Consider the following 56,364-nt stretch of genomic DNA (forward strand, 5'->3'; position numbering starts at 1 on the left):
AGAACAGCGCCGTGCCCACGGCCACCAGAACGCCGCCGAAGAAGCGGTTCTGCCAGCGCACCGCGCGGGCGTTGCGGAACAGGCCCTGCATGCGCGACGCCAGCAGCGCGTAGCCATGCATGACGACCAGATCCACGCCGCACATCGTCGCGGCCAGGATGGCGAGTTGCGGCCCGAGCGGATGGGTCGGGTCGATGAACTGCGGCAGCACGGCCACCATGAAGATGATGCCCTTGGGGTTCGTCACGTTGGTCAGCAGGCCGGTGGCGAACCGGCGGCGGCGGCTCATCACAGCCACGCGCACGCGGCCCGCCGCGCCTTCGGCATTGCCCTCCCCATCCCCCTGCGACTCGACCTTCGCCCGCCATTGCTGAATGCCGAGATAGATCAGGTAGGCCGCGCCGATGGTCTTGACCACCACAAAGGCCTCTTCGGAGGCCAGCAGCAGCGCGCCCAGCCCGCCGCCAGCGATCAGCAGGATGATCACCAGGCCCAGTTGCAGGCCCATGATCGTCGTCGTGGTCTTCTTCAGCCCGTACGAGAGCCCGTGGCTCATCGACAGCACGGCGCCCGACCCCGGCGAAATCGCGATCACCCAGCACGCGGCGAAATACGCCAGCCACACTTCCCAACGCATCTTGTTCTCCCTGGAACGTCAGTTACATCACAAAAATCTGTCAGAACGGATGGAATCCGGTCAGGAACTGCTCCACCTGCTCGGCCTGCCGTGCGTCGCGGGCGGCGTCGCCCGCCTCCAGCACCACGGCCTGGTACGCGCGCGTGCCGGACGCCACCAGCCGCGCGGTGAGCCGGCGCGGCGATTTGTCCTGCGGCGAGACGCCGGTCACCGTCAATTCCACGCCCTCCAGGGCCACGGGCGGCTTGGCCGCCGATGTCACCGTGATCGCGCGGGTGCGCGCCGGGGCCTCGGGATGGGCGCCGAGGTTGGCCACGAGGCCGGCCTGCATCGACGCCAGCGCCTCGCGGCGCAGCGCCGCGTCGTCGGCGGGCAACGTGACCACGCCCACGGCGAACAGCGTGTCGTCGATGCGGGACGCCTCCATGGTCATCGGCAGCTTGCGCCCGGCAATCGCCACGTCGCGCGCGGCGCTGGTCGGCTTGCCGGGGTAGAGCGCGGCGTACTGGCCTTCGTCGGACAGGATGGTGCGCCAGTCATAGCGCGGCGAGCAGCCGGCCAGCGCCGCCAGCAGCACGAGGACCAGCGACGGCAGGATGGCGTGGGGAAGCGAACGGAGCGGTCGGCGGGGCTGGCGGAGCATGGAGAGCATTCTTATTAGGCAAGCGCGGTAGCGGGTGCGTCTTCGGCCACTCGCACGCCCGCTGGCGCAAGCCGGTATTATCCGGGAAGTCGCGCGCGACCGCTCGTCGCCGCATCGATTTTCTGCGAGTTTCGCCCCCGAGTTTCGCCCCCCTATGCGTCCACGCCTGTCCATCTTTCGTGCCCTGCCCTGGCTAGCGGCCCTGCTGCTGGCCAGCGGCGCCGCCCACGCGGCGGGGGGCCACCTGCCCGCCGTGACCGACGTGGCCGCCCAGACCGCCGCCGCCACCAAGGCCGGCGAGCCGCTGGTGGTGCTGGTCAGCCTGCCCGGTTGCAGCTACTGCGAGACCGTGCGCCGCAACTACCTCGCGCCGCAAGTGGCCGCCGGCGAGATCGCCGCACGGGAAGTGGACATGACCGCCGACACGCCGATCCGCGACATCGACGGCACCATGACCACCGCCAAGAAGTGGGCGCGCGCCCACAATGTTTCCGTGGCGCCGACCGTGCTGTTCCTCGACGCCAACGGCCAGCCCGTGGCCAACGCGCTGCTGGGCTTGCAGGGCGATTTCTACGGCGCCTACCTGGAGCAGGCGCTGGACACCGCGCGCGCCAAGATCGCCCGGAAGTAGAATAGCGACGCCTTGCGCTGATTTCTCGCCGATTTCTCGCCGATCCATCTCACGGGACTGCCTCCCATGTCTGATTCCACCGCCTCCACCGCCCCGAAGCGCCGCCCGATCGTGCCGATCCTCGTCGCCGTGGTCGTCCTTGCCGTGCTGGGTGTCTTCGGCTACCGCGCGCTGGCGCCGTCCAGCACCGTGCCCGCCGCCACCTTCACGCTGCTCTCGGGCGAGAAGGTCAGCACGGCCGACCTCAAGGGCAAGGTCTACCTGATCAACTTCTGGGCCACCAGCTGCACCACGTGCGTCAAGGAAATGCCCGACATGATCAAGACCTACCAGCAGTTCAAGGGCAAGGGCCTCGATTTCGTCGCCGTGGCCATGCACTACGACCCGCCGATGTATGTGGCCAACTTCGCCAAGACGCGCGAACTGCCGTTCAAGGTGGCGATGGACTCCGACGGCACGGCAGCCAGGGCCTTCGGTGACGTGCAGCTCACCCCGACGACCTTCGTGGTCGACAAGAACGGGAAAATTCTCAAGCGCTACGTGGGCGAGCCCGAATGGGAGTCGCTGCACAAGCTGCTCGACGGCGCGCTGGCCAGCGCGGCCTGATTCCGCCGACCTGACGCTCCAAGCCGCCATCGCCAGGCATCGTCTCAGAACGTCTTCCAAAGGTGCCCATTGCGGCACCTTTTTTGTTGCGCGATGGCCCCGTCCTTCCGCCCGGCTTGCCTTGGCCTGCTGTATGGATATACAGTGAGCGCCAGAATTTTCTCAGCCTCCCTCCTGTCCCTGCCCTGCCCGTGCCCCCGGATCCTGTTCTCGACGCTGACGCCCCCGACGTTCCCGCTGACGTCCCCGCCTATCTGTCCCGCCTGAACCCGGAGCAGCGCGCGGCGGCGTCGCACGCCGGGGATGCGCCGCTGCTGATCATTGCCGGCGCCGGTTCGGGCAAGACCAACACGCTGGCGCACCGCGTGGCGCACCTTGTGCTGGGCGGCGCCGATCCGCGCCGCATCCTGCTGCTCACATTCTCGCGCCGCGCCGCCGCCGAGATGGGCCGCCGCGTGGAGCGCATCGTCGATCAGGCGCTGGGCACCAGCACCGGCGCGGGCCGGGCGGCGCTGCAATGGTCGGGCACCTTCCACGCCATTGGCGCGCGGCTGCTGCGCGAGTACGCCGAGACCCTGGGGCTGGCGCCCACCTTTACCATCAGCGACCGGGGCGATTCAGCGGACCTGATGCACGTGGTGCGGCACGACCTCGGCCTCTCCGAGCAGACCTCGCGCTTTCCGCGCAAGGAAACCTGCCTCGCGATCTATTCGCGCGTGGTCAACACCCAGCTGCCGCTGGAAGTGATCCTCAAAACACAATTCCCGCGCTATGCGATGTGGGCGGACGCGCTCAAGGCCCTGTTCGCCGGCTACGTGGCCGCCAAGCAGAAGCAGCAGGTGCTCGACTACGACGACCTGCTGCTCTACTGGGCGCAGGCGCTGACCGAGCCGTCGCTGGCGCAGGACATGGCCGCGCGCTTCGACCACGTGCTGGTGGACGAATACCAGGACACCAATGCCTTGCAGGCGTCGGTCCTGCTCGCGCTGAAGCCGGACGGGCGCGGCCTGACCGTGGTGGGCGACGACGCCCAGTCGATCTACGCGTTCCGGGGCGCCACGGTCCGCAACATCCTCGATTTTCCGCAGCATTTCTCGCCGCCCGCGCATCAGGTGACGCTGGCGCAGAACTATCGCTCCACCCAGCCGATCCTGGCCGCCGCCAACGCGGTGATCGGGCTGGCTGCCGAGCGATTCACCAAGGATTTGTGGTCCCTGCGCGAGTCAGCCGAGAAGCCGGGCGTGGTGGTGGTCAACGATGAGGCCGATCAGGCGCGCTTCGTGGTGGAGCAGGTGCTGGCGCGGCGCGAGGCCGGGCTGACGCTGATGGCGCAGGCCGTGCTGTTCCGCGCCGCCGACCACAGCGCCCAGGTCGAGATCGAACTGGCCCGCCGCAACATCCCGTTCGTGAAGTTCGGCGGCCTGAAATTCCTGGAGTCGACCCACGTCAAGGACGTGATGGCCGTGGTGCGATGGCTGGAGAATCCGCGCGACCGCATGGCCGGCTTCCGCACCCTGCAACTGCTGCCCGGCGTGGGCCCGAAGACCGCCGCGCGCGTGCTGGAGGGGCTGGAAGCGGCCACCGAACCGCTGCTGGCGCTGGAAGCCTTCGAGCCCCCGCCCGCCGCCGCACCAGCCTGGGCCGAGCTGATCGCCCTGGCACGCGGGCTGATGGCGCCTGCCTCGCCGTGGCCATCGGAGTACGAGCAGGTGGTGGCGTGGTACCTGCCGCATCTGGAGCGCATTCACGACGATGCCGCCGCGCGGCAGGCCGATCTCCAGCAGATCGAGCGGATCGCGGCCACCTATGCCTCGCGCGAGCGCTTCCTGACCGAACTGACGCTCGATCCGCCAAGCGCGTCCAGCGACGAGTCCGGCGTGCCCTCGCGCGACGAGGACTACCTGATCCTGTCCACGATCCATTCGGCCAAGGGCCAGGAATGGAAGGCGGTCTACGTACTCAATGCGGTGGATGGCTGCATGCCGTCTGACCTTGCCACGGGCACCACGGAAGAGATCGAGGAAGAACGCCGGCTGCTCTATGTGGCGATGACGCGCGCCAAGGACCACCTCGACATCGTGGTACCGCAGCGCTTCTACGTCCATCAGCAGGTAGGATTTGGCGACCGCCACGTGTACGCGTCGCGCACGCGCTTCCTGCCGAACCGGGTGATGCCGAACTTCTACAGCCGGTCCTGGCCGCCCCCGCCGATGCCCGGCGACGCGCCGGCCAAGGCTCCCCTGCCCCAGGTGGACCTGGCCAGCCGCATGCGCGATATGTGGAAATAGGCCGGGCAGCCGGCTGAAAATCCAATCAGACGAGTTCGACGCCGGCCTGCCGCACTACATCCAGCAAGGCGCCGTCGCGCAGCAGCGCGGCCACGGCCTCGATGTCATCGGTCATGTAGCGATCCATCGCCAGGAACGGCACGCGTGCGCGCACGAAGTGGAACACGGCGCGGCCCGTCGGCGCCAGTTGCTCCACCGCGCCGGCCAGTTCGGCGGCCTGGCAGGCGGCCAGCAGTTCGATGGCCAGGATGTACTGGTTGTTGTCGAGGATGCGGCGCGCGTTGCGGGCCGCAATCAGCCCCATGCTCACCACGTCCTGGTTGTCGCCATTGGACGGCACGCTCTGGATGCTGGCCGGGCTGCAGATCGTCCGGTTCTCGGCGATCAGCGCCGTGGCCGGATACTGCGCGCCGGCAAACCCGCACGACAGCCCCTCGTTGGCGGCCGCCAGGAAGGCCGGCAGGCGGTTGTTCAGGTGCGGGCTCAGCAGCCGGTTCAGGCGGCGCTCGGACACCACGCCCAGCTGCGTCGCGGCGATGGCGAGGAAGTCCATCGCAAACGCCACCTGCTGGCCATGGAAGTTGCCGCCGTGGAACAGCGCGCCATCATCGAAGAACAGCGGGTTGTCGTTCGACGAATTGAGTTCGCGCTCGACCACCGTGGCGCAATGCTCCAGCGTGTCACGCACAGCGCCCAGCACCTGCGGGATGCAGCGCAGCGTGTAGGCCTTCTGGATAAAGACGCCGGTGCCGGTGTTCTTCTCGTCGCCGGCGCGCGTCTTCATCTCGGCGGACAGCTCGCCATGACCGGCCAGGCGGTCGGAATCGGCCAGCAGCGCGCGCAGGTTGGCGGCGGAGCGGATCTGGCCCGGGTGCGGCTTGGCGATGTCGTGGCCGTGGGCCATGAAGGCGTCGGCGGAGGCGGACAGCCCCTCCAGCGCCAGCGCGGCGATGATCTCGGCCTGCGTGATCTGGGCGCGCAATGTCTCCAGCAGCAGGCAGGACACCCCCGTCATGGCCGAGGTGCCGTTGATCAGCGCCAGCCCTTCCTTGTAGGCCAGCGCGATGGGGGCGATGCCGTGCTCGCGCAGCACCTCGGCGGTGGGCGCGGTGCCGCCATCGGCGGTCAGGACCATGCCTTCGCCGATCAGCGTGATGGCCACGTGGGAGAGCGGCGCGAGGTCGCCGCTGGCGCCCAGCGAGCCCACCTGCGGCACGGCCGGCGTGATTCCGGCGTCCAGATACTTCAACAACTGTTCGATGACCAGCGGGCGCACGGCCGAGTAGCCGCGCGAGAGCGCGTTGGCGCGCGCCACCATCATCGCCCGCACTTCGTCGCGCGCGAACAGCGGGCCGACGCCGGCGCAGTGGCTGCGCAGCAGGTTTTCCTGGAGCGCGCGGCCGTGTTCGATATCCACCCAGTTATGAACCAGCTCGCCGAAGCCGGTGGAGACGCCGTAGATCGGCACATTGGCCGAGGCCACCTGCTCGAAGCGCGCGCGGGCTTCGCCCACCTTGTCGAGCACGGCGCCCGGCACCCGCGCGGCGCGGCGGCCACGCGCCACATCGACAACAGCAGGCGCGGTAAGTTGATGGCCGTCGATGTCGGCGGCAGGCAAGGCGGAGCGGGTGACTTCGGACATGGGGCGGATCAGCAATCACAGGGGGCGCACGAGGCGAAGGGCCCCGAGTGTACCAAGCCCGTTACAGTCCGTAGCGCTTGATCTTGTCGTACAACGTGGCCTTGCCGACCTGCAGCAGATCCGCCGCCTGGCTCACCGCGCCACCGGTGCGCGCCAGCGTATCGGCGATGACGGCGCGCTCGTAGTGCTCCATGCGCTCGCGCAGCGGGGTGGAGTCGTCCACGGTGTCCGGCTTGCCGCTCACGCCCTCGGGCACGCCCAGCACCAGCCGGTCCGCCGCGTTGCGCAGCTCGCGCACATTGCCGGGCCACGGGCGCTGCATCAGTGACTGACGCTGCATCTCCGAGAGGATCGGCGCGGGGCGCTGGTAGCGCACGGCCGCCACCAGCATGAAGTGCTCGAACAGCGGCACGATGTCCTCGCGGCGGTCGCGCAGCGGCGGCAGCGGAATCGTCACCACGTTGAGCCGGTAGAGCAGATCCTGGCGGAAGGCGCCCTGCGCCACCAGCCCCTCCATGTCGCCCTTGGCCGCCGCCACGATGCGCACGTCGATCGGCACCGAGGTATTCGACCCCAGCCGCTCCAGCGTGCCCTCCTGCAACACCCGCAGCAGCTTCACCTGGAGCGCCAGCGGCATGCTCTCGATCTCGTCGAGGAACAGCGTGCCGCCTGATGCATGCTCCAGCTTGCCCACGCGGCGCTTGCCCGCGCCGGTGAAGGCGCCGGCCTCGTGGCCGAACATCTCGCTCTCGAAGATCGCCTCGGGCACCGCGCCGCAGTTCAGGGCGATGAAGGGCGCGTCGCGCCGGGTGGACAGCGCGTGGAGGCTGCGCGCCACCAGTTCCTTGCCGGTGCCGGTTTCGCCGTTGATCATCACCGGCACATCGGTGGGCGCCACGTTGGCGATCAGGTCGCGCACGCGCGCCATCGCCGCCGAGCGGCCGATGATGCGCGTGCCCGCCGCCGGGCCCGCCAGCTCGCGCCGCAGGGCCACGTTCTCCAGCTCCAGCGCGCGGCGCTCCAGGGCGCGGCGCACCGTGTCGGTCAGGCGGTCCGCCCCGAACGGCTTCTCGATGAAGTCGTAGGCGCCTTCGCGCATGGCCTGCACGGCCATCGTGATGTCGCCGTGGCCGGTGACCAGGATCACCGGCACGCCGGGCGCGGCGTTGCGGCAGTGGTGGAGCAGATCGAGCCCGCTCGCGCCGCCCAGCCGCACATCGGTGACCAGCACGCCGGGGAAGTCGGCGGACAGATGCGGCATGGCCGCCTCCGCCGAGGGCAGCGCCAGCACCGCGAACCCGGCCAGTTCCAGGCTCTGCGCCGTGGCCTGCCGCACCAGCGGCTCATCCTCCACAAACAGCACGCGCAATCCGTCTTGTATCGCCATCCCTTATTCCTGCTTGCCTTGTCAGGCCGTAGTGGCGGGCTGGTGCGCCCGCCGCAAAGTCACCACGAATTCGGCGCCACCGCCTTCCGCGTTCTGCGCCGTCAGCTGGCCGCCGAACTCGCGCACGATCGACGTGGAAATCGCCAGCCCCAGCCCGAGCCCCTGGCCGATCTCCTTGGTGGTGAAGAACGGCTCGAACAGGCGCGGCAGCACATCGGGCGGAATCCCGGGGCCATTGTCGCGCACGGACACGCTCACCGCCTCGGGCGCGACGTGCACGGTGATGTCGATGTGGCCGGCCTGGCGTGCCTCAGGCCCCTCCCCGGCAATCGCGTCCAGCGCGTTGCCGACCAGGTTCAGGAGCACCTGCTCCAGCTTCAGTTCGTCCGCCCAGACCGCGATTTCGCTGCCTTCCGCCTCGTTGCCTTCCAGCCCGCGCACCGTCAGCGCCACGCCCGCCAGGCGCGGCGTCATCAGTTGCAGCACATGGTCGATGGCGGCGCGCACGCGCACCGCGTGGCGCCGGGGCCGCGCCTTGCCGGCGAACAGCTTGAGCTGGCCGGTGATCTTGCCCATGCGGGCGGTGAGGTCGGCGATCGCGCTGAGGTTGCCCGTGGCGGCGTCCAGCTGGCCGCGTTCCAGCAGCACGCGCGTGTTGTCCGAGAACGTGCGCAGCGCGGCCAGCGGCTGGTTCAGCTCGTGCGTGATGCCGGCGGCCATCTGCCCCAGTGCGGCGAGCTTGCTGGCCTGCACGAGTTCGTCCTGCGTGGCGCGCAGCTCGCCCTCGGTGCGGGTGCGCTCGGCCACCTCGGCCTCGAGTTGTTCATTGATCGCCATCAGGTCGGCCGTGCGGGCCTCCACGCGGCGTTCCAGTTCATCGTAGGCCGCTTCCAGCATGCGGCGGCTGTATTGCATGTCGCGCGCGCGCTGGCGGCGCTGGCGCAGGTTCACCAGCAGCAGGCCGATGCAGGCATAGGCCAGCGCCGCCCCCACGGTGGCGCCGCGCGCGCTGGCCAGCACGGGGTCCAGCGGCGCCATGACCTGCATGGTCCAGCCGGCCGGACCGACCGGGCGGCTGATCTCCAGGTAGCGGTCGCCCCGGTCAGCCGTGAGCCCGATGCCGCCGCCCGGGCTGCCGGGCTCGCCATCGGCGCCCAGGCGCACCAGCCGGGTGTCCTCGCCCAGCACGGTGTCGCCGAGCCAGCGCGTGACCGGCGAGTCCAGCGCCAGCAGCGGCAGCGGCGTGACCGCCTGGTCGTGGTACTGGCGGGTGTTGTGCAACTCCGCCTGGAGTTCGGGCGGCAGCGGGCGCAGCGTGCGGTACTGCCAGGCTGGCACGGACGAGAGGAAGATCACGCCGTGGTCGTCGGCCACCATCAGCGGCTCCGCCCGGCCTGCGCCGGCGCGCTGGAACCACTCCAGGTTCAGCTTGACCACGGTCACGCCGATGACCTTGCCGCCCGACTCGATCGGCTGGGCGATGTAGTAGCCCGGTTCGTCGCTGGTGATGCCGATGGCGTAGAAACGGCCCACCTCGCCCCGCGCCGCGCGCTGGAAGTACGGCCGGAAACGGTAGTCGGTGCCGACGAAGCTGCCCGGCTCGCCATGGTTGCTGGCGGCCAGCGCCATGCCGTTGGCGGCAATGACATAGGTGGCGGAGGCGCGCGCGCGCCGGTTCACATCGACAAGATAGTCATTGACCGCGGCAATCCGTGCCGGGTCCTGGGGGGCGGCCAGCAGCCCGCGCACCGAGGGGTGCAGGGAAACCAGCGCGGGGAGGAATTCGTAGCGGTCGAGCGTGGACTCGAGCGTGGCGGCGTAGCGCTCGGCGCGCATGGCCGTGGATTGCTGCAGCGCGGCGAGCCCGCGCTGCACCGACAGCAGCCAGGTCAACCCGCAGAGCAGCAGCAGGCCGGCCAGCAGGGCGCCGGCAAAGCCATACCATCGCGGGCCAGGCCCGGGCGCATGCACGGAACCCGGCGCCGCAGGGTCATGTACGGCTAGAAAATCGTCGGAATGAGGCATCGGCGCGCACGAAGGGTCTCGCGCCGATGATACCCGTTGCCGGGAAATGTCAGCGGGCCGCGTCGGCCAGTCCGACGGAGTCATCGTCGCCACGCAGCACACGGTTCAGGCGGGCACGGTCCAGCTCCTTTTCCCAGGCCGAAACCACCACGGTGGCCACGCCGTTGCCGATGATGTTGGTCAGCGCGCGGCACTCGCTCATGAAGCGGTCGATGCCAAGGATCAGCACCATGCCGGCCACCGGGATGGTCGGCACCACGGCCAGCGTGGCCGCCAGCGTGATGAAGCCCGAGCCGGTCACGCCGCTGGCACCCTTGGACGTCACCATGGCCACGGCCAGGATCGTCAGCTGCTGGAGCAGCGTCAGCTCGATGCCGGTGGCCTGGGCGATGAAGATCACCGCCATCGTCATATAGATATTGGTGCCGTCCAGATTGAACGAGTAGCCCGTGGGCACCACCAGCCCCACCACCGACTTCGAGCAGCCCAGGCGCTCCATCTTCTCCATCAGATGCGGCAGCGCGGCCTCGGAGGAGCTGGTGCCCAGCACGATCAGCAGTTCTTCCTTGATATAGGCGACGAAGCGGATGATCGAGAAGCCCGTGAACTTGGCCACGGTGCCCAGCACCACCAGCACGAACACGATAGCCGTGAAGTAGAACGTGCCGATCAGCTTCAGCAGCGGCACCAGCGAGCCCAGGCCGTATTTGCCGATGGTGAACGCCATGGCGCCGAACGCGCCGATCGGGGCCACCTTGGTGATCACGTGGACGATGTGGAAGAACACCTTCGAGACCTGGTCCACCATCTCATGCACGATCTTGGCGCGGTCACCCAGCACGGCCAGCGCCGAGCCGAAGAACAGCGAGACCAGCAGGATCTGCAGGATGTCGCCATTGGCGAACGCGCTGAAGACCGTGTCCGGGATGATGTGCATGAAGAACTCGGTCGTGCTCTGGCCGTGGGCCTTGGACACGTACTGCGAGATCGACTTGGTATCCAGCGTGGCCGGATCGATGTTGAAGCCCACGCCCGGCTTGAGCACGTGCGAGGCCACCAGGCCGATCAGCAGCGCGAAGGTCGAGACGATCTCGAAGTACAGCAGCGCCTTGCCGCCCACGCGGCCCACCTTCTTCATGTCGCGCATGCCGGCAATGCCGGACACCACGGTACAGAAGATGATCGGGCCGATGATCATCTTGATCAGCTTGATGAAGGCGTCGCCCAGCGGCTTCATCTCCACGCCTGTGTCGGGCCAGAAATGGCCCAGCAGGATGCCCACGGCAATCGCGAACAGCACCTGCACGTACAGGATCTTGTAGAAGGGTTTCCTCATGATGTCGTCCTCGGTGTTTTGACCGGTGCCGGGCGCTCGGGGCGCCCGCTTTGCACGCCTGGCGGATTGCGGCGCGTCTGAAGGTAACTATTTGCAACAGGCATGCCACCGAGGCAGAAACCTACAAGCCGTTGATTTGGCAGGATTTTTGATTTTTCGGACGAGAGCTCCGTCTGGCTTTCCGGAAATCCGGACGGGGCCGCTCCGGGTTTCCGGAAGCCGATGCGGCGAGGGGATCGCCTTGCAAGGGCATCACGAATCACATTTGACCGGATAGGGCGGCGCGCCACCGCCCCATCGCCCGTCAGATTCCGGAAATCCGGGCAGCCCCGCATGGCGGAACGCGGAGTCTGACAACGTATAATTCCGTGCTTCCCCAACGCCATCGACGCATCGCGCCCCGCGCTAGCGCGCCCGAGCATGAGCAGCTACTACCAACACCACGTCTTCTTTTGCCTGAACACGCGCGACGACGGCAAAGCCTGCTGCGCCGACCACAACGCCCAGGCCATGCAGGAATACGCGAAGAAGCGTTGCAAGCAGCTTGGCATTGCCGGTGGCGAGGGCCGCGTCCGGATTAACAAGGCGGGCTGCCTGAACCGGTGTGAACTCGGGCCGGTGCTGGTGGTCTACCCCGAGGCCGTCTGGTACACCTTCGTCGACGAGCAGGACATCGACGAGATCATCGACAGCCATCTGGTGAACGGCAAGCCGGTCGAACGCCTGATGCTCGACCGCTGATCCGCCTCGCCGTGCCCGCCGGGTCCGCCCGGTTTTTTTGTTGCCCGCTGTCTTCGTCTGCTGTCTTCGTCCCGCTCCGCACCCCTGCCCCTGCCACCATGAACGCGCATACCCAGGTCACCACGATTCCCGGCCCCGTCGGCGCCATCGATATCTCGATCGACCTGCCGCAGGGCGTGCCCGTGCGCGGCCTGGCGCTGGTGGCCCACCCGCACCCGCTGTTTTCCGGCACCAAGGACAACAAGGTGGCACAGACGCTGGCGCGCACCTTCGTCGCCCTCGGCTACGCCACGGTGCGGCCGAACTTCCGCGGCGTGGGCAACTCGGCGGGCGAGCATGACAAGGGCATCGGCGAGCAGGACGACCTGCTGGCCGTGGTGGACTGGATGCGCACCCAGACCGCGTGGTCACCGGACGTCGCCACGCTGCCGCTGGCGCTGGGCGGGTTCTCGTTCGGCAGCTTCGTGCAGACGCACGTGGCGCGGCGGCTGGCCGAGGCCGGCACGCCGGCGCAGCGCCTGGTGCTGGTGGGAACCGCCACCAGCCGCTGGGACGTGGCGCCGGTGCCGGCCGACACCATCGTCATCCATGGCGAGCAGGACGAGACCGTGCCGCTGGCCAGCGTGCTGGACTGGGTCCGCCCGCAGGAGCTCCCGGTCATCGTCATTCCCGGCGCCGACCATTTTTTTCATCGCAAGCTGCACCTGATCAAGCAGCTTGTCGTCAACGCGTGGGACCGGTGATCCGTCCCGTCCGCGCAACCCTCATCCGTTGGAATTCGCACCTATGCTGAACAGAGCCACGCCGCGCCTTGCGTCCGCCCTTGCCCCCGCTTTTGCTCCGATGGCATTCGCCGTCACCGTCGCGCTCGCCGCCGCCCCTGCCGCCGTGCTGGCGCAGGGCGTGCCGACCCCGCAGGTCGCTGCCAAGTCCTGGATGCTCTACGACGTGACGAGCGGCCAGGCGCTGGCCTCGCAGAACGCGGACCTGCGCATCGAGCCGGCCTCGCTGACCAAGATCATGACGGCCTACCTGGCCTTCCAGGCGATCAAGGAAAAGCGCCTGACGCTGGACCAGACCGTGGTGCCGACCAACGTCGTGCTGAAGGTGAAAAGCGACGAATCGCGCATGTTCATCGAGCCGAACAAGCCGGTCAGCGTGCAGGACCTGCTGATGGGCCTGATCGTCCAGTCCGGCAACGACGCCGCGCTGGCGCTGGCCGAGGCCGTGGGCGGTTCCGAGGAAGGCTTCGTGGCGATGATGAACCGCGAGGCCCAGCGCATGGGCCTCAAGGGCACGCACTTCACGAACACGGACGGCATTCCCGACCCGGAGCACTACACCACGGCGGTGGACCTGGCCACGCTGACCACGCGCCTGATCAAGGACTTCCCCGAGTACTACGGCATGTACTCGCAAAAGGAGTTCACCTATAACAAGATCAAGCAGCCGAACCGCAACCGCCTGCTGTACATCGATCCCACCGTGGATGGCGTGAAGACGGGCCACACCAAGTCGGCCGGCTACTGCCTGATCTCGTCGGCGCAGCGCCCGCTCACCAACGTGCCGAACGGCAACCGCCGCCTGGTGTCGATCGTGATCGGCACCACCAGCGAGCAGGTGCGCACGCAGGAAAGCCTGAAGATCCTGAACTACGGCTTCCAGTTCTTCGACACCCTGCGCCTGTACGACAAGGGCCAGGTCCTGGCCACGCCCGAGATCTACAAGGGCGCCGCCGGCACGGTCAAGATCGGCGTGTCCAACGAGACCTTCGTCACGGTGCCCAAGGGCACGGGCGGCCGCCTGAAGCCGGTGCTGGAGCGCCAGGAACTGCTGCTGGCCCCGATCGCGGCCGGCCAGCAGGTCGGCACGGTCAAGCTGATGGACGGCACCACCAAGGTGGGCGAGTTCCCGGTGGTGGCGCTGGAAGACGTGCCCGAGGCCGGCTTCTTCGGCCGCCTGTGGGACACCATCCGCCTCTGGTTCAAGCGCAAGTAATCCGCACTCACGCGAGAGCACGAACATGACGACCGAATCGAACGATGGTCAGCTGCCCGGCGGCATTCCGCCGCAGGCCTCGCTGATCGAGTATCCGAGCGACTTCCCCATCAAGGTCATGGGCGCGATGCAGGACGGCTTTGCCGAGGCAATCGTGACCCTGGTGCAGGACTTCGACCCGAACTTCCATGCCGGCAAGATGGAGATGCGTCCGTCGCGCAACGGCAACTACCTGGGCCTGACCGTGACGGTCTGGGTGACCAGCCGCGAGCAGCTGGACGATTTGTACCGCGCGCTGACGTCGCATCCGATGGTGAAGGTGGTGCTGTAAGCGCATGAACGTCATCACGCTCAAACCGGGCAAGGAAAAGTCCCTGCTCCGCCGCCACCCCTGGGTGTACGCCACCGGCATCGCCTCCACCGAGGGCCGGCTGGAGGCCGGCGCCACGGTGGTCATCCGCGCCGCGGACGGCCGTTTCCTGGCGCGCGGCGCCTACAGCCCCGAGTCGCAGATCCGCGCGCGGGTGTGGACCTTCGACGAGAACGAGCCGGTCGATCACGCGCTGTTCAAGCGCCGCGTGGCCGCCGCGCTGGCCCATCGGCGCCAGTGGGTGCGCGATACCGACGCGGTACGGCTGATCTTCGGCGAGGCGGACCGCCTGCCCGGGCTGGTGGTCGACTATTACGGCAACGGCGACAAGGGCCAGCTGGTCTGCCAGTTCAACTCGGCCGGCGTGGAGCAGTGGAAGGATGCGCTGGTGCAGGCGCTGGTCAAGGAGACCGGCTGCCCCAACGTCTATGAGCGCTCCGACGCCGCCGTGCGCCAGCGCGAGGGCCTGCCGCTGGTGACCGGCGTGCTGGCCGGTGCCGAGCCGGACCCCGAGCTGTCCGTGACCGAGCACGGCGTGCGCTACTACGTGGACGTGCGCAACGGCCACAAAACCGGCTTCTACGTCGACCAGCGCGACAACCGCAAGCTGGTGGGCGACCTGGCCGCAGGCCGCGAGGTGCTGAACTGCTTCTGCTACACGGGCGGCTTCTCGCTGGCCGCGCTGCGGGGCGGCGCTACGGCGGTCACGTCGATCGATTCGTCGGGCGAGGCGCTCAAGATCGCCGCGAACAACGTCACGCTGAACGGCTTCGACGCCGAACGGGCCACCTGGCTCGACGCCGACGTGTTCAAGACGCTGCGCGAGTTCCGCGCCGAGGGCCGTCAGTTCGACCTGATCGTGCTGGACCCGCCCAAGTTCGCCCCGTCGGCTCAGCACATCGACCGCGCGGCGCGTGCCTACAAGGAAATCAACCTGGTTGGCATGCAGTTGCTGCGGCCAGGCGGCCTGCTGTTCACGTACTCGTGCTCGGGCGCCATCAGCATGGAACTGTTCCAGAAGATCGTGGCCGGCGCGGTCACCGATGCCCGCAGCGATGCGCGCATCCTGCGCCGGCTTTCGGCGGGCACCGACCATCCAATGTCGGCGGCGTTCCCGGAAGGGGAATACCTGAAGGGCCTGCTGCTGGAGAAGGTGTAAGGAAGGTCTGAGGAAAGTCTGAGGGACGCCGGGACACCCCGGTATATACCCTCGGTTTTGACTTCTGACGGTCATATTCACCGTCTATGCTTCGTCTCGCGGTGGGGCATTGGCAGGTGTCTCACTGCCTCTTCTTATCAGTCTTCGTGGTAATTGCCCCGCCTACCCGGCGGGGCATTTTTTTGTCCGCTGGACGCCCGATGGATGCCTGATCGGAATCGAAGCGTGCCTCTAGGCCGGCGGCGGCGCCGGGGATCGCATCCGGACTGAAAGTCCCTATAATCGAACGACCGTTCAATTCTCGACCCGATCAGAGGAGATCTCATGCCCGCCGCCAAGACCTTGCCGCCCATCCTGCAGAACCTGGCCCTGCCCGTCATCGCCTCGCCGATGTTCATCGTCAGCTATCCGGAACTGGTGCTGGCGCAGTGCAAGGCCGGCATCGTCGGCTCCTTCCCCGCGCTCAACGCGCGCCCGGCGGAGCTGCTCGACGAGTGGCTCACGCAGATGCAGGAGGACCTGGCCGCGTTCCAGGCGGCGAACCCGGGCAAGCGGGTGGGTCCGATCGCCGTGAACCAGATCGTCCATGCCTCCAACGCGCGGCTGGAACACGACGTAAAGGTCTGCGTGGACCACAAGGTGCCCATCTTCATCACCTCGCTGCGCGCGCCGGTCAAGGAAATGATCGATGCCGTGCACAGCTATGGCGGCATCGTGCTGCACGACGTGATCAGCCTGCGCCACGCCGAGAAGGCCATCGAGGCGGGCGTGGACGGCCTGATCCTGGTGGCGGCCGGCGCCGGTGGCCATGCCGGCATGCTGTCGCCGTTCGCGCTGGTGGGCGAGGTGCGCAAGATCTTCGACGGCCCCATCGCGCTGTCCGGCTCCATCGCCACCGGCGACGCCGTGCTGGCCGCCCAGGCCATGGGCGCCGACTTCGCCTACGTGGGCACGCGCTTCATCGCCTCGCAGGAAGCCCACGCGAGCGCCGAGTACAAGCATTCGATCACCAGCGCGGCGGCCTCCGACATCGTCTACACGAACCTGTTCACGGGCGTGCACGGCAACTACATCCGCGAGAGCATCAGCAATTCGGGGCTCGATCCGGACAACCTGCCCGTGGCGGACAAGACCAAGATGGATTTCTCGAGCGGCAGCTCCAAGACCAAGGCGTGGAAGGACATCTGGGGCGCCGGCCAGGGCGTGGGCCAGATCGAGGACATTCCCACCGCCGGCGAGATCATCGCGCGCATGAAGACCGAGTACGACGCCGCGCGCGCCCGGCTCGGACTGGTACGATAGGGGCGTTTTTTCGCCCTGAGCGTACCCCTCGCCCCTTTTTGCCCTTCCTTTGCAACCGACCGACTCCGAACGCCCCGCCGGCGACACCCGCCGGCCCCGCTCCCCAGGCAACGTCAGCGACGCGCTCACGCACCGTGAGCGCGTGATCCGGGCATTCTGGGTCACCTGCGGCGTGGTATCGCTGGTGCTCGGCTTCATCGGCATTTTCCTGCCGCTGCTGCCGACCACCCCGTTTGTCCTGCTGGCGGCCGCCTGCTTCGCGCGCGGCTCGGAGCGGTTCCACGACTGGCTGATCTCGCACCCGCGCTTCGGCCCGCTGGTACGGGACTGGCAGGCGCATCGCAGCATTCCGCTGCGCGCCAAGTGCCTCGCGCTCTCGATGATGTGGATCTCGATGGGGACCACCGCCTGGCTGCTGCGCGGGCGGCCGGTGTCCTCGCTGACGCTGCTGGCGGTAGGCGCCGCCGTGACCATCTGGATGGTGCGGCTGCCTACCCGGCCCCGCGGTGGTTATGGCGAGGCGGGCGGGGAGTCGCCCCAGCCGCCGCGCTCTTCCCAGTAAGCCGCCTCAGTCGTAACGGCGCGCGTCCTCGATCACCTTGCCATCCTGCGGCAGCGACCCAGCCGCCACAAATCTCACTTCGCCGCGCAGGCGCATGACGTCGCGAATCGAATCGGCGATGGCATGCGCCAGGCCGTCGTCCTCGCGCGTGGCGTCGCAGTGCAGCGTCATGGTGTCCGCGCCGACCATGCCGGTCACCACCAGCCGCGCGGCGCGGATTTCGGGATGACGGCGCACCACGTCCGCCACCTGCCCCGGATGGACGAACATCCCCTTGACCTTGGTAGTCTGGTCCGCGCGCCCCAGCCAGCCCTTGAGCCGGATATTGGTGCGCCCGCACGGGCTGGCGCGGTGCGAGGAATGACTGACGATGGCCGACAGGTCGCCGGTGCCGAAGCGGATCAGCGGGTAGTCGCCGTTGCCGAGCACCGTCACCACCACCTCGCCGATCTCGCCCTCGGGCATCGGCTGCGTGCCGCCCGGCTCGACGATCTCCACCAGCACGCCTTCATCGACCACCCAGCCGTCGCCGCCCCCGGTTTCGTAGGCGATCAGCCCCACGTCGGCGGTGCCGTACATCTGGCTCACGGTCACGCCATGGTCCTGCAACCATGCACGCAGCGGCGGCGGGCAGGCTTCGCCGCTGACCAGCGCCTTCGACAGGCTTGCGCACGGCAGGCCCAACTCGCCCCCCCGCTCGATCAGCAGTTTCAGGAACGATGGCGTGCCGGCGTAGGCGGACGGTTGCAGCGCGGCCATGGCCTGCACCTGCGATTCGGTCTGGCCGACGCCAGCCGGGAACACGCAGCAGCCCAGCCGGTGCGCGCCTGATTCCATCATCATGCCGGCCGGCGTGAAGTGGTACGAAAAGGTGTTGTAGACCAGCTCCCCGGCGCGGAAGCCGGCCGCGAACATGGCACGCGCGATGCGCCACCAGTCATCAGCATGGCCATCCGGCTCATGGATCGGCCCCGGGGACTGGAACACGTGCCTCAGCCCGCCGATGGGCGTGGCATTGAGTCCGCCCAGCGGCGGCGCGGTGCGCTGGCGGGCGGTCAGCGCCGACTTGCGCGTCACCGGCAGCGCGGCCAGCGCAGCGCGGGAGGTGAGGTCGCGCGGGTCCACGTCGCACAACACCTCGGCGAAGTAAGGCGCATGGGCCTGCGCGTGCGCCACCTGGCGCGCGAGGGCGGCCAGCAGCGCGGCCTCGCGCTCGGCCGGCGGGCGCGTTTCCAGCGAATCGAAATAGTCAGCCATGGTGCGGGAGAGGTAGGAATTCAGGCGAGCCAGCGCTTGCGGCGCCGATAGCTCTTCACATCGCGGAACGACTTGCGCGCGGCGCCATCGCCATCGTTGGCGGCCACGCCCAGGTAGAACTCCTTGACGTCCTCGTTGGTGCGCAGCGACTCGGCCTCGCCGTCCATGACCACGCGGCCGTTCTCGAGGATGTAGCCGTAGTCGGCGTAGCGCAGCGCCACCATCGTGTTCTGCTCGGCCAGCAGGAAGCTCACCTTCTCGCGCGTGTTCAGGTCGCGCACGATCTCGAAGATCTCCTCGACGATCTGCGGGGCCAGGCCCATCGACGGCTCGTCCAGCAGGATCATGGCCGGCTTGGCCATCATCGCCCGGCCGATCGCGCACATCTGCTGCTCGCCGCCCGAGGTATAGCCCGCCTGGGACTTGCGGCGCGTCTGCAGGCGCGGGAAGTAGGTGTAGATCTTCTCGAGCTCGTGGCGCGTCTCGCCGCGCGACAGCCCGCGCGTGTAGGCGCCGGTGAGCAGGTTTTCCTCGATGGTCAGGTGGGCGAAGCAGTGGCGCCCCTCCATGACCTGGATCACCCCGCGCTTGACGAGGTCGTTGGGCGTGAGCTGGTCCACGCGGTGGCCGCGATATTCGATGGAGCCCTTGGTCACGTCGCCGCGCTCGGCGTGGAGCAGGTTCGAGATCGCCTTGAGCGTGGTGGTTTTGCCCGCCCCGTTGGCGCCGAGCAGCGCCACGATGCGGCCCTCGGGCACCTCCAGCGAGACCCCCTTGAGCACCAGGATCACGTGGTCGTAGATGACTTCGATGTTGTTGACGGATAGCAGGGTCATGGGTCACGCCTCGTATGCTGCCGATTCGCCCCCCTCGCCCAGCGGACGAGGGGAGACAAGCACCGCCGCGCTCAGGACTTCGCGCAGGCCGGCGTAATGCCCTTCTCCTTCGCGTACTGCGCCGCGTTGGCCTTGAACAGCGGGTGGATCAGCGCCTTGTTGCCTTCGATCCAGTCCGACACCACCACCCACTTGGCGCCGTCCCACTGCTGGATCTTCACCTTGCCGGAGCCCTCGTGGTTGTCGCAGCTGGTCTTGATCTCGGGCAGCAGGCCGGTGGCGCCAACCTGCTGCAGACGCGCGTTGGTCACGTTCAGGTTCTCGAAGGCCCAGCGCATCTGTTCGCCGGACATCATCTTGCCCTTGCCGAACTTGTCCTGCGCCACGCGGATCGCCTCCACCGTCACCACGGCCGCCGAGACGCCCCGGTTATAGAGCACCGAGCCGACCTTGTTGCGATCCTGCATATTGCCTTTGCCGGCGCCGTAGACCACCTTGTCGATGTCGGCGATCAGCGGCACGTTGCGGCCCGCCACGTTCCATGTCGCGCTCATGTAGCCCTTGGCGGCGTCGCCGGCCGGCACGGTGTCTTCCTCGGAGCCAGCCCACCAGGAGCCGATCATCTTGTCGCGCGAGAAGCCCACCTTCTGCGCCGCCTTGAGCGCGGTCTGGTTCATCACGCCCCAGCCCCAGAAGATCACGTAGTCCGGGTTCTCCTGGCGGATCTTGAGCCACTGGGCGCCCTGCTCGTTGCCCGGGTGCGCCACCGGAATCTCCACCAGGTTGAACTTGTTCAGCCGCGCCTCGGCCTGCAGGGCGACGATCGGCTCCTTGCCGTAGGCCGAGTCGTGATACAGGTAGACGATCTTCTTGCCGTTCAGCGAGCCGCCGCTCTTGGTGGCCAGGTACTTGACGATGGCCGATACCTGCATCTGGTACGTGGTGACCAGCGGGAAGGCATACGGGAACACCGAGCCGTCCACGGCGTCGGTGCGGCCGTAGCCCATCATCACCAGCGGCACCTTGTCGGCGGCGGTCTTGTCGACCAGCGCATAGGAGATGCCGGTGGACATCGAGTGATAGGCCGTTCCCTTGGTCGTGGGATTCTTCGACTTGAGCCGCTCGTAGCACTCCACGCCCTTGGCGTTGTTGTACTCGGTCTCGCACTCTTCCCAGCTCAGCTTCACGCCGTTGATGCCGCCGTCCTTGAGGTTGACGTAGTTCAGGTAGTCGATGAAGCCGCCGTAGAACGACTGGCCGTTGGCGCCGTAGGGCCCCACGCGGTAGCTCGGCAACGCCACGAACTGCTCGTTGGCCTGCGCCAGCGCCGGCAGCGACGGCGCCAGCAGGGCCGCCGCCACGCCAACCGCCAGGGCGGCGCGCTGCACATTGCGAATCAGGGTTGTCATGACAGTCTCCTTGACCTTTCGCCTCGTAGACGGGCGTTGTTATGGGCTACGACGATGAATCAATGCGGGAACGGCCAGAGCCGCAGCTTCTCCTTGGCGATCTGCCACAGCCGTGCCAGCCCGTGCGGCTCCACGATCAGGAAGAAGATGATCAGCGCGCCGAACACCATCAGCTGGATGTGCGATACCGTGGCGTTCGTGAACGGCAGATGCAGCAGCGCGGCCAGGCCGGGCAGCACGTTGTCGAGGAAGATCGGCAGCAGCAGGATGAACGCGGCGCCGAGGAAGGAGCCGAGGATGCTGCCCACCCCGCCGATGATGATCATGAACAGGATGCGGAACGAGAGGTCCAGCGAGAAGCCGTCCGGCTCCACCGAGCCCAGGTAGCAGAACGCATAGAGCGCGCCGGCCACGCCGCAGTAGAACGAGCTGACCGCGAAGGCGAGCAGCTTGGTGCGCATCAGCGGAATGCCGATGACCTCGGCGGCCACGTCCATGTCCCGCACGGCCATCCAGGCGCGGCCGGTGGCCGAGCGCACCAGGTTCTTGGCGACGAACGCCAGCACCGTGACAAAGGCCAGCACGAACAGGTACTTGCGCACCGGGGTGTCGATGGCGAAGCCGAACAGGTCCAGCCGCTGCGCGGTGATCACGCCCGACGAGCTGTTGTTCGACAGCCAGGGGAACTTGGTCAGCGCCCAGACCACGAAGAACTGCGCCGCCAGCGTGGCCACGGCGAGGTAGAAGCCCTTGATCCGCAGCGAGGGCAACCCGAACGCCACGCCCACCAGCGCCGCCGACAGCCCGGCCAGGATAAAGGTGGCCAGCACCGGGATGCCTTCGATCCGCAGCTGGAAGTTGTACGCCGCGTAGGCGCCCACGGCCATGAAGGCCGCCGTGCCCAGCGAGAGCTGGCCGGCGTAGCCGGTCAGGATGTTCAGCCCCAGCGCCGCGAGCGAGAAGATCAGGAACGGGATCAGGATCGCGCTGAACCAGTATTCCGAGGCCGTGAACGGCACCGCGACGAAGGCCACCGCCATCAGCACGGCAAAGCCGATGCGGTCCTGCCGGATCGGGAAGATCTGGCTGTCGGCGATGTAGCTGGTCTTGAACTGCCCGGCTTCACGATAGAGCATGGTGTCGGTCTCCGGACGGGTTACACGCGGTCGATGTGCTTCTCGCCGAACAGCCCTTCGGGCCGCACCAGCAGGAACAGCAAGGCGAATACATAGGGGAACCAGCCTTCGATGCCCCCGAAGTTGCCGCCGAACATCGACTGGAACACCGGCGGGATGTAGATCTCGGCCAGCTTCTCGGACGCGCCGATGATCAGCCCGCCGACGATGGCCCCCGGCACCGAGGTGAAGCCGCCCAGGATCAGTACCGGCAGCGCCTTGAGCGCGGTCAGCGTCAGCGCGAACTGCACGCCGTTGCGGGAGCCCCAGAGCATGCCCGCCACCAGCGCCACGAAGCCGGCCACGCCCCAGACAATCGCCCAGATGTGCTGGAGCGGAATGCCGAGCGAGAGCGCCGCCTGGTGGTCATCCGCCACCGCGCGCAGCGCGCGGCCCACCTTGGTGTACTGGAAGAACAGCGCCAGCGCAGCCACCAGCACGGCGGCAATCGCGGCGGCGGCCAGGTCGAACTTCGAGAGGACGATGTTGAAGCGGGTGAGGATGGCCTCGATCGGCTCGTCCACGATGCCGAGGTTGATCGGCCGCACCTCGTTGCCGAACAGCAGCGGCCCGAGCCCTTCCAGGAAGAACGACAGCCCGATGGTCGCCATGAACAGCGTGATCGGCGGCTGGTTGACCAGCTTGCGCAGCACCAGCCGCTCGGTGCTGATGCCCACGATGACCATGACCACGAACGCGCCGATGAACGCCGCCCACATCGGCATGCCCTTGTCCATCAGCCCCACCACGGCCAGCGCGGCGAAGTAGACCATCGCCCCCTGCGCGAAGTTGAACACACCGGACGCCTTGTAGATCAGCACGAAGCCCAGCGCCACGAGCGAGTACATCAGCCCGGAGAGCAGCCCGCCGATCAGGATTTCGAAGAAGAAGGTCATGATGGGGCGCTCAGTGCGAGGTGCCGAGGTAGGCACGGATTACGTCGGGATTGGCCTTGACCTCCTCGGGCGTGCCGTCGCCGATCTTCTTGCCGTAGTCGAGCACGACCACGCGGTCGGAGATGTCCATGACCACGCCCATGTCGTGCTCGATCAGCACGATGGTGGTGCCGAACTGCTGGTTCACGTCGAGGATGAAGCGGCACATGTCCTGCTTCTCCTCCACGTTCATGCCGGCCATCGGCTCGTCCAGCAGCAGCATCGACGGCTCCGCCGCCAGCGCGCGCGCCAGCTCCACGCGCTTCTGCAGGCCGTACGGCAGGCGCCCCACCGGGGTCTTGCGGATGGCCTGGATCTCGAGGAAGTCGATCACCTCCTCCACCTTGTGGCGGTGCCGGATCTCCTCGGCGCGCGCCGGGCCCCACCACAGCGCGTGCGCGAACAGCCCGGTGCGGAACTGGGTGTTGCGGCCGGTCATGATGTTGTCCAGCACGGTCATGCCCTTGAACAGCGCGATGTTCTGGAACGTGCGCGCAATGCCCTGCCGCGCGGCGGCGGTGGGATGCATCTGGCGCCGTTCCTCGCCCCGGAACACGATGCGGCCCTGCTGCGGGTGATAGACGCCGTTGATCACGTTCAGCATCGAACTCTTTCCCGCGCCGTTCGGGCCGATGATCGCGCGGATCTCGTGCTCGCAGACGTCGAACGAGATGTCGGTCAGCGCCTTCACGCCGCCGAATGCGAGCGAGATGTTCTGGAGGTCCAGGATCACGTCGCCGCGCGTACGGGTGTGCAGGGTGGAGTCCGGCTCCAGCGCGTCGCCGGTGCGGAGCCCCTCGTGCTGCACGCCGTCGGCGTGCCCCGGCGCGGCGATCGTGCCCGCCGGCGCCATCGTGCCCGTGGCGTCCACGCGCCAAGTCATCTGCGTCATGCCATTCCCCTGTTCATGCCGCGCGCGCGCCGCCCGTGGGCGGGAAGCGCTTGACGTCCACCAGCTTCAGCGTGGCCGAGACACTGCCCTCGCGGCCATCCTCGAACTTCACGCGCGTCTCGATGAACTGCTCGGGCTTGCCCGCGTACAGCGCATCCACCAGCACCGCGTACTTCTCGGCGATAAAGCCGCGCCGCACCTTGCGCGTGCGCGTCAACTCGTCGTCATCCGGGTCCAGTTCCTTGTGCAGGATCAGGAAGCGCGCCACCTGCGAGCCGGCCAGCATGGCGTCCGCCGCCAGGTCGGCGTTCACCTGCTCCACGCACTCGGCGACCATCGCGATCACATCCGGCTGGGCGGCCAGGTCCACGTAGCCGGCGTAGGCCAGGTGGCGGCGCTCGGCCCAGTTGCCCACCGCATCGAAATCGATGTTGATGAAGGCGCAGACCGACTCGCGGTCCGTGCCGAAGGCCACCGCCTCCTTGATGTACGGGAAGAACTTGAGCTTGTTCTCGATGTACTTCGGCGCGAACATCGACCCGTCGGCCAGCTTGCCGACGTCCTTGGCGCGGTCGATGATCTTGAGGTGGCCGTCGGCGTCGATCACGCCGGCGTCGCCGGTCATGAAGTAGCCCTCGTCGTTGATGGCCTCGCGCGTGGCGTCGTCGCGCTTGTAGTAGGACTTCAGCAGCCCCACGCCGCGCACCAGCACCTCGCCGTTGTCGGCGATGCGGATCTCCATGCCCGGCGCGGCCGGGCCGACGGAGTCGAACTTGACCTGCCCGTCCGGCTGCAGGCACACGTAGGCGCAGGTCTCGGTCTGCCCGTAAAACTGCTTCAGGTTCACGCCGATGGAGCGATAGAAGCGGAACAGGTCCGGGCCGATGGCCTCGCCGGCGGTGTAGCCCACGCGGATGCGGCTCATGCCGAGCACGTTGCGCAGCGGGCCGTAGATCAGCCATTCGCCCAGCGCGTAGCGCAACCGGTCCGCCAGCGGCACATGGCGCTTGTCGAGGATGTCCGCGCCGCAGCGGCGCGCCACGCCCATCGCCCAGTCATACAGGCGGCGCTTGACCCAGCCGGCATCCTCCATGCGGATCATCACCTGCGTCAGCAGCCCTTCATAGATGCGCGGCGGGGCGAAGTAGTACGTGGGGCCGATCTCGCGCAGATCGGTCATTACGGTCTCGCGCGACTCCGGGCAGTTCACCGTGAAGCCGGCCACCAGCGCCTGCGCGTACGAGAACAGGTTGTCGCCCACCCAGGCCATCGGCAGGTAGGAAAGCACGTCGTCGTCGGGGCCGAGCTTGTCGAACTGGCAGCCGTTGCGCGCCGCGCCGATCAACCCCTGGTGCGAATGGCAGACCCCCTTGGGCTTGCCGGTGGTGCCGGAGGTGTAGAGGATGATCGCGGTGTCTTCGGGCTGGCCGGCCTGCACCTGCGCATCGTAGAAGCCCGGGTGCGCGGCGTCGTACTCGCGGCCGATCTCCTGGAGGCGTTCGTAGGAGAGCAGCGAGGGATGGTCGTAGTCGCGCAGGCCGCGCGGGTCTTCATAGATCAGATGCCGCACGGCGCGGCCGCGCGCGGCAAGCTGGGCCTCCACCTCGAGCAGCTTGTCTACCTGCTCCTGGTCCTCGACCACGGCGAATTCGATCTCGGCGTCTTCCAGCACATAGACCATCTCGTTGGCGATGGCGTCCTGGTAGAGCGGCACAGGCACGCCGCCGAGCGCCTGCGCGGCGGTCATCGCCCAGTACAGACGCGGGCGGTTGTCGCCCACCACGGCCAGGTTCATGCCGCGCCGGAACCCAAGCGCGGCCAGCCCGCAGGCGAGCGCGCGCACCTCGCGCGCGGCTTGCGACCAGCTGTATGTCTGCCAGATGCCGAGATCCTTCTCGCGATGGGCCGGATGATCCGGCCGCTGCGTGGCGTGCGCCAGCAGGCATCGCGGGAAGGTCGTTGCCGACGATTCCTGCATCGCTGTCTCCTCTCCCCCAGGGGGCGTAGGGGCCACGCCGGGTATCAAGCCGCCGGACCGGTCGCTATACTGGGCGCCAGGCGGCGCTTCTCGCACCGCATCAAGCCGCCAAGCCTTGTGAGATCAGGCCGGGCCGGTTCCGTTGTGATCGTAAGATAGCCGATGCCATCCCCCCGGGTTGTCACGCCGATGACAATTCCGGGTTAATCCCTACGGGAGCACCGAGTGGCGATTTCCCATGATTTCATCGACCGCTGCGCCTGGGCCGTCGACCTCAGCCCGGCCCAGCGCGAGCGTGTCAAACGCGTGACCACGGTGCGCGAGTACAGCCAGGGCGACTATGTCTGCCACAAGGGCGACCTGGCCGAGCACTGGCTGGGGGTGGTGGAAGGCATCATCAAGATCACCACGGTGTCGCCCTCGGGCAAATCGGTCACCTTTACCGGCGTGCCGACCGGCGGCTGGTTCGGCGAAGGCGCGGTGCTGAAGTCGGAGATCCGCAAGTACGACGTGATGGCGCTGCGCCGCTCGCGCATCGCGTTCATCCCGCGCGAGACTTTTCAGTGGCTGCTGGATACCAGCCTGCCGTTCACGCGCTTCCTGCTGATGCAGTTCAACGAGCGGCTCGGGCAGTTCATTGCGGCGGTGGAGTACGAACGGCTGCTGGACATCGATTCGCGCGTGGCGCGCGCGGTGTCGTCGCTGTTCAACGAACACCTGTATCCGGGGCTGGGGAATACGCTGGAGATCTCGCAGGAGGAGATCGGCCTGCTTGCCGGCATCTCGCGGCAGCGCGCCAACCAGGCGCTGAAGGTGCTGGAGCAGCAGGGGCTGGTGCGGGTGGACTACGGGGTAATCGAGGTGCTCGACCTGGAGGGGCTGCGGCAGTACGGGGAATGAGGGTCTCCCCCCTCCTCCTGGAAGAGGGGGGCAGCGATCGGCTTACTTGCTGTACACGTAAACCCCACGCCCGGTCTTGCGGCCGAGGTAGCCCGCCGCGACCATCTCGCGCATCAGCATCGCCGGACGGTACTTGGGATCGGCGAACTCGGTGTAGAGCACTTCCATCACCGCCAGCATCGTATCCAGGCCAATCATGTCCGCCAGCGCCAGCGGCCCGATCGGATGGTTGCAGCCCAGCTTCATCCCCTCGTCGATTTCCTCCGGCGACGCCAGGCCCTCGCCCAGCACGCAGAACGCCTCGTTGATCATCGGGCAGAGGATGCGGTTCACCACGAAGCCCGGGCTGTTCTTCACCGTGATCGGATACTTGCCCAGCCGCTTGGCCAGCTCCTCGACGTCGGCATGCGTGGCATCGCTGGTCTGCAGGCCGCGAATCAGCTCCACCAGCGCCATCATCGGCACCGGGTTGAAGAAGTGCATGCCGATGAAGTGGTCCGGGCGCGAGATCGCCGCAGCCAGCTTGGTGATCGAGATCGACGAGGTGTTCGACGCCACGATCACGTGCGCGCCGACGATGCTGTCGATCTGCTTGAGGATCTTGAGCTTCAGCTCATGGTTCTCGGTGGCGGCCTCGATGACGATATCGGCTTTCTTGAGGTCATCGTAGGCGGTGCTGCCGTGGATGCGCGCCAGCGCTGCCGCCTTGTCGGCCTCGGTCGCCTTCTCCTTCTTGATCAGCCGGTCCATGCTGCCGGCCACCGCGGCGATGCCCTTCTGCACGGCGGCGTCGCTGATATCGACCATCACCACGTCCAGGCCAGCCACCGCGCAAGCCTGGGCGATGCCGTTGCCCATCGTGCCGGCACCGACGATGCCTACTGTCTTGATTGCCATGTCGAACTTCCTTGTGTCGTTACGTGTATCCGGGAATGAAATCGGGACCGATCAGGCCGGCAGCTTCGCCAGCGCCGCGATCACGCGCTCGGCGTGCTCCTTGAGCACGGCCATGTCCTGCTGCTCGCGCGCATGGCCGCGAATCGGCTGGTCCGCGTAGCGCGGCACGATGTGGAAATGGATGTGCGGCACGGTCTGCCCCGCCGCCACGCCGTTGAACTGGGTGATGACCATGCCGTCCGGCTGGAAGGCCTCGCGCACGGCACGCGCCACGCGCTGCGTGGACTTGATCGCCGCCGCCGCGCCGGCCTCGGACAGGCCGAATAGGTCCACTGCCTGCTCCTTCGGCACGACCAGCGCGTGGCCGTCGGTCTGCGGCATGATGTCCATGAACGCAATGGTGTCCGCGTCCTCGTAGATCTTGAAGCACGGGAGTTCGCCGCGCAGGATGCGGGCGAAGATGTTCTGGTTGTCGTACATGGGATCAGGGCCCTCCTTCTGCGTGGCTTGGACCCGCGCAAGGATGGCGCGCGGCAACCTTCGAGTGTAGCGCAGCGCGCGCCTACACAACGTCTCCATCAATGGGAATCGTAGTTCGATGAAATCAACGTCCTTGCTGATCTCCCGCAGCAAGTGAACGTTCACGCATTTTCAGTGCCCCGGTCAGCGTTTAAGGTGCAATGCCATGGCAACCGGGGGATTCATCGATGGCACACGCAATCGGCCGTACTGCAGGGTGGAAGGGAACGCTTCGTCTGGCGCTGCTGGCGGGGCTGTGCCTGCCGCTGACAGGATGCACCGAAGACCAGATGGGACTGGACATTCTTGGATACAACCATACCGACCGCAGCATCTACAGCTTCGGCGTCAATGAGTATGGCGGCGGCTACTTGGGAGCACACACCGGTGGTGGAAAATTTACGTGTTGCATGAGCATTCCGCGTGCCTACAAGCCAGGCATGACGGTAACCGTCTGGTGGAGCGATTGGGGTGGGGAAAACGCCATGGAGCGCGTCGTGGAAGTGCCACGGTATGGCCCGGATGAAGGCGGACATTTTGCCGTGCATTTCCTGCGTGGCGGGGAGGTCAAGGTGTTCGTCACCATGATGGGCCTCGGGCATCCGGACTATCCGCTCAAGGGTGAGGATGCCGAACTGTGACAAAGACTCTATCCATGCCTGCCAATACGCGTCATCGCCGCGAAACGAAATGGTTCCCGTCAGTCTGGCGTCTTTGCCTATTGGCCGGGCTGTGCCTGCCACTGACCGGGTGCACCGAAGACCGGATGACGTTGAATCTGGTGGGCTACAACCACACCGACAGGAGCATCCACCGCTATGGCGTCAATGAGTATGGCGGCGGCCACCTGCAGGCACACCGCGGCGGCGGGGGTTTCACGTGCTGCATCAGCATTCCACGCGCCTACAAGCCCGGTATGACTGTAACGGTTTTGGGGGAGTGATTGGGATGGGAAGAACGCCATAAAGCGCGTCGTGGAAGTGCCACGGTATGGCCCCGACGAGGGCGGCCGGTTCGCTGTCCATTTCCTGCGCGGCGGCGAGGTCAAGGTGTTCGTCACCATGATGGGCCTCGGGCATCCGGACTATCCGCTCAAGGGTGAGGATGCCGAACTGTGACAAAGACTTCGTCCATGCCTGCGAATGTCCGGTATCGCCGCGAAACGAAATGGTTCCCCTCAGTCTGGCGTCTTTGCCTATTGGCCGGGCTGTGCCTGCCACTGACCGGGTGCACCGAAGACCGGATGACGTTGAATCTGGTGGGCCACAACCATACCAACAGGAGCATCTACAGTTTTGGCGTCAACGAATATGGCGGTGGCTACCTGGGAGCACACCGCGGCGGCGGGGGACATACCTGTTGCATCAGCATTCCACGCGCCTACCGACCTGGGATGACGGTCACTGTCTGGTGGAGTGACTGGGGTGGGGAAAACGCCATGGAGCGCATTGTGGAAGTGCCACGGTATGGACCAGATGAAGGCGGTGCATTTGCCGTGCATTTTCTGCGCAGCGGGGAGGTCAAGGTGTTCGTCACCATGATGGGCTACTGGCATCCCAACTATCCGCTCAAGGGTGAGGATGCCGAACTGTGACAAAGACTTCGTCCATGCCTGCCAATACGCGTCATCGCCGCGAAACGAAATGGTTCCCGTCAGTCTGGCGTCTTTGCCTATTGGCCGGGCTGTGCCTGCCACTGACCGGATGCACCGAAGACCAGATGACGTTGAATCTGGTGGGCTACAACCACACCGACAGGAGCATCTACCGCTTTGGGGTCAACGAGTATGGCGGTGCGTACTTGGGAGCACATCGTGGCGGTGGAAAATTCACCTGTTGTACAAGCATTCCACGCGCTTACAAGCCGGGTATGACGGTAAAGGTCTGGTGGAGCGATTGGGGTGGAGAAAACGCCATGGAGCGCGACGTGGAAGTGCCACAGTATGGCCCCGACGAGGGCGGCCGGTTCGCTGTCCATTTCCTGCGCGGCGGCGAGGTTAAGGTGTTCGTCACCATGATGGACCTCAGTCATCCCGACTATCCGCTTAAAGGCGACGAAGCCAAATTGTGAAGTACATCCGAGCCTGAGCAATATGCCATACAACCTTACGATACCTGCACCGATGCCTGCGAATGGACAGCGCGAACTTTCGCCACGCGAAACGATGCAGCGAGCGCGGGTAATGGCCTGTGTTTACAAGCGCGACCCGGCGCAGTGCCAGGGTCAGGTGTTTGTCAGTCTGTTCTTCGATGGCACGGGCAACAACAAGGATTGGAAGGAGCCCGGGCTTGGCTGCACACAGGCCGAGGCGAATAAGCACAGCAATGTCGCGCGCCTGTATGACGCGTGCATGAACAAGCGCGAAGAGGGATTCTTCGCCCACTACATTCCGGGCGTCGGCACACCGTTTAAGGAAATTGGTGACTATGGCGGCACGCTCGGATTGGCAGCGGGCCTCCGGGGCACGCATCGCATTCACTGCGCGATTCTCCGTGTGCTCGATTCAGTGCACTTCAATTTGACACAAGTCCACTTGCTGAATGACGAACAGATGAAAACTGTCGTATCAGGCATGAGCTATGACCCGAATGATCCCATGCGCAAGCTCGCGTTCAAGACCTGGGAGAACAAACTGGCGAAAGTGGTGGCAGACCGCGAGCGCAAGGTCACGCGGATCAATGTCGCGGTGTTCGGATTCTCTCGCGGCGCCGCCGCAGCCCGCGCATTCGCCCACTGGCTGTTCGAATTTCTTGCGCAGAAAGATGGCGTCTACCGGCTGGCTGGCATACCGATTCGCATCCACTTCATGGGCCTGTTCGATACGGTCGCAGCAGTCGGCATCCCCGACGGCGTGCTGGGCGCCGACGGCCATGGTTCCTGGGGCGCCCATATGGCCATCCACCCTGCCATCGAACAATGCGTGCATTTCATCGCCCTGCACGAACAGCGCGGCAGCTTTCCGCTGGAAATGGCGCGTGGCAAGCAGGTGGCTTACCCCGGTATGCATTCAGACGTGGGGGGCGGCTACCGGCCCGGTGATCAAGGCAAGGCCATGCCGGATTGGGGATTGTCACCGCAGTTATCGCAGATACCGCTGATCGACATGCACCACGCGGCGCTCGTCGGCGGTGTGCCGCTGTTGTCATCCGATGAAATCCAGGAGGACCCCGGCCTCGCCCGGGCCTTCCATTGCTCCCCGGACCTGATCGCCACCGTCAATGACTTCTATGCGACCTGTGGCATCGCGCCAAGTGCCACCGGCAAGCCGGCAACGCAAGCCTTCCTCGAGGCGCATACCCATCAGTACCTGCAATGGCGCAGCGGCCTGCACTTGCCGGGCCAGGCGCTGGAGCGACGCCGCTTCTACCAGCGGGCGAGAAAGGACCCCGACCAGATCGACCTGCGTGAAGGCGCCGAGGACTTTGCCACCCACCACCGAAGCTTGCGCGTGGCGATGCGTCCGCCAATTCCCGCAGGAGGCCGCGTAGGCCCGAGCATCGCCAACGCGCCGCGCGTGGATGCCGCCACGGCTCGCCTGCTGGCAGCACTGGAAGCGCCGGGCGCCCTGCCACCAAGCGTGCACAAGCTCATGGACGACTACATCCACGACTCGCGGTGCGCGTTCCGACCCACCGGAAAGATGGAGTCCACGGCGCGGACAAACGGCTACTTCCGCTACCGCACCTTCTTCTAGCGTTGCGTCGGCTGCCTGCATCCACTCCTACATGTTGCGCCGATACTGCCCGCCGACCTCGAACAGCGTGTGCGTGATCTGCCCTAACGAGCACACGCGCACGGCGTCCATCAGCACTGCGAACACGTTCTGGTTGGCGATCACGGCCTGGCGCAGCCGCTCCAGCATCGCCGGGGCGTCCGCCGTGTGGCCCTGCTGGAATTCCGCCAGGCGGTTCAGCTGGCTCTGCTTCTCTTCCTCGCTCGAACGCGCCAGTTCCAGCTTCTGCGGCGTCGGGTCGCCTTCCGGATTGCGGAACGTATTCACGCCGATGATCGGCAGCGTGCCGTCGTGCTTCAGCTGCTCGTAGTACATCGACTCCTCCTGGATCTTGCCGCGCTGGTAGCCGGTTTCCATCGCCCCGAGCACGCCGCCGCGCTCGGCGATGCGCTCGAACTCCTGCAGCACGGCCTCTTCCACGAGGTCGGTCAACTCCTCGATCAGGAAGCTGCCCTGATTCGGGTTCTCGCACTTCGCCACGCCCCATTCGCGGTTGATGATGAGCTGGATCGCCAGCGCGCGGCGCACTGACTCGCCGGTCGGCGTGGTGATCGCCTCGTCATAGGCGTTGGTATGCAGCGAGTTGCAGTTGTCGTAGATGGCGATCAGCGCCTGCAGCGTGGTGCGGATGTCGTTGAAGTCGATTTCCTGCGCGTGCAGCGAGCGCCCCGAGGTCTGGATGTGGTACTTGAGCTTCTGGCTGCGGTCGTTGGCGCCGTACTTGTCGCGCATCGTCACGGCCCAGATGCGGCGCGCCACGCGGCCCAGCACGCTGTACTCGGGGTCCATGCCGTTCGAGAAGAAGAACGACAGGTTCGGCGCGAAGTCGTCGATATGCATGCCGCGCGCGAGGTAGGCCTCCACGTAGGTGAAGCCGTTCGAGAGCGTGAACGCCAGTTGGGAGATCGGGTTCGCGCCGGCCTCGGCGATGTGATAGCCCGAGATCGACACCGAGTAGAAATTACGCACCTGATGGTGGACGAAGTACTCCTGGATGTCCCCCATCACCTTCAGCGAGAACTCGGTGGAGAAGATGCACGTGTTCTGGCCCTGATCCTCCTTGAGGATGTCCGCCTGCACCGTGCCGCGCACGTTCTGGAGCACCCAGGCGCGGATCTTCGATTCCTCGTCGGCGGTCGGCTCGCGGCCGTTGTCGCTGCGGAATTTGTCCAGTTTCTGGTCGATGGCGGTGTTCATGAACATCGCCAGGATGGTCGGCGCGGGGCCGTTGATGGTCATCGACACGGACGTGCTCGGGCTGGTCAGGTCGAAGCCGTCGTAGAGCACCTTCATGTCGTCGAGCGTGGCGATGCTGACGCCCGAGTTGCCGACCTTGCCGTAGATGTCCGGGCGCAGGTGCGGGTCTTCGCCGTAGAGCGTGACCGAGTCGAACGCGGTGGAGAGCCGCTTGGCGTCCATCCCCTCCGACACCAGCTTGAAGCGACGATTTGTGCGGAAAGCATCACCCTCGCCCGCGAACATGCGGGTGGGGTCTTCGCCCTCGCGCTTGAAGGCGAACACGCCGGCCGTGTACGGGAAGCTGCCCGGCACGTTCTCGCGCATCAGCCATTTGAGGATCTCGCCGTCGTCCTCGAAGCGCGGCAACACCACCTTGCGGATCTTGGTGCCGGAAAGCGTGGTGGTGACCAGCCCCGTGCGGATCTCCTTGTCGCGGATCTTCACCACGTATTCGTCGCCGCTGTACGCCTGCTGCATCTGCGGCCACATCGCCAGCAGCTTGCGCTCCACGGCGCCGAGGGCTGCGTCACGGTCAGCGGCCAGCGTGTCCAGCGTGGCGGTGTCGCCGCCGGCGTCGGCCTGCCTGACCATCGCCCCGGCGGCGCGCAGCTGCTGGCGCTCGCGCGCAAGGCGGCTCTGTTCGGCCACGCGGCGATGGTAGGCGCGCACGGTATCGGCCAGCTCGGCCAGATAGCGACTGCGCGCCGGCGGCACGATCACGTTCTGGCCAGTGGAAATCCGGCCGCTGGTGGCCGGCAGCACGCCGGGCTTCAGCGCCAGGCCGCGCCCGGCGAGGGCGGCGGCCAGCCCCTGGTAGAGCATCGTCACGCCATCGTCATTGAAGCGCGACGCCTGCGTGCCATAAACCGGCATCTCGTCAGGCTTGCTGTGCCATTGCTCGCGGTTGCGCTGCACCTGCTTGGCCACGTCGCGCCAGGCGTCCTGCGCGCCCTTGCGGTCGAACTTGTTGATGGCGACGAAGTCGGCGAAGTCGAGCATGTCGATCTTCTCGAGCTGGCTCGCCGCGCCGAACTCGGGCGTCATCACGTACAGCGAGAGGTCCACGTGCGGCACGATGGCCGCATCGCCCTGCCCGATCCCGGATGTCTCCACGATCACCAGATCGAAGCAGGCGGCCTTGCAGGCGGCAATCACGTCCGGCAGCGCCTGGGAAATCTCCGATCCGGCCTCGCGCGTGGCCAGCGAGCGCATGAAGACGTTCGGATGGTTGATCGCGTTCATGCGGATGCGGTCGCCCAGCAGCGCGCCGCCGGACTTGCGCCGCGACGGATCGATCGAGATCACGGCAATCGACAGCGCGTCCTGCTGGTCCAGCCGGAAGCGGCGGATCAGCTCGTCCGTCAGCGACGACTTGCCGGCGCCGCCCGTGCCGGTAATGCCGAGCACCGGCGTGGTGGCGGACTTCGCCCGGGCATGGAGCGCCGCGACCAGCGCCGGGTCGGCACGCCCGTTCTCGAGCGCGGTCATCAGCTGGGCCAGCGCGCGGCGGTCGCCGCCGGCCACGGCATCGAGCGAGGTGGGCGCGTAGCGGGTCAGGTCGATGTCGCAGCGCTGCACCATGTCCGCGATCATCCCGGCCAGCCCCATGCGCTGGCCGTCCTCGGGGCTATAGATGCGCGCCACGCCGTAGGCCTGCAGCTCGCGGATCTCGTCCGGCACGATCACGCCGCCGCCGCCGCCGAACACCTGGATGTGCTCGCCGCCGTGCTCACGCAGCAGATCGATCATGTACTTGAAGTATTCGACGTGCCCGCCCTGATAGCTGGAAATGGCGATGCCCTGGGCGTCTTCCTGCAGCGCGGCGGTCACCACCTCGTGCACGGAGCGGTTGTGGCCCAGGTGGATCACCTCGCAGCCGTGAGACTGGAGGATGCGCCGCATGATGTTGATCGAGGCGTCGTGGCCGTCGAACAACGAGGCGGCGGTCACAAAACGCACCTTGTTGGTCGGCGTGGCCGGGCCCTGGCCCGTGGCTGCGCGCGGCTTGGGCGCCGCGGTCCTGCTCACATCGGAAAGATCAGTCATTGTCTCCACCGCTCGGATATGTGGCTGGCGTGCCACGCGCCGGCGGTTCTGACGACCGCACTGACGGGGCCGGACGATTATATGACGTTTACGTTAACGTAAGGCAAGGCGGGCGGGAAGGCTGCGCGCCAAGGGTCATGGCGGCATCCTCGCATGGCGGGAGGGATTGGACCAGCGGGGTTGGCCCGGATGGAGCGCGGCAGGCACTTGCCCGCCGCGCGGCGCGGGGTCAGGCGCTGATCTGCGGGCAGTCGCCAAACGCGTCCGTCTTGCGGGCGCGCCAGCGGCGCAGCAGTTGCCGGGCGATGGCGGCGGCGCGCTGGAGCGAGAGCGGCGCGGGGGTCTCGGCCAGCTGGAAGCGGGCCAGCGGCGACTCGCCCGACAGCCAGACCTGCGCGCCCTCGGGCAGCGCGAGGACGTCACCCGGCCGCAGCCAGATATCGGCGGCCTGCCCTTCGATGGTCAGCCACAGCCGGCCTTCGAGCACGGCGACGCTCTGGCCATGCCGGACGCGCCAGCCCACGGGCTTGCCCGGTTCATCGAGTTCAAAGGTCCTGAGTTCACGCATGGGGGTCTCCTCGTTCTGCCCGGCGGAGCGGCGTCGATGGTCTACGCGGACGCCTCCGCCACGCTTCCATTATTCATGGCGAGGATTACAATCCCATGCACAGTTCCGAACAGTTTTCGATGAACTGTTCAGTAGTTTTTGCTGACAGTTCGCCGCTGCCCCTCGCCCCCACCGCCCCACCGCCCCCGCCATGAAGCTCGTCCTCGACCCCTCCACCGGTGTACCGCTGACCGAGCAGATCGTGCTCGCCGTCAAGGCCTGGATCAGCTCGCGGGAAGCACTGCCGGGCGCCCGCCTGCCGTCGATCCGCCAGCTGGCCGCCGAGCACAACATCAGCCGCTTCCCGGTCATCGAGGCCTATGACCGACTGGTCTCCCAGGGCCTGCTCGATTCCCGCCAGGGCTCGGGCTTCTACGTGGCGGACAGCACGCTGGCCGGCCGCAGCGGCCGGGGCTGGTCCGATCCGAGCCTGGCCGAAGACCTGTCGGTCCATATCATCGACCAGTTCCACCATCCCAGCGGCGCGCTGAAGCTGGCCGGCGGCTTCGTGCCCGAGGAATGGCGCGACGTGGAGGGGCTGACGCAGGCCATCCGCCATATCACCCGGCATGACATCGACAGCGTGATCCACTACGCCACGCCGCTCGGCCACCCCGAACTGCGCAAGCAGGTGCTCACGCGCGTGCGGCAGGTGGGCGTGCAGGCCGAGCTGTCCCAGGTGCTGATCACCACGGGCGCCAGCCAGGCGCTCGACCTCGTCGTGCGGCACCTGCTCAAGCCCGGCGACACCGTGTTCGTGGAGGATCCCGGCTACTACAACCTGTTCGGCCTGCTGCGGCTGCACGGCGTGCAGCTGGTGGGCGTGCCGCACACCCCGAACGGGCCCGACCCGGAAGCCTGCGAGCGCCTGCTGCGCGACCACAAGCCCAAGCTGTTCTTCACCAACAGCATCCTCCAGAACCCCACCGGCTCCACGCTGACGCCGCCGGTGGCGTTCCGCCTGCTCGAACTGGCGCGCAAGCACAACTTCCGCTTCGTCGAGGACGACATCTTCTCGGACTTCCAGCTCACGTTCACGGACCGGCTGGCGACGCTCGACCAGCTCGAGCACGTTATCTATATAGGCGGGTTCTCAAAAACCGTGTCGGCGGCGCTGCGCGTGGGCTACCTCGTGGCGGACAAGGCGCTGGTCAAGGACCTGATCGACGTGAAGGTGCTGACCAGCGTGGCCGGCTCGCATTTCGCCGAAGCCGTGACGGCGACCATGCTCGAGCGCGGCGCCTATCGCAAGTATGTGGAACGGCTGCGCGTGCGCACCCGCGAGGTGACCGCCGATGCGGTGAAGATCCTCGGCGAGAGCAACTGGGAGGTGTTCTGCGAGCCGGCGGGCGGCAACTTCCTGTGGGCCCGGCCGCGCGGCATGGCCGACTCGCGCGATCTCGTCACGCTGGGCGAGCAGTACGGCATCGCGCTCGCCCCGGGGCACTTCTTCCGCCCGGCCGGCGAGACCACGCCCTGGGTGCGCATCAACTCGGCCTATGCCGGCGAGGCACGCTCGCGCGCCTTCCTGGCCGATGCGGGGTCGCGGAACGCGTAACCTCCGGCCGCTAGCCCTCCGCGTCGCCGCCGTGGTTGTGCAGCACGGCGTTGCGGCGCGAGTAGGCGAAATAGACCACCAGCCCGAGCGCGAGCCAGCACAGGAAGGCGACCCACGTCAGCCATTGCAGGTGCGCCATCAGGAACAGGCAGAACGCCACCGCCAGCAGCGGCACCACGGGCACGCCAGGGCAGTGGAAGCCGCGCGGCAGGTCCGGCCGGGTGCGGCGCAGCACCAGGATGGCAATCGAGATCAGTGTGAAGGCGGCCAGCGTGCCGATGTTGATCAGCTCGGCCAGCACGTTCAGCGGCACGAAGCCGGCGATGGTGGCGAAGATCAGCCCCACGGTCCAGGTGGCGACGAACGGTGTGGCGTGCACGGGATGGACGGTCGAGAGCGCCTCGGGCAGCAGCCCGTCGCGCGACATCGCAAAGATGATCCGCGTCTGCCCGTAGGTCATGACGAGGATCACCGTGGTCATGCCGAGGATGGCGCCCAGGTCGACAAACCCGGCCACCCAGTTCTGGCCGGCGTACTGGAGCGCCAGCGACACCGGGTGATCGACCCCCGCAAACTTCGCGTACGGCACGATGCCGGTCATGATGGCGGCCACCACCACATAGAGAATGGTGCAGACCGCCAGCGAGCCGATGATGCCGATCGGCAGATCCCGGCGCGGGTTGCGCACCTCCTCCGCCGCCGACGTCACCGCATCGAAGCCAATGAACGCGAAGAAAACCAGCGCGGCGGCGTTGAAGACCCCGGTCAGGCCGAACGGCGCGAACGGCTCCCAGTTCGCCGGCCGCACATGCCAGACGCCGACGACGATGAACAGCAGCACCACGCTGACCTTGATCGCCACCATCACGTTGTTGAGCCGCGCCGACTCGCGCACGCCGTAAGACACCACCCAGGTAATCGCCAGCATGATCAGCACCGCCGGCAGGTTCAGCACGGTCTCCACGCCGGGCACGGCCCCAGGCGCCGCCGTGAGCGCCACAGGTAGCCGAATGCCGAATCCGGCCACCAGCGACTGGAAGTACCCCGACCACCCCACCGACACCGCCGACGTGGCCAGCCCATATTCGAGCAGCAGATCCCAGCCGATCATCCACGCCACGATCTCCCCCAGCGTGGCGTAGCTATAGGTATAGATCGACCCTGACACCGGAATGGCCGACGCAAACTCGGCATAGCAAAGCGCCGCAAACCCGCACGCCAGCGCCGCGATCACGAACGACACCGTCAACGCCGGCCCCGCCGTCAGCGCCCCCGTGCCAGTCAGCACGAAGATCCCGGTGCCGATGATGGCACCAATCCCCATCATCACCAGATCCACAGGCCCGAGCACCTTGCGCAGCCCGTCGTGCGCGCTGACCTCGAGCATGGCATCGATGTTCTTGGTGCGAAACAGGCTCATGGTGTGGGCTCCGAGTGGGGTGATCAGATCATTGTTGTGCCTGGGGGGCGGTTTGGGGAAGGGGAATATCGGATGGGTCTCTCACGCGTATTGACTCGTTTTGATAACGATTTCAACAGTTTCGTTACAGACAATCGCTTATTGAGCCGTCTCAACCGGCGGGAGCGACCGCGCCTGTAGTCTCAATTCCCTCTTTTTCTGATCAGGGAAGTCGTCGTTCGAGAGTCCGACCGGACGATTCTTCACTTTATGTACTACTGACCCATGCTGACCATTGACACAGACGACTTCCGGCTTCAACTCACGCCGGTTTCCGCGCGGCGTGAGGAACCGGGAGGACCCTATCTCGAATGGATCGACGTACGGATCGATTTGACCGTACCCGGGATTCGCGCGGAGGGGGAATGGAGCGTCATGCCCGGCGAATTGCGGCAGTTTCAACAGCAGCTGGCGTCCCTGCAAACCCGGTTCCAAGCCGGACAAGAAGCCGAATTGTCAGGTGTGGAAACTGGCTTCTCGCTGAAATTGCGAACGCTTGATCAAGGGCAGATCATTGGCGCCTGGCGCTTTCAGCCGGTACCACCCGACGGCGCATGGATTACCGGGCAATGTGGGCTGGATCAGTCCTTCCTAGGCGAGTTTCTGCGAGGAATTGACGCGCTTCTGTCCTTTTCTGGTTGAGCCATCTAGGCTGCCTCAATAAGAAACTGCGGAGTCCACACACCCGCCATTCCGCACTTCTCACCATCACTTCGCCACCGGCATCATGCAGCGCGTGTAGAACCAAGCCAGCCTCAGGCCACTGCAACATTTTCGTTACGAACCCGCGCGGTTTGAGATATCTCAAATGTGTCTGGCCGTTGAACAGATAGCGTCGATCCTCCTTTTCTGACAGGAGGTAGGTTGCAATGGCTCAGTTGGACGAGATGGAAGGCGTGCGCGTAGTCCTGAGCGCGCCGCAGTTGGCTGCGGTGCTTGCGCATCGCTCGATCAGCCCCGCTGAAACGATGAGCAACCGCCTGTGGGGCGGCCTGGACATCGTCGGCGGCGTGCTGGAGATGGTCGGTGCCGGGGTGCTATGCATCGCACCGGAGCCGACCGGGGTCACCAAGGCAGGTTGCATCGCCTTCGGCCTCCATGGCGCCGACACCACCAGGCGCGGCATGCGGCAGGCATGGACCGGGCGGGATACCGCAACCCTGACCCAGCAGGGCGCGGCCAAACTGGCCGAGACGATGCGGGCGCCGCCCGACATGGCGAACAACATCGGGCTGTCGCTGGACATCGGCGTGGGATTCGGACTCGCCGGGATGTTGAAGGCGGCCCGGGTGGCGAGTATTACGCTGGGGCGCTTCAGTTTGATACCTCATGAAGCGAATGTGGTCGGAGGACGGGGCGGGCATACCATTCAGAAACACGTTGGCCAAACGGAAGCACAATTGCGGGCGCGACTGGTGCGGGAAAATCGACTGCCGATCGCATCGACATTCTCCGATCTCCGTACAGCCGAATGGGCAATCTCCGAAACACTACGCAGGGGAGACAGCCAAGTAAAAGCTTGGCTTTCCTCCGGCCGCCTGAAGTTGAGGCTGGAAATGAGCCTTGGCAAACCGATTGGCAAGGTCCTGCCAAGAAACACCGGAAAAATACAGGAGGCGCGCAGCATCACCGTGGTGCTTGCGCATGAAGAACATAATGGCATGCCCTACTACATCCTGACGTCTTTTACGCGGCCTTAATTCCATGACAGACGTAACATATCCTGAATTGTCCCACTTCCTCATCGTCTATCTCAATGAGGACTTCGATATATATGGAGATTCCATGGAAGAGATAGTCGGCGCGTATCTGCGAGAATCAGATGCCGGGATGCGAATAAATCTGATCGGGGAAATCGACCGCATCAAGAAGGACCATCCAGGAGATCTGGAGGTCGCCATCGAAGACGCGTGTCGTGGCTGCTTCGATCCTGCCTTGTGGGGTTACACAGCTACTTCATTCCTGGACGAACTGAAGCAATCGCTACAGAAGTAAGCACTACTGAATTCCAAAAAAAACGGCAGGGTCCAAACCCTGCCGTTTCGCACTTCTACGACCTTTCCCTACCCCATCACTTCGCCACCGGCATCGTGAATTCGGCTCCCTTGCCGATACTGTCCGGCCAGCGCTGCATGATGCTCTTGTAGCGCGTGTAGAAGCGCACGCCTTCCTCGCCGTAGGCGTGGTGGTCGCCGAACAGGGAGCGCTTCCAGCCGCCGAAAGAATGCCAGGCCATGGGGACCGGAATCGGCACGTTGATGCCCACCATGCCCACCTGGATCTGGCGCGAGAAGGCGCGGGCGATGCCGCCGTCGCTGGTGTAGCACGACACTCCGTTGCCGAATTCGTGGCCGTTGATCAGGTCCACCGCCTCGGCGAAGTCGTGCACGCGCACTACGGACAGCACCGGGCCGAAGATCTCTTCCTTGTAGATCGTCATGTCCGGCTTCACGTGGTCGAACAGCGTGCCGCCAACGAAGAAGCCGCCGTCGTGGCCGTCCACCTTGTGGCCGCGCCCGTCCGTGACGAGCGTGGCGCCTTCGGCCTCGCCCTTGGCGATGTAGCCCTCGACCTTCGCCTTGTGCACGCCGGTGACCAGCGGGCCCATTTCGGCGTCGGCGTCCATGCCGTTGCGGATCTTCAGCGCGCGGGCGCGTTCGGCCAGGCGCGGCACGAGCTTGTCGGCCACGTCGCCCACGGCCACGGCAACCGAGATCGCCATGCAGCGCTCGCCGGCGGAGCCGTAGGCGGCACCGATCAGCGCGTCCACGGCCTGGTCCAGGTCCGCGTCCGGCATCACCACGAGGTGGTTCTTGGCGCCGCCCAGCGCCTGCACGCGCTTGCCGTGCCTGGTGCCTTCCGTGTAGATGTACTCGGCGATCGGCGTGGAGCCGACGAACGACAGCGCCTGCACGTCCGGGTGGGCCAGCAGCGCGTCCACGGCGGTCTTGTCGCCCTGCACCACGTTGAACACGCCATCGGGCAGGCCGGCCTGCTTGAGCAGGTCGGCGATCAGCAGGCTCGGCGAGGGGTCGCGTTCGGACGGCTTCAGCACGAAGGTGTTGCCGCAGGCCAGCGCCACCGGGAACATCCACATCGGCACCATCACCGGGAAGTTGAACGGCGTGATGCCGGCCACCACGCCCAGCGGCTGGCGCAGGTTCCAGTTGTCGATGCCGCCGCCGATGTTGTCGGTGAAGTCGGTCTTGAGCAGGTTGGGGATGCCGCAGGCGAACTCCACCACCTCAATGCCGCGCGTGACCTCGCCCTTGGCATCCGAGAACACCTTGCCGTGCTCGCGCGTGATCAGCGCGGCCAGGTCGTCATGGTGCTTGTCCAGCAGTTCCTTGAACTTGAACAGGATGCGCGCGCGGCGCAGCGGGGCCAGTTCGGACCACGCCGGAAACGCGGCCTTGGCGGCGGCCACGGCGGCACCGACGTCGTCGGCGCTGCCCAGCGCCACGCGCGCGGCCACCTCGCCGGTGGCGGGGTTGAATACGTCGGCGAAGCGGCCGGCACCCTCGGCGGCGGCGCGGCGGACGCTGCCGCCGATGTAGTGATGGATTTCGGCGATCTGCCGGTTTTCAGCGATGTTCACTGCGTCTTCCTCTCAGTCTGTCTTGGCTTACTGCACGTCGTTCAGCGCTTGCCTGACGGTATCGAACAACTGGTCGATCTCCGCCTCGGAAATGATCAGCGGCGGCGAGAACGCCAGGATGTCGCCGGTGTAGCGTACCAGCACGCCGCGCTCGAGGCACTTCAGGAAGGCTTCGTAGGCGCGCGCGCCCGGCTGGCCGGGGCGCGGCTCCAGCTCCACGCCAGCCACCAGCCCCAGGTTGCGGATGTCCTTCACATGCGGCGCGCCGCGCAGGCCATGCACGGCCGACTCGAACTTCGGCGCCAGTTCGGCGGCACGGCCGAACAGGTTGTCGCGCTGGTACAGGTCCAGCGTGGCGATGGCTGCCGCGCACGCCAGCGGGTGGCCCGAGTACGTATAGCCGTGCAGCAGTTCGATGCCGTTCGGCGCCCCGGCGTTGATCACGGTGTCGTGCACCTCGCGGCGCACGGCCACGGCGCCCATCGGCACGGCCGCGTTGTTGATGGCCTTGGCCATGGTGATCAGGTCCGGCGTCACGTTGAAGCGCTCGGCGGCGGTGGCGGCGCCCAGGCGGCCGAACGCCGTGATGACCTCATCGAAAATCAGCAAAATGCCATGCTTGCTGGTGATCTCGCGCAGCTTCTCCAGATAGCCGACCGGCGGCACCAGCACGCCCGCCGAGCCAGCCAGCGGCTCGACGATCACGGCGGCCACGTTCGAGGCATCGTGCAGCGCGATGATGCGTTCCAGTTCATCGGCCAGATGGGCGCCCCACTGCGGCTGGCCCTTCGAGTAAGCGGCCTCGGCGATGTTCAGCGTGGCCGGCAGGTGGTCCGTGCCCGGCATCAGGTTGGCCGACCAGGTCTTGCGGTTCGGGCCAATGCCGCCCACGGCCATGCCGCCGAAGCCTACCCCGTGATAGCCGCGCTCGCGGCCAATGATGCGCGTGCGCTGGCCCTCGCCGCGCGCGCGGTGGTAGGCCAGGGCGATCTTCAGCGCGGTATCGACCGACTCCGAACCCGAGTTCGTGAAGAAAATGCGATCCAGCGGCTTCGGCATGATCGCGGCCAGCTTGGTGGCCGCCTCGAACGAGAGCGGATGGCCCATCTGGAACGGTGGCGCGTAGTCCAGCGTGGCGGCCTGCCGCGCGATGGCATCGACGATTTCCTGGCGGCCATGGCCGGCAGCCACGCACCAGAGGCCGGCACAGCCGTCCAGGACCTGGCGGCCGTCGTGGGTGGTGTAGTACATGCCGCTGGCCGAGGCCAGCAGGCGCGGGGCGGCCTTGTACTGGCGATTGGCGGTGAACGGCATCCACAGGGCATCCATATCGGGGATCACGGTCTTGGCGGCGTCCATACTTTCTCCTCAGAATCGGGGTGTGGGGGGCGCGGGGCAAAGCGCCCCGGCACGGATTCCGGCAACTCTACCGGCGCGGTCGGGCCGCACGAATATACGGTCGGGAGATCGCTGCCTTACCGTACAGTGTAGTCAGCCTCGACTGTACAGATAGCGGATTGCGCCGCGCACGCGCGCCGGCGCCTGGATCGCCGGCAAAAATGGCGTATCGCCGCTGCGCTGCACCAATCGAGCAGACGCCCGGTCAGGCGGCGTACTTGCCAGTACACTGTACAGGTTTCGCGCCCTGCCGAGTGCCTCATGCTCAACCTGAACCTTGTCCGCAGCCGCCGTGGCGGCGACACCCTGACCGAACAAATCGTGGCCGGCATTGCCGCGCTGGTGGATCGCCGCGCGCTGCGCGCCGGCACGCCCCTGCCGTCGGTACGCCGCTTTGCGCAGCAGCACAACGTCAGCACATTCACGGTGGCGGAAGCCTACGGCCGGTTGACCGCGCTGGGCTACCTCGCGGCGCGCCCCGGCTCCGGCTACACGGTGGCGCACCGCCACGCGCCGGCCGGCCATGCCCGCGCACCCCACTGGGAGGCGCCGGGGCTCAACGCCGCGTGGCTGCTTTCCGATGTATTCGCCGACCATTCCGTGCCGATCAAGGCCGGCGCGGGCTGGCTGCCGGGCGACTGGCTCAACGAGGAAGGGCTGCACCAGGCCATGCGCAGCGCCGCGCGTGTGCCGGCGGCGCAGGTCTCGGGCTACGGCCATCCGTATGGCTTCGCGCCGCTGCGCGAACACATCGCCACGCATATGAGCCAGTACGGCATGCCGGTGCAGGCGCAGCAGGTGGTACTGACCCAGGGGGCCACGCAGGCGCTGGACCTCGTGGTGCGCACGCTGCTGCGCCCCGGCGAGACGGTCCTCGTGGAAGCGCCCTGCTATTGCAATCTGTTGCAGATCCTGCGGCTGGCCGGGCTGCGCGTGGTGGGCGTGCCGCGCACCGCGGCCGGTCTCGATACCGACGCGCTCGAAGACGCCATCCGCCAGCACACCCCACGCGCACTGTTCGTCAACACGGTGTTGCAGAACCCCACCGGCGCCAGCCTGACCAGCATGAACGCCTTCCGCGTGCTGCAACTGGCCGAGCAGCATCGGCTGCTGGTGGTGGAGGACGACATCTACCGCGAGCTGGCACCGGCCGGGTCGCCGATGCTGGCGGCGATGGACGGCCTCTCGCAGGTGGTCTACGTGAATGGATTCTCGAAGACCATCACGCCGTCGCTACGCGTGGGCTACCTCGCGGCGAGCCCGGACCTGGCGAAGGCCTTCGCGCGGACCAAGATGGCGGTGGGACTGACCTCGTCCGAGGTCACGGAGCGACTGGTGTATTCCGTGCTGACCAGCGGCCACTACGGCCGCCACGTGGCGGCACTGGCCGAACGGCTACGCGCACAACAGGATCGCGTCACGGAGAAGATGGAGGCGCACGGGCTGGAGGTGCTGCTGCGGCCCGAAGGGGGGATGTTCGCCTGGGCGCGGCTGCGCGGCGACGACGCGCCGCCTGCAAGCCGCCTCGCCACGCTGGCACTGGACCACGGCATCTGGCTGGCACCGGGCTCGTACTTCGAGCCCGACGAGACTGATTCCCCGTGGATCCGCTTCAACGTGGCAACGAGCGACGCGCCGGAGCTGTGGGCGTTCTTCGAGGCCTGCCGCGCCGGCCGGCTGCCGCTGGCGCGCGCGGCCTAGGCGGAAGGCCGGGAAGCCTCAGAAGCGATAGCGCACGTATCCGGTGTAGAAATTACTGCCCGGATTCGGCCCCTTGATGCTGGCGTTGGAGATGTGCTGGAAGCGGAAGCCCGCTTCCGTGTTGGCATTCTTGCCGAAGCCCACGCCGATACCGACCATGTCGGAGAACTGGAACGCAGTGCCCGAACGGTGTTCGTCGGACGTGCCGGTGTGGGATTGCACGCGCAGACCCACCGACGCCTCGGCAAACGGCACGAAATAGCCGCCGCGCTTTTCCACGCGCAGGATCGGCGACACGCCAAACTCGAACAGGTTCTGCTGGTTGGTGCCGCTACGTGCATCCCATCCGGCGACGTTGAATTCGGCCTGCAGGCGGAACAGCCAGCCCTGCGGATTGCCGTATTGGAGCGGGGTGTTGTAGTTCAGCCCGAGTTCGTACTTGTTGATGTTATGGCCGGGATCACGGCCATAGGCCACGTGCACGGCGGGATGGCTCCAGCCGACCAGTTCCTCGGCGCTGGCGGGCGACGTGGCGCCCGCGGCCAGCGCGGCAACGGCAAGAGTCCGGGTGATAAACAGGGTGCGAGCAGAGAGGGCGGGATGCATGCGGCGTTCTTGTTGTTCTGTCTTCCCGAGGAAGACAACGAAGAGAGATGGCTCGACAACACAACTCGGCGCGATTGACAGGCCCTGCCCGCTTCCCGAGGAGGAACGCGGGCGATCAGGCCCAGAGTCGCTCGACCAGCCAGCTCGCGGCAACGCAAATTCCGAGCCAGACGGCGAGGCAACCTGCAATAAATCGGTACGTCATTGTGGAAATGGACTTCTGAGGGGGTCTTGGAATGAAAATGTGCGCGGATTATACATCCATCAGTGAATGTAAGTTTGCCCCGAACCTGCCGGGTCAGACACTGCGCAGTCAGACCATGCCAAAAGTCCTCAGTTCGCCATAATGCCAGTGAGCGGCGAACCGTGCACTGAGCCAAACGCGGCGGATCGTGCAACACACTGTTCCCTGGCCGCATGCAATCCGCTCGCCAACCAGCCCCCCTCAGCCGCGCAAGAACGGCAGCACTTCCGCAAGTAACTGCTCCGGCACTTCCTCCGCAATGTAGTGCCCGCTCGGCAGGGCATGCCCCCTCACCCGGCGCGCCACCTTGCGCCACTCTTCCAGCGGCTGGAAGCACTTGCCGACCGCGCCGTCGGCGCCCCACAGGGCCAGCATCTCGCACTCCACCGGGCGTCCGGCCGCGGCGTCGGCACGATCGTGCTCCAGGTCGATGCCGGCGCTGGCGCGGTAGTCCTCGCACAGGCCGTGGGCGGCGCCGGGCAGCTTCAGGCAGCGCAGGTATTCGGCCAGTGCGGCCTCGGTGAACGGCGCGAGGCCGGCGCTGCGCGTGCCCATGGTCTGGCGCAGGTAGAGATCGGGGTCGGCCTCGATCAGCGTTTCGGGGAACGGCGCGGGCCGGATCAGGAAGAACCAGTGCCAGTAGGCGCGCGCGAAGGCTTCCGAGGTCTGGGCATACATCGCCAGCGTCGGGGCGATGTCCAGCGTGACGAGTTTTTCCACCGCCTGCGGATGGTCGAGCGCCAGCCGGTGCGCCACGCGCGCGCCGCGATCATGTGACAGCACGCGGAACCGCTCGAAGCCGAGTGCCCGCATCACCGCCATCTGGTCGGCCGCCATGGTGCGCTTGCTGTAGTTTGCGTGGTCGGGCAGCCCGGCGGGCTTGTCGCTGTCGCCATAGCCGCGCAGGTCCGTGGCCACTACCGTGAAATGCCGCGCCAGCTCACCGGCCACCTTGTGCCAGATCACATGCGTTTGCGGATGGCCGTGCAGCAGCAGCAGCGGCGGGCCCTCCCCGCCGACCACGGCATGAATCGCCACGCCCTGGTTGTCGATCCGGTACGTCCTGAATCCTTCAAACATCGGCTGTCTCCTTGGTCTTGATGCGTCGATGCGGCAAGCCGTGCCATGGTAGTCGCCGCGCGTGGGATGCGCATCGCGCGGGCAGTGTAATCGCGGAATCCATCGCTATAATTGCGCAAACTGAACTTCATTCGTGCGTTCGATTCACGAATTGCCGCTATCGATGGACGCCTTCTCCGATCTCGCCTTCTTCGTCCTGCTGGTCAAGCGCGGCAGCCTTGCCGGCGCAGCGCAACAGCTTGGCGTCACGCCCTCGGCGGCCAGCAAGCGGCTGGCGGCGCTGGAGGCGCGGCTGGGTGTGCGGCTGCTCAACCGCACCACGCGGCGGCTGTCGGTCACGCCCGAGGGCGAGTCCTACCTGGCCCAGGGTGGGCGCATCCTGGCCGAACTGGAGGAACTCGAACAGGGCCTGGGCGGCAGCCGGGTGGCGCCGCGCGGGCTACTGCGGGTGAATGCGACGCTCGGTTTCGGCAGGCGCCACATCGCACCGCTGGTCAGCGACTTCCTGCAGGCGTATCCCGATGTCGAAGTGCAGTTGCAGCTGACCGACCGGGCAATGAACCTTGCCGAGGAAGGCTACGACGTCGGCATCCTCCTCGGCGACCTGCCCGATGCGCGGCTCAACGCCCGCCTGCTGGCGCCGAACCGCCGGCTGCTATGCGCGTCCCCGGCTTACCTCGCCCGACACGGCGAGCCGGCCTCGCCCCGTGCATTGCAACAGCATCGTTGCATTGTGATCCGGGAGAGCGAATCGGCCTATGGCACCTGGCATCTCCAGTCGGCAGGCCGGCAGGAGACCGTGAAGGTGCGCGGCCATGCCGCCACCAACGATGGCGAGGCGGCGGCGAACTGGGCGCTCCAGGGCCATGGCATCGTGCTGCGTTCGGAGTGGGAGGTAGCGCCGCTGCTGCGCTCGGGCCGACTGCGGCAGGTGCTGGCTGACTGGGCCTCGCCGCCGGCGGACATCTACGCGGTGTATCTCACGCGCGACAAACTCTCGGCCCGCGTGCGCGCCTTTGTCGACTTTCTGGCCGAACGGCTCGGCGCGTACGAGCAGACCGCGCCCTATCACGGCTGGTAGCCGGCACGCCAACCCTGCCGCCGGCAGGGTGGCGAGTGACCGGGCGCGCCATGGCTGGTACGCTTGGGTGGCGTCCCCCCCAACCGACTCCCGACCCCTCCCCGACATGCACACGCACGATCTGTCCGCGTGGACCCATTCCCACGTCTTCGATGCCGGCAACCAGGCTGCCGAGCGCAGCACACGCCTGGTCATGTGGATCACACTCGCCACGATGGTGGTGGAGATTGCCGCCGGCCTCTGGTTCAACTCGATGGCCCTGCTGGCCGACGGCTGGCACATGAGTTCGCACGCCCTGGCGATTGGCCTCTCGGCCTTCGCCTATGCCGCCGCACGCCGGCTGGCCGCGGATGGGCGCTTCACCTTCGGCACGTGGAAAATCGAGGTGCTGGCGGCCTTCGCCAGCTCCATCTTCCTGCTGGGGGTGGCCGCGCTGATGGTGTTCGGATCGGTGGAACGGCTGTTCAGCCCGCAGCCCATCCACTACCAGGAGGCGATGGCCGTCACCGCCATCGGCCTGCTGGTGAACCTGGGCTGCGCGTTCATCCTCGGTGGCGCGCGCCATGATCACGGTCACGACCATGATCATGAGCATGGGCACCACCACCACGGACATGCCGGTCACCACCATCACGACATCAACCTGCGCTCGGCCTACCTCCACGTGATGGCCGATGCGGCCACCTCGGTGCTGGCCATCGTGGCGCTGGCTGGCGGTTGGTGGCTGGGCTGGAGCTGGCTCGATCCGGTGATGGGGCTGGTGGGCGCGGCGCTGGTCGGCCGCTGGGCCATCGGGCTGATGCGGCAAAGCGGCACGGTGCTGCTGGACCGCGAGATGGACCACCCGGTGGTGGACGAAGTACGAGAGGTGCTGGCCGGCTTCCAGCAGGGTGAAGACGGCACGTGCGTGACCGACCTGCACGTCTGGCGCGTGGGCCGCGAGCAGTTCGCCTGCATCGCCAGCCTGGTCACGCACGACACCACGCTCACGCCGCGGCACGTGCGGCAGGCGTTATCGATCCACGAGGAATTGGCCCACGTGAGCGTGGAGATCAGCCTGTGCGATGACGGGGCACCGCGCCGGCCCGCCCGTCATCGTCATCCTCATCATTCCCACTAGTCGAAACTCGTCGAATTAGGGCAGCAGCAGGATGGCGCCGGTGGTCTCGCGGCGCTCGGCGGCCTCGTGTGCGCGGGCGACCTCGGCCAGCGGGAAGCGGGCGCCGATTTCCACCTTCACATGGCCGGCGGCGATGGCATCGAACAGATCCTTCGCATTGGCGCGGAAGCGGGCCGGGTCTGCGTTGTGCGGGAACACCGAGGGCCGGGTCAGGAACAGGCAGCCCTTCTTGTTCAGGATCTCCGGCTCGATGGCCGGCGCCGGACCGGACGCGCCGCCGTACAGCACCACCAGCCCGAAGGTCTGGGCGCAATCGAGCGAGCCCATGAAGGTGTCCTTGCCCACGGCGTCATAGACCACGGTCACGCCCTGGCCGCCGGTGGCATCGCGCACCTGCTTGACCCAATCTCCCTGGCTGTAGTCGATGGCGATGTCGCAACCCGCCGCACGGGCGCGCTCGCACTTGGCCGCGCCGCCGGCCGTGCCGATCACGCGCGCACCGAGTGCGCGGGCCCAGCCGGCCAGGATCTGGCCCACGCCACCGGCGGCGGCGTGTACCAGCACCGTGTCACCGGGCTTCACGGCGTGCGTGTGGCGCACCAGATACTGCGCGGTCATGCCCTTGAAGATCACGGCGGCGGCCTGCTCGTCGCTGAGGTTGTCGGGCAGCTTGACCAGCTTGTCCGCCGGCACGTTGCGCGCCTCGGCATAGGCACCGAGGCCGGCGTTCATGTACGCCACGCGATCTCCCACGGCGATGTCCGTCACGCCCGCGCCCACCGCCTCCACCACACCAGCCGCCTCGTGACCGAGACCCGTGCCCACCGGCAGCGGATAGGTGCCGCGGCGCTGGTACACATCGATAAAGTTGAAGCCGATGGCGGTATGCCGCACGCGCGCCTCGCCAGCCGCCAGGGCCGGCAGCTCGACCGGCGTGAGCTGCATCACTTCGGGCGCGCCAAATTCCTGGAGGCGGATGGCACGGACAGTGGTCGTCATGGGGTCTCCCTGGTCAGGCTTGCAGAATTGGAGCCCCGATTATTGTCGCTTTTGTAAAACCTTGCCGACGGCGGGGCATCCAGGGAGAAACCGGATCAGGACAGCATGGCGCACATGCACAGCGCGCTGGTATGGCGCAGGCGCTGGAATTCCTCGCTCTCGAGGACTTCGGTGGGCAGCTTGGAGGCGTGGATCAGCGAGAACCCGTAGCGGGCGAAGTAGCTTGGGCAGCTCGAGGTCAGGAGCACCGCGCGGCGCGTGCCGTTGGCGCGGGCGCGCATCATCACCGCGTTGACGAGATGGCTGGCCACGCCCTGATCGCGCCATTCGCGCAGCACGGCTACCGAGCGAACAATGGCCGTATCGCCGAAGCGTTGGGCGCAGGCGCAGCCGACCAGTTCAGACTCCATGAGGGCCACGTGGAACTCGCCCACCAGGCGCGGCAACTCGTCCACCGGCAGGCCGCAGCACTCCAGCACTGCCGCGATGGCTGGCATATCCCACGGCTGCGCCGCACGCACTCGCAGATCTTTAATCATCGGGAGCCTCTGTTTCTCTCATCGCCGCGGGACGGAAACGCCATGGAAGCCCTGCATGGTGAAACCTGCCTTGCGTGCTGACACTTGGTGCACACGCGACAAAACATTATCGTAATCGGGGCGCTATATCCACAAGGAAACTCCGCGTTGCGGCGTACTCAACGCTTGGGCGCACCTGTCTCCGGAGCGAGCATGAAATGCGCCAGCGGCGCGCTGTCGTGCACGGTATGCGCCGGGAATGATAGCCGCGGAAGATGACAGATTGGTCAGATCCGTCGAAGGCAATAAAGGGAAAAAAACGGAAGGAGGGGAATGGAGGCGGGGATACGGAATCGAACCGTCGTAAACGGCTTTGCAGGCCGTCGCATCACCACTCTGCCACCCCGCCCCGGAGTCTGGCGCCCTGGCGGGCGCCTTGCAATCAGTGTGCGGGGCGCAGTGTAGCCGAAGATTTGGAACTCTGCAGAGCGCCGGCCTGCTAGCCGTCGGACTCGCCCAGCTCGCCCATCGCGGATTGCAGGTAGTTCTGCACGCCCACCTTGCGCACGAGTTCCAGCTGCGTCTCCAGCCATTCGATGTGGTCCTCCGTATCCGAGAGGATATCGGTCACCACATCGCGCGACACATAGTCGCCAATCGACTCGAAGTACTTGATGGCGTCCTTGCAGCTTGTCTGGGACACCAGCTCCAGCTTCAGGTCGCAGCCGAGCATCTCCTCGGCATTTTCGCCGAGTAGCAATTTGTCCAGATCCTGGAGATTGGGCAGGCCGTCGAGCATGAGGATGCGCTCGATCAGCTTGTCCGCGTGCTTCATCTCCTCGATGGACTCCTCGTACTCATGCTTGCCCAGCGCGTTCAATCCCCAGTGCCGGTACATGCGCGCGTGCAGGAAATACTGGTTGATCGCGGTCAGCTCGTGACGCAGCTGGCCGTTCAGTAACTGAATAGCTTTCTTGTCGCCTTTCATGAGATCGACCCCAAAACGCCTTGCACACCACGGTGGACGATTTTTCATGTTAATGGCCGAGGCCAGAAGATCAAGCATCCATATGGCAAATCGCGATAATAAATCCCTTGCCACACGGGGCTTTACGGCACGATGCGGATGATTTTGCGGATGATTGCGATTTCGATTCAGCCACCTTTCGGCACGCCCGAACATAATCCCCAATGAAAAAGGCGCCTCCCTAAGGAAGCGCCTTCGTGCCGGCCCGGAAGCGGTGGAAACGGTTATTCGCCGCTCGCGCGATAGCGGTTACGCAAATCGCGGATCAGGTCGTGGTTGCGCAGCACCCCCTGGTACTGGCGCTCGATCAGTGCGCGGATGTCGAAGCTCAGGTCGGTTTCCTGGAGCGCGTCGCCATACTTCTTCTTGGCCACGTCCTCGCCCTTCTCGGTTTCCTCGAGAATGGCGAGGTCCGTGCGGTCGGCCACCGCGCTGCGCAGGCTCACCCACCCGCGATGCAGCGCGCCGGCAATGCTGCCATGGTCCTCGGGCTTGCCGCCGAGGGTCATCACCTGGCTCTGCAACTCGCGTACCGCCGCGCCGCACTCGGTGGCGCGGCTCGAGAACAGCGTCTTCAGCTCCGGATTCTTGGCGTCCTCAGCCGCCTTGCGGAAGCCCTCCTCGCCGTCGCGCGAGACTTCGATCAAGTCGTTCAGTACCGAAACGTTGTTATCAGCCATTGTTGGACTCCTCTCACATCCGAGGCGCGCCGTGAGGTCACGGCGACACTTCGCGTGGAACATCCCGCACCATGCCGAGCATGGTGCGGACCTTATATCCACGATAGGAGAGTCAGAGCGCGGAGGCTGTCGGGAGGCCGCCCAAGCGGTTGTCGGCCTACGCCTACACCTGCTGCATCAGTCCAGCAGGTGACCCATGCGAGACCGCTTGGTGGCGAGGTATTTCTCGTTTTCGGCGTTGGACGGCACGATGTGACGCATTTGCTCGGTCACGGCCAGGCCGGCGTCTTCGAGCGCCCGGATCTTGATGGGGTTGTTGCTCATCAGGCGGACCGACTTCACGCCCCACTGGCGCAGCATGTCTGCCGCGAACGCGTAGGTGCGGGCGTCGATGGCCTGCCCAAGCGCGAGGTTGGCGTCCACCGTATCCAGCCCGCCGTCCTGCAGTGCGTAGGCGCGGATCTTGTTCGAGAGGCCAATGCCCCGGCCTTCGTGGCCACGCAGGTAGAGCAGGATGCCGCGGCCCTCGTCGGCAATCTTCTGCATGGCGAGGTCGAGCTGCTCGCCGCAGTCGCAGCGGCACGAGCCGAAGACGTCGCCGGTCAGGCATTCGGAATGCAGGCGGACGAGGACGTTCTCGCCCGAGATGTCTCCCATGGACAGCGCCAGGTGTTCGGTGCGGCTGTCCACGCCCTGGAAGGCATGGGCGGTGAATTCGCCGTAGCGGGTCGGCAGCCGTGCGGAGCCGATCAGCTCACTTTCTAGGTCTTTCATATTCCTGTGATCGCGGGGGGCGCCGTGGGGCCCGGGCGCGCATGATGCGGGCCGGGACAGGCGCACTGCGCGCCACCCTGAGGGGGCTATGGCGCGCGGCATGCCGGCAAGGATACCGCGAAACGCGTATTCCTATAGGTATCGCTGCAGGTACCCCTATGCCGAGCGGGCACTCTCGGACGCCTGTGGGGTCGCCCGGCGAGTGCCCTGGAAGACGCTTTTGCGCCGCCCGCGTTCAGGCTGGAATGCGCATCGCGTCCGGCCGCTGCCACCAGCGATGCTGGCCCACGGCATCCAGGAATTCCCGATGCCGCGCCGGGTCCTCGGCCTTGGCGATCACCACGCCCGGCCCCGCGAAGCCGCCAGGCAGCCCCGCGCAGCGCGCGGCCTCGGCCACCATCACGGCGCCAGAGCCGCCCGCGCCCACCGCCTTGCAGTGCTTGTAGGCTTCCTTGATAAACAGCAGCGCGTCCGGATCGGGCTCGGCCGGCGGCTTGGCCACGTCGGGCACGTACACCGCATCGAACAGCACCGAGCCGACCGAGGACAGCGCATGGTCCACCGGCAGCGCCGCGCCCTTCGCCGTGGTCACGCTGGCCGCGCGCGGGCCGATGATCTTGAGGTTGGCGCGCGCCGCCTGGGCCAGTTGCTGGAGCGAAGCGATGGCCGCGTCGTCCACCCCATCGTTGACCAGCACGGCGATATTGCGGCCCGTGATGTCGCCCTTCGGCTGCGCGTCCAGGCTCAGCGCGGGCGATGCCGGCACGCCGTAATCGTTGATCTGCACGTTCGGCCCGACCGGCTCCACGGGAATCCCGAGCTTCTGCGCCACGCGCTCCGCCAGTTCCACGGCGATATGGTGGATCTGCCCCACCACGCGCGCGCGGATGGCGGGGTCGAAGACCTTGGAGAGTTCGAACGCGTACGCATCGACGATCTGCCTTTTTTCGACGTCGGACTGGCTGCGCCAGAAGAGGTTGGCCTGCGAGAAATGATCGGCGAAGGTCTGCGCGCGCATGCGTACCTTCACCGCGCCATCCTCGGCTGCGGCGGCGAAGTGCCGGTAGGCGTCGGCATCGCCGGCCAGGAAGGGGCAGCCGCCGCTGACCGAGTTCGGTTGGTAGCTCTCCTTGCCCTGCACCACGGTTTGCCGGCCAAAGCCGTCGCGCTGGTTGTTATGCACCGGGCAAAGCGGGCGATTGATCGGAATTTCATGAAAATTCGGCCCGCCGAGCCGCGTGAGCTGGGTATCGGTGTACGAGAACAGCCGCGCCTGCAGCAGCGGATCGTTGGTGAAATCCATGCCCGGCAGGATGTGGCCGGGATGGAACGCCACCTGCTCCGTTTCGGCGAAGAAGTTGTCCGGGTTGCGGTTCAGCACCATCCGGCCCACGCGCCGTATCGGCGCCAGCTCCTCGGGAATGAGCTTGGTCGGGTCCTGGAGGTCGAAGCCGAACTTGAGCATGTCGGTCTCGGGCACCAGCTGCACGCCGAACTCGTACTCGGGAAACTGGCCCGCCTCGATCGAGTCGTAGAGGTCGCGCCGATGGAAATCGGGGTCCTTGCCGTTGATCTTGACCGCCTCGTCCCAGACCAGCGAATGCGCGCCGCCCACCGGCTTCCAGTGGAACTTGACCAGCGTGCCCTGCCCCTCGGCGTCGACAAAGCGGAAGGTGTGCACGCCAAACCCTTCCATCGTGCGGAAACTGCGCGGGATGGCGCGGCCGGACATGGTCCACAGCACCATATGCATCGACTCGGGCTGGAGGGAGACGAAATCCCAGAACGTGTCGTGCGCCGACGCCGCCTGCGGGATCTCGTTATGCGGTTCCGGCTTCACGGAATGGACGAAATCCGGGAACTTGATGCCGTCCTGGATAAAGAACACCGGGATGTTGTTGCCGACCAGATCGAAGTTTCCCTGCCGCGTATAAAACTTGGTGGCGAAGCCGCGCACGTCGCGCGCCAGATCGGCGGAGCCGCGCGAGCCGGCCACGGTCGAAAATCGCACGAACACCGGTGTCTTCTGGCCGACCTGGGTGAACAGCTCGGCGGTGGTCACATCGGCGAGCGACTCGGTCAGCTCGAAATAGCCATGGGCCGCCGCGCCGCGCGCGTGGACCACGCGCTCGGGAATGCGCTCGTGGTCGAAGTGCGTGATCTTCTCGCGCAGGTGGAAGTCCTCGAGCAGCGTGGGCCCGCGCAGGCCGAGCTTGAGCGAGTCGTCGTCCTGCGGAATCTGGAGGCCCTGGTTCGTGGTCAGCGTGCGGTCACGGTTCGAGACGATATTGCCGACCGAGTCCGAGCCTAGCTGCCTGGGCCGCTCGGCCAGCCGGTCTGCCACGGCGCGCTCGTAGCTGCCATCGTTGTTGTTGCCGATGCCCTGTGGCTTGGGAGGCGTGGTGTCGCCCTTCTTTCCGGGTGGCTGGGCGGCGGACGGTGCGGTCTTTTTAGTCATGGGGACCCTCGGTGGCGGTATGGAGCGGATTGGAGCCCATGGCTTCCGCAGATACCGTGCCACCGGGGGCCAGGCGTGTGCCGGCTCCCCGCCAGGCCGCGCCACGTCTGGCAAACCGGGGGTGCGACCGGTCGAAAAAAAAGCCACGGTGCGTGCACACCGTGGCTTCCTTTTACATCCGGCTTGTAAAACCGCCTGCCGCTTCCGCCTTATTCCACCGTCACCGATTTAGCCAGATTACGCGGCTTGTCCACGTCCGTGCCGCGTGCGCAGGCCGTGTGATAGGCCAGCAGTTGCAGCGGCACCGTGTGCA

At 66.5% G+C, this 56,364-nt stretch carries 53 protein-coding genes and 1 tRNA gene (2 of these 54 running past the window's edge); 24 read left to right on the forward strand and 30 right to left on the reverse strand.

The features are described from left to right. Both AB4120_RS02300 and AB4120_RS02305 read right to left on the reverse strand, forming a co-directional pair. Nucleotides 1-637 carry the 5' portion of a LysE family transporter gene (locus AB4120_RS02300; protein WP_149136823.1) on the reverse strand. Its footprint begins 23 nt before the window's first position, so 637 of the gene's 660 nt are visible here — the first part of the coding sequence; the start codon lies at nt 635-637; its stop codon lies off the left edge, out of view. 40 nt (nt 638-677) lie between these two features. Next, nucleotides 678-1,280: a hypothetical protein gene (locus tag AB4120_RS02305; RefSeq protein WP_149136824.1), complete on the reverse strand. Its 603-nt coding sequence runs from the start codon at nt 1,278-1,280 to the stop codon at nt 678-680. Between the two features lie 154 nt (nt 1,281-1,434). Between AB4120_RS02305 and AB4120_RS02310 the strand changes: the two genes are divergently transcribed. From AB4120_RS02310 to AB4120_RS02320, 3 genes are all read left to right on the forward strand, one after another. Further along, nucleotides 1,435-1,911 (forward strand): thioredoxin fold domain-containing protein, encoded by a 477-nt coding sequence (locus tag AB4120_RS02310; RefSeq protein WP_441641820.1) that lies wholly within the window; start codon nt 1,435-1,437, stop codon nt 1,909-1,911. A 66-nt stretch (nt 1,912-1,977) separates the two neighbouring features. Continuing rightward, nucleotides 1,978-2,517, forward strand: a complete 540-nt coding sequence (locus tag AB4120_RS02315; protein WP_149136825.1) for a TlpA disulfide reductase family protein — start codon at nt 1,978-1,980, stop codon at nt 2,515-2,517. A gap of 191 nt (nt 2,518-2,708) precedes the next feature. Continuing rightward, complete coding sequence (locus AB4120_RS02320) at nt 2,709-4,805, forward strand: ATP-dependent helicase (RefSeq protein WP_187645090.1); 2,097 nt, start codon at nt 2,709-2,711, stop codon at nt 4,803-4,805. Nucleotides 4,806-4,830: 25 nt separating this feature from the next. Here the strand turns inward: AB4120_RS02320 and cmdF are convergent, their stop codons facing one another. The 4 genes from cmdF to AB4120_RS02340 all read right to left on the reverse strand — a co-directional run bounded on the left by cmdF (nt 4,831) and on the right by AB4120_RS02340 (nt 11,195). Next, on the reverse strand, nt 4,831-6,447 hold the full coding sequence (cmdF, locus tag AB4120_RS02325) for a tyrosine 2,3-aminomutase (protein ID WP_149136826.1): 1,617 nt from the start codon (nt 6,445-6,447) through the stop codon (nt 4,831-4,833). 61 nt (nt 6,448-6,508) lie between these two features. After that, nucleotides 6,509-7,828, reverse strand: coding sequence for a sigma-54-dependent transcriptional regulator (locus AB4120_RS02330; RefSeq protein ID WP_316248502.1), 1,320 nt, complete (start codon nt 7,826-7,828; stop codon nt 6,509-6,511). Nucleotides 7,829-7,855: 27 nt separating this feature from the next. Continuing rightward, nucleotides 7,856-9,859: a sensor histidine kinase gene (locus AB4120_RS02335; RefSeq protein WP_441641821.1), complete on the reverse strand. Its 2,004-nt coding sequence runs from the start codon at nt 9,857-9,859 to the stop codon at nt 7,856-7,858. 49 nt (nt 9,860-9,908) lie between these two features. Then, the gene (locus AB4120_RS02340; RefSeq protein WP_149136828.1) at nt 9,909-11,195 is read right to left on the reverse strand and encodes a dicarboxylate/amino acid:cation symporter; all 1,287 of its coding nucleotides are present in this window, start codon (nt 11,193-11,195) and stop codon (nt 9,909-9,911) included. Between the two features lie 420 nt (nt 11,196-11,615). On the opposite strand from AB4120_RS02340, the gene AB4120_RS02345 reads away from it, so the two are divergent. The 7 genes from AB4120_RS02345 to AB4120_RS02375 all read left to right on the forward strand — a co-directional run bounded on the left by AB4120_RS02345 (nt 11,616) and on the right by AB4120_RS02375 (nt 17,327). Next, nucleotides 11,616-11,936: a (2Fe-2S) ferredoxin domain-containing protein gene (locus AB4120_RS02345; protein WP_149136829.1), complete on the forward strand. Its 321-nt coding sequence runs from the start codon at nt 11,616-11,618 to the stop codon at nt 11,934-11,936. Between the two features lie 98 nt (nt 11,937-12,034). After that, on the forward strand, nt 12,035-12,679 hold the full coding sequence (locus tag AB4120_RS02350; protein WP_144199022.1) for an alpha/beta hydrolase: 645 nt from the start codon (nt 12,035-12,037) through the stop codon (nt 12,677-12,679). 43 nt (nt 12,680-12,722) lie between these two features. After that, nucleotides 12,723-13,934: a D-alanyl-D-alanine carboxypeptidase family protein gene (locus AB4120_RS02355; RefSeq protein ID WP_441641822.1), complete on the forward strand. Its 1,212-nt coding sequence runs from the start codon at nt 12,723-12,725 to the stop codon at nt 13,932-13,934. A 25-nt stretch (nt 13,935-13,959) separates the two neighbouring features. Then, nucleotides 13,960-14,265: a YbeD family protein gene (locus AB4120_RS02360; RefSeq protein WP_149136831.1), complete on the forward strand. Its 306-nt coding sequence runs from the start codon at nt 13,960-13,962 to the stop codon at nt 14,263-14,265. A gap of 4 nt (nt 14,266-14,269) precedes the next feature. After that, nucleotides 14,270-15,463: a class I SAM-dependent rRNA methyltransferase gene (locus AB4120_RS02365; RefSeq protein WP_149136832.1), complete on the forward strand. Its 1,194-nt coding sequence runs from the start codon at nt 14,270-14,272 to the stop codon at nt 15,461-15,463. A gap of 324 nt (nt 15,464-15,787) precedes the next feature. Then, complete coding sequence (locus tag AB4120_RS02370) at nt 15,788-16,765, forward strand: NAD(P)H-dependent flavin oxidoreductase (RefSeq protein WP_149136833.1); 978 nt, start codon at nt 15,788-15,790, stop codon at nt 16,763-16,765. A 49-nt stretch (nt 16,766-16,814) separates the two neighbouring features. Beyond that, complete coding sequence (locus AB4120_RS02375; RefSeq protein WP_392388466.1) at nt 16,815-17,327, forward strand: YbaN family protein; 513 nt, start codon at nt 16,815-16,817, stop codon at nt 17,325-17,327. Nucleotides 17,328-17,333: 6 nt separating this feature from the next. Here AB4120_RS02375 and AB4120_RS02380 read toward each other — a convergent pair whose 3' ends face one another. The 7 genes from AB4120_RS02380 to AB4120_RS02410 all read right to left on the reverse strand — a co-directional run bounded on the left by AB4120_RS02380 (nt 17,334) and on the right by AB4120_RS02410 (nt 25,809). Further along, nucleotides 17,334-18,584, reverse strand: a complete 1,251-nt coding sequence (locus AB4120_RS02380; protein ID WP_149136834.1) for a phenylacetate--CoA ligase family protein — start codon at nt 18,582-18,584, stop codon at nt 17,334-17,336. A 20-nt stretch (nt 18,585-18,604) separates the two neighbouring features. After that, nucleotides 18,605-19,420, reverse strand: coding sequence for an ABC transporter ATP-binding protein (locus AB4120_RS02385; RefSeq protein ID WP_149136835.1), 816 nt, complete (start codon nt 19,418-19,420; stop codon nt 18,605-18,607). A gap of 71 nt (nt 19,421-19,491) precedes the next feature. Continuing rightward, entirely contained in the window at nt 19,492-20,829 is a 1,338-nt protein-coding gene (locus tag AB4120_RS02390) for an ABC transporter substrate-binding protein (RefSeq protein ID WP_149136836.1), read from the reverse strand. Between the two features lie 59 nt (nt 20,830-20,888). After that, nucleotides 20,889-21,965: a branched-chain amino acid ABC transporter permease gene (locus AB4120_RS02395; RefSeq protein ID WP_144199040.1), complete on the reverse strand. Its 1,077-nt coding sequence runs from the start codon at nt 21,963-21,965 to the stop codon at nt 20,889-20,891. Nucleotides 21,966-21,985: 20 nt separating this feature from the next. Further along, entirely contained in the window at nt 21,986-22,900 is a 915-nt protein-coding gene (locus AB4120_RS02400; protein WP_144199042.1) for a branched-chain amino acid ABC transporter permease, read from the reverse strand. A gap of 10 nt (nt 22,901-22,910) precedes the next feature. Beyond that, nucleotides 22,911-23,831 carry an ABC transporter ATP-binding protein gene (locus AB4120_RS02405; RefSeq protein ID WP_149136837.1) on the reverse strand — a complete coding sequence of 307 codons (921 nt, stop codon included), beginning with the start codon at nt 23,829-23,831 and terminating at the stop codon, nt 22,911-22,913. Between the two features lie 13 nt (nt 23,832-23,844). Continuing rightward, a complete protein-coding gene (locus tag AB4120_RS02410) occupies nt 23,845-25,809 on the reverse strand; it encodes an AMP-binding protein (RefSeq protein WP_149136838.1) in 1,965 nt (654 codons plus the stop codon). 231 nt (nt 25,810-26,040) lie between these two features. Here AB4120_RS02410 and AB4120_RS02415 point away from each other — a divergent pair, with 231 nt between their 5' ends. Then, complete coding sequence (locus AB4120_RS02415) at nt 26,041-26,709, forward strand: Crp/Fnr family transcriptional regulator (RefSeq protein WP_092292105.1); 669 nt, start codon at nt 26,041-26,043, stop codon at nt 26,707-26,709. Nucleotides 26,710-26,751: 42 nt separating this feature from the next. On the opposite strand, the gene AB4120_RS02420 is transcribed toward AB4120_RS02415, so the two are convergent. Together AB4120_RS02420 and AB4120_RS02425 are read right to left on the reverse strand one after the other, a co-directional pair. Next, nucleotides 26,752-27,606, reverse strand: a complete 855-nt coding sequence (locus tag AB4120_RS02420; protein WP_149136839.1) for a 3-hydroxybutyryl-CoA dehydrogenase — start codon at nt 27,604-27,606, stop codon at nt 26,752-26,754. A gap of 51 nt (nt 27,607-27,657) precedes the next feature. After that, nucleotides 27,658-28,086, reverse strand: a complete 429-nt coding sequence (locus AB4120_RS02425; RefSeq protein WP_092291535.1) for an HIT family protein — start codon at nt 28,084-28,086, stop codon at nt 27,658-27,660. 227 nt (nt 28,087-28,313) lie between these two features. Between AB4120_RS02425 and AB4120_RS02430 the strand changes: the two genes are divergently transcribed. The 6 genes from AB4120_RS02430 (at nt 28,314) to AB4120_RS02455 (ending at nt 31,819) form a co-directional block, all read left to right on the forward strand. Further along, nucleotides 28,314-28,766 carry a DUF3304 domain-containing protein gene (locus AB4120_RS02430; RefSeq protein WP_149136840.1) on the forward strand — a complete coding sequence of 151 codons (453 nt, stop codon included), beginning with the start codon at nt 28,314-28,316 and terminating at the stop codon, nt 28,764-28,766. A 14-nt stretch (nt 28,767-28,780) separates the two neighbouring features. Further along, on the forward strand, nt 28,781-29,068 hold the full coding sequence (locus AB4120_RS02435) for a DUF3304 domain-containing protein (protein ID WP_149136841.1): 288 nt from the start codon (nt 28,781-28,783) through the stop codon (nt 29,066-29,068). Nucleotides 29,069-29,087: 19 nt separating this feature from the next. Continuing rightward, a complete protein-coding gene (locus AB4120_RS02440; protein ID WP_149136842.1) occupies nt 29,088-29,243 on the forward strand; it encodes a DUF3304 domain-containing protein in 156 nt (51 codons plus the stop codon). 125 nt (nt 29,244-29,368) lie between these two features. Next, nucleotides 29,369-29,719, forward strand: coding sequence for a DUF3304 domain-containing protein (locus AB4120_RS02445; protein WP_222944701.1), 351 nt, complete (start codon nt 29,369-29,371; stop codon nt 29,717-29,719). Between the two features lie 14 nt (nt 29,720-29,733). Then, nucleotides 29,734-30,195 carry a DUF3304 domain-containing protein gene (locus tag AB4120_RS02450; protein ID WP_092291528.1) on the forward strand — a complete coding sequence of 154 codons (462 nt, stop codon included), beginning with the start codon at nt 29,734-29,736 and terminating at the stop codon, nt 30,193-30,195. Nucleotides 30,196-30,247: 52 nt separating this feature from the next. Further along, nucleotides 30,248-31,819, forward strand: coding sequence for a T6SS phospholipase effector Tle1-like catalytic domain-containing protein (locus tag AB4120_RS02455; protein ID WP_441641823.1), 1,572 nt, complete (start codon nt 30,248-30,250; stop codon nt 31,817-31,819). Nucleotides 31,820-31,846: 27 nt separating this feature from the next. Here the strand turns inward: AB4120_RS02455 and icmF are convergent, their stop codons facing one another. Both icmF and AB4120_RS02465 read right to left on the reverse strand, forming a co-directional pair. After that, the gene (gene icmF / locus AB4120_RS02460; protein WP_149136845.1) at nt 31,847-35,143 is read right to left on the reverse strand and encodes a fused isobutyryl-CoA mutase/GTPase IcmF; all 3,297 of its coding nucleotides are present in this window, start codon (nt 35,141-35,143) and stop codon (nt 31,847-31,849) included. 229 nt (nt 35,144-35,372) lie between these two features. Continuing rightward, complete coding sequence (locus AB4120_RS02465; RefSeq protein WP_149136846.1) at nt 35,373-35,711, reverse strand: DUF2917 domain-containing protein; 339 nt, start codon at nt 35,709-35,711, stop codon at nt 35,373-35,375. 190 nt (nt 35,712-35,901) lie between these two features. Between AB4120_RS02465 and AB4120_RS02470 the strand changes: the two genes are divergently transcribed. Continuing rightward, a complete protein-coding gene (locus tag AB4120_RS02470) occupies nt 35,902-37,308 on the forward strand; it encodes an aminotransferase-like domain-containing protein (RefSeq protein WP_149136847.1) in 1,407 nt (468 codons plus the stop codon). A gap of 10 nt (nt 37,309-37,318) precedes the next feature. On the opposite strand, the gene AB4120_RS02475 is transcribed toward AB4120_RS02470, so the two are convergent. Then, nucleotides 37,319-38,728, reverse strand: coding sequence for an amino acid permease (locus AB4120_RS02475; RefSeq protein WP_144199058.1), 1,410 nt, complete (start codon nt 38,726-38,728; stop codon nt 37,319-37,321). A gap of 264 nt (nt 38,729-38,992) precedes the next feature. On the opposite strand from AB4120_RS02475, the gene AB4120_RS02480 reads away from it, so the two are divergent. The 3 genes from AB4120_RS02480 (at nt 38,993) to AB4120_RS02490 (ending at nt 40,762) form a co-directional block, all read left to right on the forward strand. Then, nucleotides 38,993-39,409: a WapI family immunity protein gene (locus tag AB4120_RS02480; RefSeq protein ID WP_149136848.1), complete on the forward strand. Its 417-nt coding sequence runs from the start codon at nt 38,993-38,995 to the stop codon at nt 39,407-39,409. 227 nt (nt 39,410-39,636) lie between these two features. Next, nucleotides 39,637-40,467 (forward strand): RNase A-like domain-containing protein, encoded by an 831-nt coding sequence (locus tag AB4120_RS02485; protein ID WP_149136850.1) that lies wholly within the window; start codon nt 39,637-39,639, stop codon nt 40,465-40,467. Nucleotides 40,468-40,471: 4 nt separating this feature from the next. Beyond that, nucleotides 40,472-40,762, forward strand: a complete 291-nt coding sequence (locus AB4120_RS02490; protein WP_187645092.1) for a contact-dependent growth inhibition system immunity protein — start codon at nt 40,472-40,474, stop codon at nt 40,760-40,762. Between the two features lie 76 nt (nt 40,763-40,838). Here AB4120_RS02490 and AB4120_RS02495 read toward each other — a convergent pair whose 3' ends face one another. Next, nucleotides 40,839-42,365 (reverse strand): CoA-acylating methylmalonate-semialdehyde dehydrogenase, encoded by a 1,527-nt coding sequence (locus AB4120_RS02495; RefSeq protein ID WP_149136852.1) that lies wholly within the window; start codon nt 42,363-42,365, stop codon nt 40,839-40,841. 27 nt (nt 42,366-42,392) lie between these two features. After that, a complete protein-coding gene (locus tag AB4120_RS02500) occupies nt 42,393-43,724 on the reverse strand; it encodes an aspartate aminotransferase family protein (RefSeq protein WP_149136853.1) in 1,332 nt (443 codons plus the stop codon). A 300-nt stretch (nt 43,725-44,024) separates the two neighbouring features. Here AB4120_RS02500 and AB4120_RS02505 point away from each other — a divergent pair, with 300 nt between their 5' ends. After that, nucleotides 44,025-45,464 carry an aminotransferase-like domain-containing protein gene (locus tag AB4120_RS02505; RefSeq protein WP_149136854.1) on the forward strand — a complete coding sequence of 480 codons (1,440 nt, stop codon included), beginning with the start codon at nt 44,025-44,027 and terminating at the stop codon, nt 45,462-45,464. 18 nt (nt 45,465-45,482) lie between these two features. On the opposite strand, the gene AB4120_RS02510 is transcribed toward AB4120_RS02505, so the two are convergent. Both AB4120_RS02510 and AB4120_RS02515 read right to left on the reverse strand, forming a co-directional pair. Then, nucleotides 45,483-46,070 carry an acyloxyacyl hydrolase gene (locus AB4120_RS02510; protein WP_144199072.1) on the reverse strand — a complete coding sequence of 196 codons (588 nt, stop codon included), beginning with the start codon at nt 46,068-46,070 and terminating at the stop codon, nt 45,483-45,485. A gap of 445 nt (nt 46,071-46,515) precedes the next feature. Then, nucleotides 46,516-47,394, reverse strand: coding sequence for an alpha/beta fold hydrolase (locus AB4120_RS02515; RefSeq protein WP_441641824.1), 879 nt, complete (start codon nt 47,392-47,394; stop codon nt 46,516-46,518). A gap of 163 nt (nt 47,395-47,557) precedes the next feature. Between AB4120_RS02515 and AB4120_RS02520 the strand changes: the two genes are divergently transcribed. Continuing rightward, entirely contained in the window at nt 47,558-48,475 is a 918-nt protein-coding gene (locus AB4120_RS02520) for a LysR family transcriptional regulator (RefSeq protein ID WP_144199076.1), read from the forward strand. Between the two features lie 106 nt (nt 48,476-48,581). Further along, nucleotides 48,582-49,595, forward strand: coding sequence for a CDF family Co(II)/Ni(II) efflux transporter DmeF (gene dmeF / locus AB4120_RS02525; RefSeq protein WP_149136857.1), 1,014 nt, complete (start codon nt 48,582-48,584; stop codon nt 49,593-49,595). 15 nt (nt 49,596-49,610) lie between these two features. Here the strand turns inward: dmeF and AB4120_RS02530 are convergent, their stop codons facing one another. From AB4120_RS02530 to glmS, 8 genes are all read right to left on the reverse strand, one after another. Then, nucleotides 49,611-50,594 carry a quinone oxidoreductase family protein gene (locus AB4120_RS02530; RefSeq protein ID WP_441641825.1) on the reverse strand — a complete coding sequence of 328 codons (984 nt, stop codon included), beginning with the start codon at nt 50,592-50,594 and terminating at the stop codon, nt 49,611-49,613. A 95-nt stretch (nt 50,595-50,689) separates the two neighbouring features. Then, nucleotides 50,690-51,133 (reverse strand): GNAT family N-acetyltransferase, encoded by a 444-nt coding sequence (locus AB4120_RS02535; RefSeq protein ID WP_149136859.1) that lies wholly within the window; start codon nt 51,131-51,133, stop codon nt 50,690-50,692. 313 nt (nt 51,134-51,446) lie between these two features. Beyond that, nucleotides 51,447-51,521, reverse strand: a tRNA-Cys gene (locus AB4120_RS02540). 90 nt (nt 51,522-51,611) lie between these two features. Then, nucleotides 51,612-52,100 (reverse strand): bacterioferritin, encoded by a 489-nt coding sequence (gene bfr / locus AB4120_RS02545; protein ID WP_149136860.1) that lies wholly within the window; start codon nt 52,098-52,100, stop codon nt 51,612-51,614. A 263-nt stretch (nt 52,101-52,363) separates the two neighbouring features. Further along, a complete protein-coding gene (locus tag AB4120_RS02550; protein WP_149136861.1) occupies nt 52,364-52,819 on the reverse strand; it encodes a PA2169 family four-helix-bundle protein in 456 nt (151 codons plus the stop codon). 177 nt (nt 52,820-52,996) lie between these two features. Further along, nucleotides 52,997-53,593 (reverse strand): GTP cyclohydrolase II, encoded by a 597-nt coding sequence (gene ribA / locus AB4120_RS02555; protein ID WP_149136862.1) that lies wholly within the window; start codon nt 53,591-53,593, stop codon nt 52,997-52,999. Nucleotides 53,594-53,828: 235 nt separating this feature from the next. Beyond that, a complete protein-coding gene (locus tag AB4120_RS02560; protein WP_149136863.1) occupies nt 53,829-56,051 on the reverse strand; it encodes a catalase in 2,223 nt (740 codons plus the stop codon). 209 nt (nt 56,052-56,260) lie between these two features. Beyond that, a protein-coding gene (gene glmS, locus AB4120_RS02565; RefSeq protein WP_149136864.1) for a glutamine--fructose-6-phosphate transaminase (isomerizing) crosses the window boundary here: on the reverse strand, nt 56,261-56,364 show its final stretch. It continues 1,735 nt past the right edge of the window; only the last 104 of its 1,839 coding nucleotides appear in the window; its start codon lies off the right edge, out of view — the gene reads right to left on this strand; it ends in the stop codon at nt 56,261-56,263.

It is taken from the genome of Cupriavidus sp. 2KB_3, assembly GCF_052115685.1.
GTDB lineage: Bacteria > Pseudomonadota > Gammaproteobacteria > Burkholderiales > Burkholderiaceae > Cupriavidus > Cupriavidus campinensis.

Coding starts and splice junctions, on each gene's coding strand:
- AB4120_RS02345 (WP_149136829.1), top strand. CDS start 11,616: ATGAGCAGCTACTACCAACACCACGTCTTCTTTTGCCTGAACACGCGC.
- AB4120_RS02490 (WP_187645092.1), top strand. CDS start 40,472: ATGACAGACGTAACATATCCTGAATTGTCCCACTTCCTCATCGTCTAT.
- AB4120_RS02390 (WP_149136836.1), bottom strand. CDS start 20,829: ATGACAACCCTGATTCGCAATGTGCAGCGCGCCGCCCTGGCGGTTGGC.
- AB4120_RS02445 (WP_222944701.1), top strand. CDS start 29,369: ATGACGTTGAATCTGGTGGGCCACAACCATACCAACAGGAGCATCTAC.
- AB4120_RS02560 (WP_149136863.1), bottom strand. CDS start 56,051: ATGACTAAAAAGACCGCACCGTCCGCCGCCCAGCCACCCGGAAAGAAG.
- AB4120_RS02455 (WP_441641823.1), top strand. CDS start 30,248: ATGCCTGCGAATGGACAGCGCGAACTTTCGCCACGCGAAACGATGCAG.
- AB4120_RS02430 (WP_149136840.1), top strand. CDS start 28,314: ATGGCACACGCAATCGGCCGTACTGCAGGGTGGAAGGGAACGCTTCGT.
- bfr (WP_149136860.1), bottom strand. CDS start 52,100: ATGAAAGGCGACAAGAAAGCTATTCAGTTACTGAACGGCCAGCTGCGT.
- AB4120_RS02305 (WP_149136824.1), bottom strand. CDS start 1,280: ATGCTCCGCCAGCCCCGCCGACCGCTCCGTTCGCTTCCCCACGCCATC.
- AB4120_RS02420 (WP_149136839.1), bottom strand. CDS start 27,606: ATGGCAATCAAGACAGTAGGCATCGTCGGTGCCGGCACGATGGGCAAC.
- dmeF (WP_149136857.1), top strand. CDS start 48,582: ATGCACACGCACGATCTGTCCGCGTGGACCCATTCCCACGTCTTCGAT.
- AB4120_RS02365 (WP_149136832.1), top strand. CDS start 14,270: ATGAACGTCATCACGCTCAAACCGGGCAAGGAAAAGTCCCTGCTCCGC.
- AB4120_RS02480 (WP_149136848.1), top strand. CDS start 38,993: ATGCTGACCATTGACACAGACGACTTCCGGCTTCAACTCACGCCGGTT.
- AB4120_RS02400 (WP_144199042.1), bottom strand. CDS start 22,900: ATGACCTTCTTCTTCGAAATCCTGATCGGCGGGCTGCTCTCCGGGCTG.
- AB4120_RS02530 (WP_441641825.1), bottom strand. CDS start 50,594: ATGACGACCACTGTCCGTGCCATCCGCCTCCAGGAATTTGGCGCGCCC.
- AB4120_RS02475 (WP_144199058.1), bottom strand. CDS start 38,728: ATGAGCCTGTTTCGCACCAAGAACATCGATGCCATGCTCGAGGTCAGC.
- cmdF (WP_149136826.1), bottom strand. CDS start 6,447: ATGTCCGAAGTCACCCGCTCCGCCTTGCCTGCCGCCGACATCGACGGC.
- AB4120_RS02550 (WP_149136861.1), bottom strand. CDS start 52,819: ATGGCTGATAACAACGTTTCGGTACTGAACGACTTGATCGAAGTCTCG.
- AB4120_RS02515 (WP_441641824.1), bottom strand. CDS start 47,394: ATGTTTGAAGGATTCAGGACGTACCGGATCGACAACCAGGGCGTGGCG.
- AB4120_RS02500 (WP_149136853.1), bottom strand. CDS start 43,724: ATGGACGCCGCCAAGACCGTGATCCCCGATATGGATGCCCTGTGGATG.
- AB4120_RS02435 (WP_149136841.1), top strand. CDS start 28,781: ATGCCTGCCAATACGCGTCATCGCCGCGAAACGAAATGGTTCCCGTCA.
- AB4120_RS02315 (WP_149136825.1), top strand. CDS start 1,978: ATGTCTGATTCCACCGCCTCCACCGCCCCGAAGCGCCGCCCGATCGTG.
- ribA (WP_149136862.1), bottom strand. CDS start 53,593: ATGAAAGACCTAGAAAGTGAGCTGATCGGCTCCGCACGGCTGCCGACC.
- AB4120_RS02405 (WP_149136837.1), bottom strand. CDS start 23,831: ATGACGCAGATGACTTGGCGCGTGGACGCCACGGGCACGATGGCGCCG.
- AB4120_RS02450 (WP_092291528.1), top strand. CDS start 29,734: ATGCCTGCCAATACGCGTCATCGCCGCGAAACGAAATGGTTCCCGTCA.
- AB4120_RS02505 (WP_149136854.1), top strand. CDS start 44,025: ATGCTCAACCTGAACCTTGTCCGCAGCCGCCGTGGCGGCGACACCCTG.
- AB4120_RS02340 (WP_149136828.1), bottom strand. CDS start 11,195: ATGAGGAAACCCTTCTACAAGATCCTGTACGTGCAGGTGCTGTTCGCG.
- AB4120_RS02520 (WP_144199076.1), top strand. CDS start 47,558: ATGGACGCCTTCTCCGATCTCGCCTTCTTCGTCCTGCTGGTCAAGCGC.
- AB4120_RS02350 (WP_144199022.1), top strand. CDS start 12,035: ATGAACGCGCATACCCAGGTCACCACGATTCCCGGCCCCGTCGGCGCC.
- icmF (WP_149136845.1), bottom strand. CDS start 35,143: ATGACTGATCTTTCCGATGTGAGCAGGACCGCGGCGCCCAAGCCGCGC.
- AB4120_RS02355 (WP_441641822.1), top strand. CDS start 12,723: ATGCTGAACAGAGCCACGCCGCGCCTTGCGTCCGCCCTTGCCCCCGCT.
- AB4120_RS02470 (WP_149136847.1), top strand. CDS start 35,902: ATGAAGCTCGTCCTCGACCCCTCCACCGGTGTACCGCTGACCGAGCAG.
- AB4120_RS02385 (WP_149136835.1), bottom strand. CDS start 19,420: ATGACCCTGCTATCCGTCAACAACATCGAAGTCATCTACGACCACGTG.
- AB4120_RS02465 (WP_149136846.1), bottom strand. CDS start 35,711: ATGCGTGAACTCAGGACCTTTGAACTCGATGAACCGGGCAAGCCCGTG.
- AB4120_RS02360 (WP_149136831.1), top strand. CDS start 13,960: ATGACGACCGAATCGAACGATGGTCAGCTGCCCGGCGGCATTCCGCCG.
- AB4120_RS02380 (WP_149136834.1), bottom strand. CDS start 18,584: ATGGCTGACTATTTCGATTCGCTGGAAACGCGCCCGCCGGCCGAGCGC.
- AB4120_RS02425 (WP_092291535.1), bottom strand. CDS start 28,086: ATGTACGACAACCAGAACATCTTCGCCCGCATCCTGCGCGGCGAACTC.
- AB4120_RS02510 (WP_144199072.1), bottom strand. CDS start 46,070: ATGCATCCCGCCCTCTCTGCTCGCACCCTGTTTATCACCCGGACTCTT.
- AB4120_RS02370 (WP_149136833.1), top strand. CDS start 15,788: ATGCCCGCCGCCAAGACCTTGCCGCCCATCCTGCAGAACCTGGCCCTG.
- AB4120_RS02535 (WP_149136859.1), bottom strand. CDS start 51,133: ATGATTAAAGATCTGCGAGTGCGTGCGGCGCAGCCGTGGGATATGCCA.
- AB4120_RS02335 (WP_441641821.1), bottom strand. CDS start 9,859: ATGCCTCATTCCGACGATTTTCTAGCCGTACATGACCCTGCGGCGCCG.
- AB4120_RS02310 (WP_441641820.1), top strand. CDS start 1,435: ATGCGTCCACGCCTGTCCATCTTTCGTGCCCTGCCCTGGCTAGCGGCC.
- AB4120_RS02485 (WP_149136850.1), top strand. CDS start 39,637: ATGGCTCAGTTGGACGAGATGGAAGGCGTGCGCGTAGTCCTGAGCGCG.
- AB4120_RS02410 (WP_149136838.1), bottom strand. CDS start 25,809: ATGCAGGAATCGTCGGCAACGACCTTCCCGCGATGCCTGCTGGCGCAC.
- AB4120_RS02395 (WP_144199040.1), bottom strand. CDS start 21,965: ATGCTCTATCGTGAAGCCGGGCAGTTCAAGACCAGCTACATCGCCGAC.